At 68.2% G+C, this 56,119-nt stretch carries 57 protein-coding genes, 3 pseudogenes and 1 riboswitch (1 of these 61 cut by a window edge); of the genes and pseudogenes, 33 read left to right on the plus strand and 27 right to left on the minus strand.

Going from position 1 to position 56,119, the window contains the following annotated elements:
* Positions 1-127 precede the first annotated feature (127 nt).
* Together JF781_RS18090 and JF781_RS18095 are read right to left on the minus strand one after the other, a co-directional pair.
* Positions 128-892, minus strand: coding sequence for an SDR family oxidoreductase (locus JF781_RS18090; RefSeq protein ID WP_225327912.1), 765 nt, complete (start codon positions 890-892; stop codon positions 128-130).
* A 143-nt stretch (positions 893-1,035) separates the two neighbouring features.
* Positions 1,036-2,010 (minus strand): oxygenase MpaB family protein, encoded by a 975-nt coding sequence (locus tag JF781_RS18095; protein WP_225327913.1) that lies wholly within the window; start codon positions 2,008-2,010, stop codon positions 1,036-1,038.
* Positions 2,011-2,206: 196 nt separating this feature from the next.
* On the opposite strand from JF781_RS18095, the gene JF781_RS18100 reads away from it, so the two are divergent.
* Together JF781_RS18100 and JF781_RS18105 are read left to right on the plus strand one after the other, a co-directional pair.
* Positions 2,207-2,800, plus strand: a complete 594-nt coding sequence (locus JF781_RS18100; protein ID WP_225327914.1) for a TetR/AcrR family transcriptional regulator — start codon at positions 2,207-2,209, stop codon at positions 2,798-2,800.
* Between the two features lie 118 nt (positions 2,801-2,918).
* The gene (locus JF781_RS18105; protein ID WP_225327915.1) at positions 2,919-3,665 is read left to right on the plus strand and encodes a class I SAM-dependent methyltransferase; all 747 of its coding nucleotides are present in this window, start codon (positions 2,919-2,921) and stop codon (positions 3,663-3,665) included.
* Between the two features lie 4 nt (positions 3,666-3,669).
* Here the strand turns inward: JF781_RS18105 and JF781_RS18110 are convergent, their stop codons facing one another.
* Both JF781_RS18110 and JF781_RS18115 read right to left on the minus strand, forming a co-directional pair.
* Entirely contained in the window at positions 3,670-4,128 is a 459-nt protein-coding gene (locus tag JF781_RS18110; RefSeq protein ID WP_225327916.1) for an SRPBCC family protein, read from the minus strand.
* Between the two features lie 92 nt (positions 4,129-4,220).
* On the minus strand, positions 4,221-4,916 hold the full coding sequence (locus JF781_RS18115) for an SDR family oxidoreductase (RefSeq protein ID WP_225327917.1): 696 nt from the start codon (positions 4,914-4,916) through the stop codon (positions 4,221-4,223).
* A gap of 85 nt (positions 4,917-5,001) precedes the next feature.
* Between JF781_RS18115 and JF781_RS18120 the strand changes: the two genes are divergently transcribed.
* Positions 5,002-5,610 (plus strand): CGNR zinc finger domain-containing protein, encoded by a 609-nt coding sequence (locus tag JF781_RS18120; protein ID WP_225327918.1) that lies wholly within the window; start codon positions 5,002-5,004, stop codon positions 5,608-5,610.
* On the opposite strand, the gene JF781_RS18125 is transcribed toward JF781_RS18120, so the two are convergent.
* The 3 genes from JF781_RS18125 to JF781_RS18135 form a co-directional block, all read right to left on the minus strand.
* On the minus strand, positions 5,590-6,201 hold the full coding sequence (locus JF781_RS18125) for a bifunctional 2-polyprenyl-6-hydroxyphenol methylase/3-demethylubiquinol 3-O-methyltransferase UbiG (RefSeq protein WP_225327919.1): 612 nt from the start codon (positions 6,199-6,201) through the stop codon (positions 5,590-5,592). The two genes, JF781_RS18120 and JF781_RS18125, sit on opposite strands and share 21 nt — an antisense overlap.
* Positions 6,202-6,228: 27 nt before the next feature.
* Entirely contained in the window at positions 6,229-6,393 is a 165-nt protein-coding gene (locus JF781_RS18130) for a hypothetical protein (protein WP_225327920.1), read from the minus strand.
* 152 nt (positions 6,394-6,545) lie between these two features.
* Complete coding sequence (locus JF781_RS18135) at positions 6,546-7,391, minus strand: SDR family oxidoreductase (protein WP_225327921.1); 846 nt, start codon at positions 7,389-7,391, stop codon at positions 6,546-6,548.
* 91 nt (positions 7,392-7,482) lie between these two features.
* On the opposite strand from JF781_RS18135, the gene JF781_RS18140 reads away from it, so the two are divergent.
* A complete protein-coding gene (locus tag JF781_RS18140) occupies positions 7,483-8,097 on the plus strand; it encodes a PaaI family thioesterase (RefSeq protein WP_225327922.1) in 615 nt (204 codons plus the stop codon).
* A 17-nt stretch (positions 8,098-8,114) separates the two neighbouring features.
* Here the strand turns inward: JF781_RS18140 and JF781_RS18145 are convergent, their stop codons facing one another.
* Together JF781_RS18145 and JF781_RS18150 are read right to left on the minus strand one after the other, a co-directional pair.
* Positions 8,115-8,879 (minus strand): DUF2127 domain-containing protein, encoded by a 765-nt coding sequence (locus JF781_RS18145; RefSeq protein WP_225327923.1) that lies wholly within the window; start codon positions 8,877-8,879, stop codon positions 8,115-8,117.
* A gap of 102 nt (positions 8,880-8,981) precedes the next feature.
* Positions 8,982-9,830 (minus strand): helix-turn-helix domain-containing protein, encoded by an 849-nt coding sequence (locus JF781_RS18150; RefSeq protein ID WP_225327924.1) that lies wholly within the window; start codon positions 9,828-9,830, stop codon positions 8,982-8,984.
* Between the two features lie 124 nt (positions 9,831-9,954).
* Between JF781_RS18150 and JF781_RS18155 the strand changes: the two genes are divergently transcribed.
* The 5 genes from JF781_RS18155 to JF781_RS18175 all read left to right on the plus strand — a co-directional run bounded on the left by JF781_RS18155 (position 9,955) and on the right by JF781_RS18175 (position 14,644).
* Positions 9,955-10,998, plus strand: coding sequence for a zinc-binding dehydrogenase (locus JF781_RS18155; protein ID WP_225327925.1), 1,044 nt, complete (start codon positions 9,955-9,957; stop codon positions 10,996-10,998).
* Positions 10,995-11,408: a nuclear transport factor 2 family protein gene (locus tag JF781_RS18160; RefSeq protein WP_225327926.1), complete on the plus strand. Its 414-nt coding sequence runs from the start codon at positions 10,995-10,997 to the stop codon at positions 11,406-11,408. The genes JF781_RS18155 and JF781_RS18160 overlap by 4 nt, the downstream gene beginning before the upstream one ends.
* Entirely contained in the window at positions 11,409-12,227 is an 819-nt protein-coding gene (locus tag JF781_RS18165) for an SDR family NAD(P)-dependent oxidoreductase (protein WP_225327927.1), read from the plus strand.
* A gap of 244 nt (positions 12,228-12,471) precedes the next feature.
* Complete coding sequence (locus tag JF781_RS18170) at positions 12,472-13,764, plus strand: sodium:proton exchanger (protein ID WP_225327928.1); 1,293 nt, start codon at positions 12,472-12,474, stop codon at positions 13,762-13,764.
* A 34-nt stretch (positions 13,765-13,798) separates the two neighbouring features.
* Positions 13,799-14,644, plus strand: coding sequence for an SDR family oxidoreductase (locus JF781_RS18175; protein ID WP_225327929.1), 846 nt, complete (start codon positions 13,799-13,801; stop codon positions 14,642-14,644).
* 146 nt (positions 14,645-14,790) lie between these two features.
* On the opposite strand, the gene JF781_RS18180 is transcribed toward JF781_RS18175, so the two are convergent.
* Positions 14,791-15,267, minus strand: coding sequence for a YkgB family protein (locus JF781_RS18180; RefSeq protein WP_225327930.1), 477 nt, complete (start codon positions 15,265-15,267; stop codon positions 14,791-14,793).
* A gap of 68 nt (positions 15,268-15,335) precedes the next feature.
* Positions 15,336-15,941 carry a TetR/AcrR family transcriptional regulator gene (locus JF781_RS18185; protein WP_225327988.1) on the minus strand — a complete coding sequence of 202 codons (606 nt, stop codon included), beginning with the start codon at positions 15,939-15,941 and terminating at the stop codon, positions 15,336-15,338.
* A gap of 122 nt (positions 15,942-16,063) precedes the next feature.
* Between JF781_RS18185 and JF781_RS18190 the strand changes: the two genes are divergently transcribed.
* Positions 16,064-16,624 (plus strand): pyridoxamine 5'-phosphate oxidase family protein, encoded by a 561-nt coding sequence (locus tag JF781_RS18190; protein WP_225327931.1) that lies wholly within the window; start codon positions 16,064-16,066, stop codon positions 16,622-16,624.
* Here the strand turns inward: JF781_RS18190 and JF781_RS18195 are convergent, their stop codons facing one another.
* Entirely contained in the window at positions 16,625-17,095 is a 471-nt protein-coding gene (locus JF781_RS18195; RefSeq protein ID WP_225327932.1) for an SRPBCC family protein, read from the minus strand. It lies immediately after the preceding gene.
* Positions 17,096-17,134: 39 nt separating this feature from the next.
* A pseudogene (locus tag JF781_RS18200) lies at positions 17,135-18,099 on the minus strand (LysR family transcriptional regulator).
* A gap of 137 nt (positions 18,100-18,236) precedes the next feature.
* Here JF781_RS18200 and JF781_RS18205 point away from each other — a divergent pair.
* From JF781_RS18205 to JF781_RS18255, 11 genes and pseudogenes are all read left to right on the plus strand, one after another.
* Positions 18,237-19,112: an SDR family NAD(P)-dependent oxidoreductase gene (locus JF781_RS18205; protein WP_225327989.1), complete on the plus strand. Its 876-nt coding sequence runs from the start codon at positions 18,237-18,239 to the stop codon at positions 19,110-19,112.
* A gap of 44 nt (positions 19,113-19,156) precedes the next feature.
* Complete coding sequence (locus tag JF781_RS18210; RefSeq protein ID WP_225327990.1) at positions 19,157-20,317, plus strand: sulfotransferase; 1,161 nt, start codon at positions 19,157-19,159, stop codon at positions 20,315-20,317.
* On the plus strand, positions 20,307-21,371 hold the full coding sequence (locus tag JF781_RS18215) for a hypothetical protein (protein ID WP_225327933.1): 1,065 nt from the start codon (positions 20,307-20,309) through the stop codon (positions 21,369-21,371). The genes JF781_RS18210 and JF781_RS18215 overlap by 11 nt, the downstream gene beginning before the upstream one ends.
* Positions 21,372-21,389: 18 nt before the next feature.
* Positions 21,390-22,211, plus strand: a complete 822-nt coding sequence (locus JF781_RS18220) for a mycofactocin-coupled SDR family oxidoreductase (protein ID WP_225327934.1) — start codon at positions 21,390-21,392, stop codon at positions 22,209-22,211.
* Positions 22,211-22,981 carry an SDR family NAD(P)-dependent oxidoreductase gene (locus tag JF781_RS18225; protein WP_225327935.1) on the plus strand — a complete coding sequence of 257 codons (771 nt, stop codon included), beginning with the start codon at positions 22,211-22,213 and terminating at the stop codon, positions 22,979-22,981. The genes JF781_RS18220 and JF781_RS18225 overlap by 1 nt, the downstream gene beginning before the upstream one ends.
* A gap of 65 nt (positions 22,982-23,046) precedes the next feature.
* The gene (locus JF781_RS18230; protein WP_225327936.1) at positions 23,047-23,259 is read left to right on the plus strand and encodes a heavy-metal-associated domain-containing protein; all 213 of its coding nucleotides are present in this window, start codon (positions 23,047-23,049) and stop codon (positions 23,257-23,259) included.
* Positions 23,256-25,532, plus strand: a pseudogene (locus JF781_RS18235) (heavy metal translocating P-type ATPase). The gene JF781_RS18230 and the pseudogene JF781_RS18235 overlap by 4 nt, the downstream one beginning before the upstream one ends.
* 155 nt (positions 25,533-25,687) lie before the next feature.
* Positions 25,688-27,091 (plus strand): alpha/beta hydrolase family protein, encoded by a 1,404-nt coding sequence (locus tag JF781_RS18240; RefSeq protein ID WP_225327937.1) that lies wholly within the window; start codon positions 25,688-25,690, stop codon positions 27,089-27,091.
* Positions 27,092-27,351: 260 nt separating this feature from the next.
* On the plus strand, positions 27,352-28,161 hold the full coding sequence (locus tag JF781_RS18245) for a polysaccharide deacetylase family protein (protein ID WP_225327938.1): 810 nt from the start codon (positions 27,352-27,354) through the stop codon (positions 28,159-28,161).
* Positions 28,162-28,499: 338 nt separating this feature from the next.
* Entirely contained in the window at positions 28,500-29,789 is a 1,290-nt protein-coding gene (locus tag JF781_RS18250) for a lipase family protein (protein ID WP_225327939.1), read from the plus strand.
* A 27-nt stretch (positions 29,790-29,816) separates the two neighbouring features.
* On the plus strand, positions 29,817-30,452 hold the full coding sequence (locus tag JF781_RS18255; RefSeq protein ID WP_255642044.1) for a TetR/AcrR family transcriptional regulator: 636 nt from the start codon (positions 29,817-29,819) through the stop codon (positions 30,450-30,452).
* 6 nt (positions 30,453-30,458) lie between these two features.
* On the opposite strand, the gene JF781_RS18260 is transcribed toward JF781_RS18255, so the two are convergent.
* Entirely contained in the window at positions 30,459-31,067 is a 609-nt protein-coding gene (locus JF781_RS18260; protein ID WP_225327941.1) for a TetR/AcrR family transcriptional regulator, read from the minus strand.
* Positions 31,068-31,135: 68 nt separating this feature from the next.
* On the opposite strand from JF781_RS18260, the gene JF781_RS18265 reads away from it, so the two are divergent.
* The 3 genes from JF781_RS18265 to fadD1 all read left to right on the plus strand — a co-directional run bounded on the left by JF781_RS18265 (position 31,136) and on the right by fadD1 (position 34,523).
* On the plus strand, positions 31,136-31,966 hold the full coding sequence (locus tag JF781_RS18265; protein ID WP_225327942.1) for an alpha/beta fold hydrolase: 831 nt from the start codon (positions 31,136-31,138) through the stop codon (positions 31,964-31,966).
* A gap of 78 nt (positions 31,967-32,044) precedes the next feature.
* Complete coding sequence (locus JF781_RS18270; RefSeq protein ID WP_225327943.1) at positions 32,045-32,806, plus strand: SDR family NAD(P)-dependent oxidoreductase; 762 nt, start codon at positions 32,045-32,047, stop codon at positions 32,804-32,806.
* Positions 32,807-32,891: 85 nt separating this feature from the next.
* Positions 32,892-34,523: a fatty-acid--CoA ligase FadD1 gene (fadD1, locus tag JF781_RS18275; protein WP_225327944.1), complete on the plus strand. Its 1,632-nt coding sequence runs from the start codon at positions 32,892-32,894 to the stop codon at positions 34,521-34,523.
* Here the strand turns inward: fadD1 and JF781_RS18280 are convergent.
* From JF781_RS18280 to JF781_RS18305, 6 genes are read right to left on the minus strand one after another with little or no spacing between them, the layout of a single operon-like run.
* The gene (locus tag JF781_RS18280; RefSeq protein WP_225327945.1) at positions 34,465-35,112 is read right to left on the minus strand and encodes a MarR family transcriptional regulator; all 648 of its coding nucleotides are present in this window, start codon (positions 35,110-35,112) and stop codon (positions 34,465-34,467) included. The two genes, fadD1 and JF781_RS18280, sit on opposite strands and share 59 nt — an antisense overlap.
* Complete coding sequence (locus tag JF781_RS18285) at positions 35,109-35,543, minus strand: Zn-ribbon domain-containing OB-fold protein (protein WP_225327946.1); 435 nt, start codon at positions 35,541-35,543, stop codon at positions 35,109-35,111. The genes JF781_RS18280 and JF781_RS18285 overlap by 4 nt, the downstream gene beginning before the upstream one ends.
* Entirely contained in the window at positions 35,540-36,700 is a 1,161-nt protein-coding gene (locus JF781_RS18290; RefSeq protein WP_225327947.1) for a thiolase family protein, read from the minus strand. The genes JF781_RS18285 and JF781_RS18290 overlap by 4 nt, the downstream gene beginning before the upstream one ends.
* 26 nt (positions 36,701-36,726) lie before the next feature.
* A complete protein-coding gene (locus JF781_RS18295) occupies positions 36,727-37,059 on the minus strand; it encodes a hypothetical protein (RefSeq protein WP_225327948.1) in 333 nt (110 codons plus the stop codon).
* Between the two features lies 1 nt (position 37,060).
* Positions 37,061-39,388 (minus strand): CoA transferase, encoded by a 2,328-nt coding sequence (locus JF781_RS18300; protein ID WP_225327949.1) that lies wholly within the window; start codon positions 39,386-39,388, stop codon positions 37,061-37,063.
* A gap of 2 nt (positions 39,389-39,390) precedes the next feature.
* Complete coding sequence (locus JF781_RS18305; protein ID WP_225327950.1) at positions 39,391-40,740, minus strand: amidohydrolase family protein; 1,350 nt, start codon at positions 40,738-40,740, stop codon at positions 39,391-39,393.
* Positions 40,741-41,032: 292 nt separating this feature from the next.
* Between JF781_RS18305 and JF781_RS18310 the strand changes: the two genes are divergently transcribed.
* Entirely contained in the window at positions 41,033-42,010 is a 978-nt protein-coding gene (locus JF781_RS18310; protein ID WP_225327951.1) for a LacI family DNA-binding transcriptional regulator, read from the plus strand.
* 3 nt (positions 42,011-42,013) lie between these two features.
* On the opposite strand, the gene JF781_RS18315 is transcribed toward JF781_RS18310, so the two are convergent.
* From JF781_RS18315 to JF781_RS18325, 3 genes are read right to left on the minus strand one after another with little or no spacing between them, the layout of a single operon-like run.
* Positions 42,014-42,427, minus strand: a complete 414-nt coding sequence (locus JF781_RS18315; protein ID WP_225327952.1) for a Zn-ribbon domain-containing OB-fold protein — start codon at positions 42,425-42,427, stop codon at positions 42,014-42,016.
* 6 nt (positions 42,428-42,433) lie between these two features.
* The gene (locus tag JF781_RS18320; protein ID WP_225327953.1) at positions 42,434-43,642 is read right to left on the minus strand and encodes a thiolase family protein; all 1,209 of its coding nucleotides are present in this window, start codon (positions 43,640-43,642) and stop codon (positions 42,434-42,436) included.
* An 8-nt stretch (positions 43,643-43,650) separates the two neighbouring features.
* Positions 43,651-45,876 carry an acyl-CoA dehydrogenase gene (locus tag JF781_RS18325; RefSeq protein ID WP_225327954.1) on the minus strand — a complete coding sequence of 742 codons (2,226 nt, stop codon included), beginning with the start codon at positions 45,874-45,876 and terminating at the stop codon, positions 43,651-43,653.
* Between the two features lie 157 nt (positions 45,877-46,033).
* Here JF781_RS18325 and JF781_RS18330 point away from each other — a divergent pair, with 157 nt between their 5' ends.
* On the plus strand, positions 46,034-46,630 hold the full coding sequence (locus JF781_RS18330; protein ID WP_225327955.1) for a TetR/AcrR family transcriptional regulator: 597 nt from the start codon (positions 46,034-46,036) through the stop codon (positions 46,628-46,630).
* Positions 46,631-46,632: 2 nt separating this feature from the next.
* Positions 46,633-46,755: pseudogene (locus JF781_RS28740) on the plus strand (sulfotransferase); the annotation flags it as partial.
* On the opposite strand, the gene JF781_RS18335 reads toward JF781_RS28740, so the two are convergent.
* A complete protein-coding gene (locus JF781_RS18335; RefSeq protein WP_308011549.1) occupies positions 46,707-47,288 on the minus strand; it encodes an MFS transporter in 582 nt (193 codons plus the stop codon). The pseudogene JF781_RS28740 and the gene JF781_RS18335 sit on opposite strands and share 49 nt — an antisense overlap.
* Positions 47,272-47,352: riboswitch (Fluoride riboswitch) on the minus strand. (Overlaps the previous gene by 17 nt.)
* A gap of 255 nt (positions 47,353-47,607) precedes the next feature.
* Here JF781_RS18335 and JF781_RS18340 point away from each other — a divergent pair.
* Complete coding sequence (locus tag JF781_RS18340; RefSeq protein ID WP_225327957.1) at positions 47,608-48,687, plus strand: DUF190 domain-containing protein; 1,080 nt, start codon at positions 47,608-47,610, stop codon at positions 48,685-48,687.
* Positions 48,688-48,709: 22 nt separating this feature from the next.
* Here the strand turns inward: JF781_RS18340 and JF781_RS18345 are convergent, their stop codons facing one another.
* Complete coding sequence (locus tag JF781_RS18345; RefSeq protein WP_225327958.1) at positions 48,710-49,603, minus strand: fructose bisphosphate aldolase; 894 nt, start codon at positions 49,601-49,603, stop codon at positions 48,710-48,712.
* Between the two features lie 347 nt (positions 49,604-49,950).
* On the opposite strand from JF781_RS18345, the gene JF781_RS18350 reads away from it, so the two are divergent.
* On the plus strand, positions 49,951-50,328 hold the full coding sequence (locus JF781_RS18350) for an STAS domain-containing protein (RefSeq protein WP_225327959.1): 378 nt from the start codon (positions 49,951-49,953) through the stop codon (positions 50,326-50,328).
* Between the two features lie 33 nt (positions 50,329-50,361).
* Positions 50,362-50,832: an ATP-binding protein gene (locus JF781_RS18355; RefSeq protein WP_225327991.1), complete on the plus strand. Its 471-nt coding sequence runs from the start codon at positions 50,362-50,364 to the stop codon at positions 50,830-50,832.
* Between the two features lie 13 nt (positions 50,833-50,845).
* On the opposite strand, the gene JF781_RS18360 is transcribed toward JF781_RS18355, so the two are convergent.
* Positions 50,846-51,925: a phosphotransferase family protein gene (locus tag JF781_RS18360; protein WP_225327960.1), complete on the minus strand. Its 1,080-nt coding sequence runs from the start codon at positions 51,923-51,925 to the stop codon at positions 50,846-50,848.
* Positions 51,922-53,058 (minus strand): hypothetical protein, encoded by a 1,137-nt coding sequence (locus JF781_RS18365; protein ID WP_225327961.1) that lies wholly within the window; start codon positions 53,056-53,058, stop codon positions 51,922-51,924. The genes JF781_RS18360 and JF781_RS18365 overlap by 4 nt, the downstream gene beginning before the upstream one ends.
* Positions 53,059-53,179: 121 nt before the next feature.
* Here JF781_RS18365 and JF781_RS18370 point away from each other — a divergent pair, with 121 nt between their 5' ends.
* From JF781_RS18370 to JF781_RS18380, 3 genes are all read left to right on the plus strand, one after another.
* Positions 53,180-53,800: a TetR/AcrR family transcriptional regulator gene (locus JF781_RS18370; RefSeq protein ID WP_225327962.1), complete on the plus strand. Its 621-nt coding sequence runs from the start codon at positions 53,180-53,182 to the stop codon at positions 53,798-53,800.
* Between the two features lie 102 nt (positions 53,801-53,902).
* Positions 53,903-55,039, plus strand: a complete 1,137-nt coding sequence (locus JF781_RS18375) for an ecdysteroid 22-kinase family protein (protein ID WP_225327963.1) — start codon at positions 53,903-53,905, stop codon at positions 55,037-55,039.
* A gap of 126 nt (positions 55,040-55,165) precedes the next feature.
* Positions 55,166-56,119: the 5' portion of an amidohydrolase family protein gene (locus tag JF781_RS18380; RefSeq protein ID WP_225327964.1), read on the plus strand. The gene runs 807 nt beyond the window's last position; only the first 954 of its 1,761 coding nucleotides appear in the window; the start codon lies at positions 55,166-55,168; its stop codon lies off the right edge, out of view.

Genomic DNA, 56,119 nt, shown 5'->3' on the forward strand with positions numbered 1-56,119 from the left:
GGCGCGATGTCGGTCGCGTCGCCGCACGGCGGTTTCGGAGAGTGAGCGGCTAATCCGCTGAAGCGGTTTTATTGCCCTGTGTCACACCGGGTTTCGTCGTTCGGCCCGCGGCGTTCGGAAAGCGGCCCTAGCTGCCGAACAGGGCGGTGATCGTTTCGTTGAACCGCGGATAGATGTCGTCGTAGGTGCCGTCACGCTCGGCATAGCGGAACATCTTGACGCGCTCCACCACGATCTCGTTGGCCTGTGGCTGCGTCTGCAACAGCGTCATCGTCTCGGTGATGTACTCGTCGAGCGGCATCGCCCGGGGGTCGAATCCCCGCTCGCCCTGCAAGGCGGTGCGCACGTGCGGCGGAATGATCTCGATCACCTGGACCGAGCTGTCGCGCAGCTGGAAGCGCAGCGATTCGGTGTAGGAGTGCAGCGCCGCCTTGGAGGCGCAGTAGGTCGGGGTGAGCGCGCTGGGCATGAACGCCAGGCCGGACGTGACGTTGAGGATCGTGGCGTGCGGCTTGCGCAGCAGCGCCGGAAGCAAGGACGAGGTCAGCCGCATGGGGCCCAGCAGATTGATGGCAACGGACTGCTCGGCCAGGCCGACATTGCCACTGGTGAGATCCTCGACCCGCTGAATGCCGGCGTTGTTGATCAGCACGTTGAGGTCCGGGTAGTGGTCGGTCACCTCGGTGGCGAATCGCCGGATGTCGGCGGCATCGCCTTGATCGAGCGACAGGGTCTGGATACCCGGGTTGGCCTCCGCGACGGCCCGTAGCTGGTCGCTGCGCCGGGCGGCGATGATCACCTGGTTGCCCAGGCGGTGGAACGATTCGGCCAGGCCGCGGCCGATTCCGCTGCCACCGCCGGTGACCAGCACGGTATTGCCCGTCATCTGCATCGCGGTTCTCCTTCGGATTCGCTCCGGCCCACCCGACCGACGTAGCGGAATGCCCCATTGGGAAGCCGGCTAACCACGATGCCCTATAGACCTGCGTGGTGTCACGGCCGGTGCCCTGCGAGGGCGGGCCGCGGGAGGCCCGACTATGCCGTGGCGGCCCGGTTGTGCAGGCGACGCGGGTCGACGCCGGCGCGGGCCCACGCCTCGGCCGCCCAGGGCGTGTAGAGCGCCTTGACGGGCAGCCGGTTGATCAGTGGGTTGAGCGCCCGGATGAACGCGGCGAGCCGCTGGAATCGCTTCTCTTTCTTGGCATCCCACTGCAGCTGGCACACCTCGCGCATCTGGGGCGGCAGCGTCCCGACGACCACCAGCCGGGTGTAGGCGTTCAGCGGCGCCGACACCACGTTCCAGATCGGCTTGGGCATCCAGCGCGGGCCCGGGATGCCTTTGCGGATGTAGCCGGTGCCGTACAGCACGGTCTTGTGCGGGACGAACCGGTCGAGCATCTCGTCCCAGTAGGCCAGGAAGTCGTCGTAGGTCTGTGGCTGTCCGCGGTCGCTGACGCCGTAGAGGCTGTACCAGACCTTGCCTTCGTTGAAGATCTGCTCCTTCTCGGCGTGTGACAGCCGACGGATGAACGTGTCCGTGTTGTAGATGACCTGGTCGACGAAGCTGGCGTGCGCCCAGTAGAACAGCTCGGGGTTCAACGCGTGATACCTCGAGCCGTCGCTGATGGTGCCCTTGATCGCCTTGTGGAAGTCGCGCACCTTTCGGCCCCATTCGTGGGGGTCGTCGGAGTAGACGGTGTTCATCAGGGGAGGCGCGGTCCGCTTGGCCCGCCCGAGTGTGTCGCTGAAGATCACGGAGTGATCCAGCACGCCCTGCGCGAGCTGCTCGATGCAGTTCTCGACCCCGGCGGTGCGCTGGAACCCGAAGAGCTGGGTTCGGTTGTCCCCATAGAACTTCCAGATCAACGAGTCGGGCCCCAGCCGCGGCGAGGTGTCGTCGCCGGCCGACCAGTCGGGCCCGTCGGTGGGCATCGGCACGGCCTCGCGCACGCCGCTGTCGAAACGCGATCCCGCGCGCACCGCGGCGAGCTGGTCGTTCTGGGCGGGCATGCCCACCTCCTCGTGGCTCGCGCGCCGCGCCCGACCCGCGAAGCGTTGTGAACCAGTGACACAAAGACGTATCTTTGTTTCAGTAGCCTAGCAACCGCCCGGTGGCATTGCACGCCGCCGTCCGGCCCGCACCGCCTTCGTGCCGCCGGAAAGTCGGCGATGAACCATGCCGGGAGTTGATACGATGCCGCGAATCATGCAGTCCGAACCGGGCTCTGCTTCCGCCGAGGCGCTCACCGATCTCGATCGCACCATCCTGGACACCGCACGCGGCGTGTTCGAGACCTACGGCGTGCGCCGTGCCAATATCGACGACGTCGCCGCCCGCGCCGGCGTCAGCCGCAGCACCATCTACCGCCGTTTTCCGACCAAGGAGAACCTGTTCGGGCATGTGGTGCGGCGCGAGGCCGAACTCTTCTTCAGCACGCTGGATCAGGCGACGGCCGGGCGCAATCCACAGGAGGCGGTCATCGAGGCCTTCGCACTCGGGGTGCGCCTGGTGCAGGACTCGCCGCTGTACTCGCGGATCGCCGAAAGCGAACCCGAACTGTTCGGCATGTTCTCCCGCTCGCACGTCTTCCCGATCCGCCAGTTCGCCGACGGGATCGCCCATACCCTGCGGCGGTGCGGCGCTGACATGACCGAGGCCGACCTGGACAACATCGCCGACATCCTGCTTCGCGTCGCCCTCGGCATCATCGTGTTTCCCACCGACCGGCTCGACACCTCGGACCCGGCGGCGGTGCGCGACTACGCCGCCCGCTACCTGGTTCCGATCATCAGCCGCTAGCCGGGCGGGTCACGCGCCCCGGCGTAGGCTGCGGACGGGGGACTCACCAGCATCGAATCTGCGCGGCTTGCCCTCTGATTTCTGGCGTCCAGCTCGGCACTTGCCCGAAGGAGTTCGCATGACCGACGTGCACACCTCGCTGCCTCCCGCGCTCCGGCGAGCGCTGGATCTGCTCATCGATCCGCCGGCCGATCCCGACGTGAGCCACGGGTATCTCGACCTGCTCGGCGCCGGCTCGGCGCCCGACGACGCCGTCGGGAAAAACACCGGCCCGATCCAGGCCGCGTGGGCGTCACCGATGGGGTCGATGCTCTACGACAACGCCCAGGCCTTTGCCCGCCAGTGGATCAGCGCCTGGCAACTGCCGCTCGAGTGGTTGAAAATCCCGCAGGGCGGTATCGCGCTGGACGTCGGCTCGGGCCCGGGCAACGTCACCGCGTCGCTGGCGCGCGCCGCCAGACCGGAGGGGCTGGCCCTCGGCGTCGATATCTCCGAGCCGATGCTGGCGCGTGCCGTCCGCAACGAAGCCGGTCCGCAGGTCGGCTTCATCAAGGCGGACGCGCAGCAACTTCCGCTGCGGGACAACGTTTTCGATGCCGCCGTGTCCACGGCGGTGCTGCAGCTGGTTCCCGACCCGAAAGCCGCGCTCACCGAGATCGCGCGCGTGCTGAGGCCCGGCGGCAGGCTGGCCGTCATGGTCCCCACCGCCGGACGCCTGGCCCGGTATTGGCGGATGCTGCCGAACGTCGGGGCGCACGCGTTCGACGACGACGAGATCGGCGACATCTTGGAAGACAACGGTTTTGCCAGCGTACGTGTCAAGAACCTCGGCACGTTCCAGTGGGTTCGCGCCAAGAAAGACTGACCCGTTAGTCGTCGCTCTGCGCCAGCACGGCGAGCCGGTCCATCGACTCGCGCAGCATGTCCACCGTCGTCGCCCGGGCGCGCTCGAGCCGGGTGGCGTCGGTCAGCGCCGTCCAGTCGTAGGTGTGGGTCACCGTGGTGAGTTCGGCGTTGACCGGGCTGAGCTCCCAGCGCCACAGGTGACCGGGCGGCTGCTTTCCGGGTTCGGCTGGGCGCCAAGCGATTTTGCTGCCCTCGACGAACTCGGTGACGTGGTTTTCGCGCACCGCGCCGATGGTCAGCGTCGTCTTGAACACGTCGCCCACCTGATGGACACGTTGGCCGGGAGGAGACGACGCCAGATTGTTGTTGCCGTCCCAGCTCGGCTGGCGCGACGGGTCGGCGATCAGTTCGAAGATCCGCGCGGCACTGGCCGCGATCACGCGGGTGGCGGTCACGATGCGTTCGGCTTCGGTATCGGACATACCGCTATCCAAACACGTAGGGCCGCCCACCGCGTGGCCACCTTGAGCCGAGGGCAGTCCGCCCTTGCAGAGACCTGCGCGCCTCTACGCATTCACGGCATCCGGGGCAGCGCCTCGACCGGTCCGGACAGCGCAGCCTTGACGTAGCGGGTGTCGTCGTCGGCCAGCACCTCGGCGTCGTCCCGCTCGATGCCGTCGACGATCGCGCGCGCCACGTCGCGCGGGTCGTTCTTACGTGCGTCGAAGCCGGAGGTCATCTCGGTGTCGGTGAAGCTGAGGTGCGCGGCAACGACCAGCGTGCCCTGCTTTTCGAGTTCGATGCGCAGCGAATTCGTGGTCGACCACAGTGCCGCCTTGGAGTCGCCGTACCCGCCGGATCCGGGCATCCAGGACAAGATCGAGGCGACGTCGACCAGTGCGCCGCCGCCGTTGCCGGCGAGGACCGGTGCGAACGCCTTGGCCACGCGGAGCGCGCCGAAGTAGTTCGTCTCGAAGACCGCTCGCACCTCTTCGATGTCGCTGTCGAGCAGGGACCGGGCCCCGAGCACACCCGCATTGTTGATGACGATGTCGGCGTCCGCCGCCCTGGCCGCCAGCGCGGCGACCGAATCCGGGTTGGTGACGTCCAATTCGGCGCTGACCACCCGAGAATCCTGACTTGGCTTCGGCGCCCGGGCCGCGGCGTAGACCTTGGCGGCACCCCGTTCCAACAACTCCGCCACGATTTCCTTGCCGAGACCGCGCTGACCTCCGGTGACCACCACCGTCGACCCCTTGACGTTGACCATGACCCTACTCCCTTGACTTAGGCAAACGCATTTTGCTTACGTCACGGCAATTGTCGTCGGAGACATAGCCAAGTAGAATTAGCCTATGTCTTTGTCGTGGGCTGCGTCACAGCGATATGGCTGCGCCGCGGCACCCGGGGGCCTCGCCCTGGTTCAGGACTTCCTCAACACGAGGGCCATCGACGGGTACGGACCGGATCTGCTGGCCGACACCAAGCCGGCCGTCCGGTGGACGGCGGGCGCGGTGCGCGCCTGGGCGGCCGTGCGCGGCATCCCCACCGACCCACCGACGCTCAACGGCGCGGATCTGGTCAAGCTGCGCGCCCTGCGGGAGGCCATCGCGAAACTTGTTGCCGGAGAACCGGCGAGCGGGCGGGCCACCGACGCCGTCGCCGCGTCCTTCGCGTTGTCCGACGCCGGTGAGGTGCGGCTCGAGCCCAACGGCAGCGGTTGGCGTTGGCTGGCCTCGGCCCTATGGGGCGAGATCTTGTTGAGCCAGCAGGCCGACACCTGGCGACGGATCAAGCAGTGCCACAACCACCGGTGCGGCTCGACGTTCTACGACCGCTCGAAGAACAACAGCGGGGTCTGGCATGACGTCAAGACCTGCGGCAACGCCGTCAATCTGCGGGCGTCGCGGGCGCGCCGGCGCGAACGCGAACGGGCCGCGAATTCAGCGGTTTCGCCAGAGTAGGCGGTATCGGTAGTAAAGGCCCCGGCGGATGACGGCTCCGGGTAGGACCTCGCCGGCGACGCGCCGGATCTCGTCGAGACCCTCCCGGGGATCGGCGACGGCCACGCCGATGTCCCGGATCTCCCGATGCAGCAATCCCCCGGCGCGGGCCGCCGGCAGACACAGGCCGGCCCACATCCAGTCGGCAACGCTCTTGTTGGCGGACAGCCCGACGACGGCCAATTGCCCTGCGGGCCGCAGCATTTGACGCGCCTTGTGCAGCGCATCCCGCAGCGGCAGGTGATGCAGGCTGGCCACGAAGGTGATGAGGTCGTAGCGGCGCTCGGCCTCATCGAGGTCCTCGAATCGCACATGTTCGGCCGCCGCGTTGCCGACGGGCTGCAATCGTTGCGCGGCGCGCCACACCGACATCGGGTCGGCATCGATGCCGACGACGCTGCGTGACACCGCGGCCAACCGCTGAACCAGCAGCCCTTCCCCGCAGCCGACGTCGAGGACATCACCGCGACGCCGCGCGGCGATGCCGACCAGCCAAGGGTGATAGGCGGAGTTGTGATTCCAGTACTCGTCGTGCTTCGCGTATTCAGGCACCGTTGGCCCAGTCTGCCCGACGCGGCGTCAGCAGCGTTCGACGCCCCTGGGCATGATGCGCGGGCCGGTGGCCGCCGGGCGGCGCTTGCTTCCGAGGACCGCGTACAGCGCGTCGCAGGCGCGCGCCTTCAGCGGGGCGACCACGTCGAGGTTGGCAGAGCCCTGGCTGACCCAGGACGGAAGTGCGGTCACAGTTGATCCTTTGCTTTTTCGGCCGTGCGCCGATTCATTCAATTGCACCACAGCCGTTTTGCGGGGACGCCGCGCCGAGGTGAACGCCGCGAAAAGCCGTGTGTGGGATAGCACACATTCCCGGCGCAACGAAAGGCACGTAACAGCAGGGTTTATTGAAAGCGCCTGAACCGGCGCAGGTACCCGAACAGTTGGCGTGCGGGCACCGCCTTCGGCCAGTCGTCAGGGCGAAAGTACGCGTCGGTGCCGCCGTCAACGAATATGACGGCGCCGCATAAGAAATCGGCGGCGTCCGACAGCATGAAGCACATCCAGTCGGCCATGTGTCCCGCGTCGCCGAACCCGCCGACCGGAACCGGGAACGACCGAACGGCCTTGGCCTGCCGTCGATCCGACAACTGTTCGGCTAAAAGCGGTGTCATGATCGCACCGGGCGCAAGGGCGTTCAGGCGCACGCCCGATCCTGCCCATTCGGGCAGCACCGCATGCCGCCGCACCCAACGGCTGACAGCGATTTTCGAGGCCCCGTACATCATGGACGGCGCCGCCGGTCCGAACAGCCGCACCGACCGCAACGCCTTGCCGGCGTCGTGGCCCAGCAGCGCCTTGACGGCCCGGCGCGGCACCACGGGCATGGTGGTCGACGAATTGCTGGCGACCACAACGACTTTGGCGCGCCCGGCGGTGCTCAGTGCGCCCCTCCAGGCGATCAGTAACTCGACGACCCCGAAATAGTTGACCTGGGCGATCTGGCGAACGCGGTCCGGGGCCGGGCTGGGGCCCAGACCGGCCGCCAGCACGGCACCGTCCAGCCTGCCGCCCGATGCGTCCAGGACGCGCTCGGCGGCCTCGTTACGCCCGTGTGGCGTCGACAAATCGGCGACGATGTCGGCGTCCTTGATGTCGACACCGATGACGGTGTGTCCGCCGTCCCGGAGGCGCTGCGCGGTCTCGCGCCCCATCCCCGAAGCCGACCCGGTGATCGCATAGGTTCCCATTGACTCCTCCGTCCCAGGGCAGTATGCCCGGCCGGTCGGATGCTCCGAGGGGCGCCGCCCGGTGGGTGGGCACCTGAGTTAAGTTGCCAAGATGCATGACCAAACGCCCTGCGTCGATTTCAGCCGGCTCGAGTCGGTCTACGCGCCGCTCGCCGAATCGCTCCGCCGGCTCATCGACGTCAGCATCCGCACCGAGGCCGGCCCCGCGGCGGTGGCGGCGGCCACAGCCAAGATCGACAGTGCCGCAGCGGAATTGAGTGAGGCGCTGAAGGCCGGGCCGTTCGGCGTGCACCGGAATCCCGATGGACAGACCATCGCGTGGGGCAACGTCGTGGTCGGCCTGCGCAACCCGATCGCACCGCCGCTGGTCATCCATCACGAGCCCGACGGACTGGTGTGGTCGGAGTTCGTCCTGGGCGCCGCCTACGAAGGCCCGCCCGACACCGTGCACGGCGGGGTGTGCGCGCTGGTGCTCGACCACGTGCTCGGCGCGACCGCGCACCAGCCCGACAGGGCCGCCTTCACCGGCACACTCACCCTGCGATACCGGCGCCCCACCGCGCTGGGACGGCCACTGCGGGCCCAGGCTCATGTCGAGCGCGTCGAGGGCGTCAAGACATTCGCCGTCGGTCACCTCGCCGACGAGCACGGCGTCACCGTGGAAGCCGAGGGCATCTTCATTCATCCCAGGCGGGCCGCGGAATAGCGAACGGGGCCGCGGGCTCAGGTCCTCGTCGCGGCCCGCTCGACGTCGAGCAGCTGCTCGCCACGTCGTTCGTCGTCGTAGGCCTTGCGCCCGCCGCGCAAACCAAACAGGCGTTTGGAGACCAGCAGGTAGATCACCGCGGCCACGTTGATGGTGAACGTCACCAGCCGCGTCATCGTGATGCCCTTGGCCAGATCGTGGATCTCGAGCGGCAGGAAGACCGAGGTGGCGATCACCGCGAAGTATTCGCCCCAGCGTTTCAGCAGCCACAGGCCGACGCCTTCGACGACCTCCAGCAGTGCATAGCCCGCCAGCATCATCGTCAGCAGCGCCAGCGTGGACGGCTTGGCGGCCAGCGCCTTTTCCAGCTCGTGCACGATGGTCATCTGGTCGACCTTGAAGCCGGCGGCGCGGAAGATCGGCAGGTCCCGGTCGAGGGTGGCCTGGATGGCGCCCCGCGCGCCGCGGAACTTCCACACCGCGTAGGCCGCCAGCACGATCACCACCGCCCGGAACAAGCGTTCCACCGCCAGGGCGCGAATGATGATGGCCTGGCGTAATGCCTTGCCGCGCATGATCATCGGCGCGTCTTCGGCATGGCCGCGTCCGTGCGGCGGGCCGACGGTGAATTCACCGCACCGCAAGCAGCGCCATACCTCGCCCAGCCCGGTGTTTCCGCTCAGCCGCTGCGCGAGCGCGTGCTCGTCGGGCGCGTAGGTGACGTGTCCCGCGAGCGCGCAGGTAACCAGCTCCCAGCGATTGAGACCGCGTTCTTTGGGCATGGCCGATCATCGACTGCGGGTGCCCGGGCGCGCAAGGGGGCGCGCACACGGGCGTCAGAAGCGCGGCCTTATCTGCCATGCCTTTTCGCCTCCGAGGCGGGGCTACCCCGCTGGTGGTGGCGAGCCGCTCAGTGCCGTCGTCTCGTCGGTCAGATGTTCGCCGATGTCCCGGATCTGCCGCGCGCTCAGCGGGCACAGCGGGTGCACGGCCACCATCAGGGACACACAGCGCCGGTCATCGAAGACCGGTGCGGCGATGGTCGCCACGGGTTGCTTCCGGCGTCCGGGGTTGTCGTCGGACAGGAAGCCGATCGTGGTGAACTCGGCAAGCAGCTGGTCCATGATGTGACGCACCGGTGTCGGCATCTCGCTGCTGTCCAACGTCCCGACCACATGGACGGCCTGCGCGAGTGCCGGCGTCGTCCAGTCGATGTCGAATCCCCGCTCCCGCGTGTGCGCGAGGACCTGTTGCAGGCGCTGCGTGCGATCGGCGTTGCTGCCCGCGCCGCGGCGGATCCAGGCGCGTTGTTCCTCGTCGGTGTCCCAGGCCGCCATCGCGACGCCGAAGGGCGGCGCGTACGGGATGCGGTCGCCCGGTATTCCCGACGGCTGGGTGGCGGGCTCGCCCTCAAAGGCGGTGACCACCAGGGAGTCGCCGAACTTCTCGACCACCGAACAGGCGTAGCCGACCTCACGGGACAGGCGCAACGCCGCCGCGCGCGCCGCATGGGCGAGCGGTCGCGCGGTGTCCGTGCGCGCGGCCACCACGGCGAGCGCGGGCCCCAGGGCGAACGTCTTGGCGATCGGATCGCGACTGGCCCACCCGCGGTCGCACAACGTCTTGAGGATGGCGTGCGCGGTCGCCTGCGTGAGATCCAGCTCGCGCACGACGTCGGAGAACCGCAGCCGCGCGTTTCCGGACCGCGCCAGGAGCTCGACGACATCGAGCACCCGCGCGGTCGGCGCTGAGGTCGATCCGCGAATCGCTTGACTCCTTCGCTCCCGAATTTTTACAGTTGTACGAACATTCGAGATTCTATATCGATTATTCGAGAAAGTTAACGCATTGCGCGCGGTGGTGTTGCGAAACGGTCGGCTGCAGGTCCGCGAGACGCCGGACCCCGAGCCCGGCCAGGGCGAGTTGTTGCTGCGCACGTTGAGCACCGCGATCTGCGCCTCCGACGTGCACTTCATGGACCACCCGGAACTCGCCATCGACGACCCGACCGGCCGTTCGCTCTATGACACCGAACGCGACATCGTGCTCGGTCACGAATTCGTGGGTGAGGTCATCGGGCATGGCCCCGGTTGCACCGACCAGTTCGCCGCCGGCACGCGCGTGACGGCCATGCCGGTGCGCCTGGTCGACGGCGGGGCGGGCGGAATGCGCATCATCGGCCAGCATCCCGAAGCGCAGGGCAGTTTCGGTGAGCTGCTGGTGGTTTCGGAGGCCGCCGCCAAGCCAGTCCCCGGTGACGTGTCCAGCGACGCCGTCGCGTTGACCGACGCGTTCGCCGTCGGCGAGTTCTACGTGCGGTCGGCGGCGCCGCGACAGGGGGAGGTCGCGATCGTCATCGGCGCGGGGGCGATCGGGCTTTCCGCCGTCGCCGCCCTGGCCGCCCGCGGCGTCGAGCCCATCATCGTGGCGGACTACAAGTCCGACCGGCGTGAGTTGGCCCGCGACCGCTTCGGCGCGCATGTTCTCGTCGATCCCGCCCAGAAGTCCCCGTTCGCCGCGTTCAACGAGGTCCGCGCGCAGCGCGGATTGCCCGGGCCGGCCGTCGTTTTCGAATGCGTCGGCGCCCCGGGGTTGATCCAGAACCTGGTCGAGTCCGCCGAGATGGGCACCCGAATCTATTGTGCGGGTGGCTGGTACACCGGCGACACCCTCGACATCACCACCGCCACCCGCCAGGGCGTGACCATTCAGTTCGGCGGCGGGCCGCACCCGCAGGACTGGTACGGCACGCTCGACGCGATCGCGGCGGGGCGGCTGGACCCGTTACCGAGCGTCGGCAAGATCATCGGCCTCGACGAGGTACCCGACGCCCTCGAGTTGGCCCGCAGGTCCGACGGTCCGCCCCGGATCATCGTCCGTCCGAATGGAGATCGCCCGTGAGCGAAAGAGAAGACCGGCAAGACATTTCGGACCTGCTGGTGCGCTATGCCACCGGCATCGACCGGCGCGACTGGCCGCTGTTTCGCACCGTGTTCACCGACGACTGCGAACTCGATTACGGCGAGATCGGCCGCTGGAATGGTGTGGACGAAGTCACCGACTTCATGGACAAGACGCACGCGATGGCGGGTCATACCCTGCACCGGCTGTCCAACCAGGTCATCACGGTCGACGGCGAGAAAGCCTCCGCCCGAACCTATGTCGACGCGGTGATCATGTTCGGCGACACCCAATCCGGCGTAAACGCGTGGGGCTTCTACGACGACGAGATCGTCCGTACCGCCGAGGGATGGCGCATTGCGCGTCGCCGGTTCACGCAGGTGCGCGTCGCTACGTTCGGGGGCCAGTAGATGACGTTCGCGACGAAGTACGGGCCGTGGGCGCTGGTGGCCGGCGCGTCCGACGGCGTGGGTGCGGCGTTCGCCGAAGGACTGGCCGAACGCGGGGTCAACGTTGTCCTGCTCGCCCGCCGGCAAAGCGTCCTCGATAGCGTCGCGGCCGACATCGAGAACAAGACGTCGGCGCAAACCCGCACTGTCGCCATCGATCTCGCGCAACCCGGCGCCGCGGCGACGATCGCCGCCGCCACCGGCGACCTGGAGATCGGGATGCTCGTCTACTGCGCGGGCGCGGACCCGAATTTCACACCGTTCCTTGCCAATTCGATCGTGGCCGCCGAGGCGATGGTGCAGCGCAACTGCATGGTGCCCATGCAGCTGTGCCACCACTTCGCGCCCGCGATGGTCCAGCGAGGCAGCGGCGGCATCGTCCTCTTCGGCTCGGGTGCCGGGCTGGCCGGTGGGCCCAACATGGCCGCCTACGGCGCGTCCAAGGCTTTCGACATGGTCTTCGCCGAGGCGTTGTGGTCCGAATTGCACACCAACGGCGTCGACGTCCTGGGCCTCATCCTGGGCAAGACGAATACACCCGCGCTGCGCGCGCTCGAATACAGGCGCGGCCAGATCGGCTCGCCCGACGAGGCGCCGTCGGACGCGGCGGCCGTGTCCGACGTGATCGCCGAGGCCTTCGAGAACCTGGGCAACGGCCCGACCCTGATGGTCGGCGACACGATGCGCGCCGCCGCGCAGTTGCTGGGGTCGCTGAGCCGCAACCAGGCCGTCGAGCTTTTCGCCCAGGCCGCCGCCGCGGCCATGGGCCCGGACGACTAGCGGAACCCGAACCGTTCGCTGCGCGTCATACTAATCGTGGCGAGGTTTGCCAAAGTTCGAAATCAGGGCAGCCTAACTTTTGCGTTCATAGCCCCCTGGTCAGCAAATATGGGCTTGGGCGGGTCGCCGACTTTGCCCACCCACCGCGTTGCTGACGGTGTGCGTGCCGGGTAGCTTGGGTAATCAGTTCGTCACGGCAACCGAGCCGAAGTACCCACCACCCCGATCGCCGCTCCCGCGAAGGATGACGATGCTCGCCATAGACAGGCCCGCGGCCGACGTCACGCTGACGGCACAGTGGCGGCGCCGCACCCTGACCCGTTCGGGGCTGATCACCGGCGCATTCGTCGCCCCGGCCGTCGTCATCCGGGTCGCGGGCCTGCACGTCGGCGCGGTGCCCGCCCTGCTGATCTTCGGGGCCGCGGTAGTGGCGGCCAGCTTTTTGCTGGCGTGGGCCGCCGAGGCCGCCCAGATCGACGTGTCCGGCGGCCTGGCGACGGCGCTGCTCGCGTTGATCGCGGTCCTGCCCGAATACGCCGTCGACCTCTACTACGCCTACGTCTCCGGCCACAATGCCGAATACACGCAGTACGCCGCCGCCAACATGACCGGGTCCAACCGACTCCTGATGGGACTGGGTTGGCCGGTCGTGGTTCTGGTCAGCATCGTGGTGGCGCGCAAGTCCGGATCCGGCAAAACCAGCGGCCTGACGCTCGAGCCAGCAAACCGTGTCGAACTGGGATTCCTGTTGATCGCCGGCGTCATCGCGTTCGCGGTGCCGGCGAGCGGAGAGATTCATCTCGGGCTCGGGTTGGCGTTGCTGGCCTGGTTCGGGTTCTACCTCTACAAGCTCGGCCACGGCGAAGTCGAGGAGCCCGACCTGATCGGCACCGCCGCCGCGCTCGGCGAACTGCCCGACCGCCGCAGGCGCATCGCCGTGGTCGGCCTTTTCGTTGCCTCGGGCGCGGTGATTCTGCTGTGCGCCAAGCCGTTTGCCGACAACCTGGTGGCCGCTGGTACCGAACTGGGCGTCAACCGATTCCTGCTGGTCCAGTGGCTGGCGCCGCTGGCGTCGGAGGCCCCGGAGTTCATCATCGCGACCATTTTCGCCACCCGAGGCAAGGGCACGGCGGCCATCGCCACGCTGATCTCCTCCAAGGTCAACCAGTGGACCCTGCTGATCGGCTCGCTGCCGATCTCCCACCTGCTCGGTGGCGGCGGGTTCTCCCTGCACCTCGACTCCCGCCAGGTGGAGGAAATGCTGCTCACGGCGACCCAGACGATGATGGGCGTGGCGCTGATCCTGGCGCTGCGTTTCCACCGCGGCGCGGCGTTGGCGCTGCTGGGACTGTTCGTCGTGCAGTTCCCAATCGTCTCGACGCAGGGCCGGCTGCTGCTCTGCGGCGTCTACACGGCGGTCGCCGTCGTCGCGCTGATCCGCTACCGGCGCCACCTGCCCGCCACCATCCGGGCGCCGTTCTTCGGGACCGCCGTCCGCCACAGCGGCCAACCGTTACATCCGGTGCACGACCCGTAACGCCGCACGCTCACGCGCCGTATACGGTCCAGGTATGAATCGAGTGTCCGTAATCACCGGCGGCGCGGGTGGCATGGGCCTGGCCACCGCGAAAATCGTCGGGCGCGACCACGCCGTGGTGCTCTGCGACGTCCGGCAGGACCGGCTGACGACCGCCGCCGCCACGCTGCAAGACCTCGGGATCGCTCCCACGGTCGTGCACTGTGACGTCACCGACCGGCGCGCCGTCGCGGACCTGCTCGGCGCCGCGGCCGACCTCGGGACCCTCGCCTCCGTCATCCACGCCGCGGGCGTGAGCCCGAGCATGGGACCCGCCGACTACGTCATGCGGACCAATGCGGTCGGCACCGTCAACGTCGACGAGGAGTTCTACGCGCTCGCCGGCGAGGGCGCGGTGATCGTCAACGTGGCCTCGATGGCGGCGCACATGCTGCCCGCGGAAATCATTCCGACAGGCCAATTTCCGCTGGCACTGAACGACGGCCCCGACACTAGTGCCTTCATGGACGCCATGATGACCGCCTGCGAGATCGCCCCCGAGGAAGCGCGGTCGGGTCTCGCGTACGCCCTGAGCAAGAGCTTCGTGAAGTGGTATAGCCAGTCACAGGCGGAACGATTCAACGCGCGCGGACTGCGCATCGTCTCGGTGTCCCCGGGTTCGATCGACACCGAGATGGGCAGGCTCGAGGAGCAGGCGGGAGCGGGCGCGATGGTGGCCGACGCCGCCGTTCCGCGGTGGGGCAAGCCGGAGGAAATGGCGGAGTTGCTCGCCTTCTGCGCCAGCGAGAAGGCCGGCTATCTCACCGGCACCGACATCCTCAACGACGGCGGGGTGATCGCCTCGATGACCGAGCGGGCCAGGGCGTCAGCGGCCGGCTGAGCCTGAAGATGAAGCTGCACACCGTGTTTCACCATCGAGCGGGTGTGCGTCATCCCGCGGTCGCGTGCCGCCGCGGTGGATCCACTCTCGGTATAGGCCCATCGGGGACGGGGTTCGGGTTCCTCGCCGTGGCCACGACTATATGGTCAGTCGCTGCAGGCGGGATATGCCCGTGCGGTGGCGGCGCCCACGGTCAGCGAATCGCCCAGCGTCCACACGGCAACCCCGAGCAGTACCAGATCCTTGAGTAGAAACTGGCCGGGCAGCGCCGAGAGCACCGGAATCCCGTGGGCATGGGTCGCGACGACGCCGGGGGTGGTGAACAGGAAACTGACCGTGCCCAGGAACAGCACCACCGCCAGCGCGCTGCCCGCCGCCGAAATCCTGGGCCACCATGGCCGCAGCGCGATGAGAAGGGCCGCAACGATTTCCATCGTTCCGAGCGCCCGCGCGACGAGGGTGACGCTGAAGACGTCGTAGAGCCAGCTCATCAAGGGGCTGTGTTCGATGAGCACGCGCGATTCCATCTTCACGTACTTGCCCACTCCGATCCACGCCAACACAACGACCAGGCCGTAGCGGCTTAGGAGTTGGCCCCATCGGCTCAGCGTGCGATCGATCATCGAGGAATGTCCTTTCGGCGGCGAAACGCGGTCGTCCACCCAAGCCACGGTTCGCGCCGCGAAAGCGTTCACTCGCGCAGTCGTTCGAGCCCGGAGACGATGAGCCGCAACCCAAAAGCGAATTCGCCGGCCAGCGGAACGGGGAGGTCGTCGGCGACGGTGACGGTCGCGGGATAGCGTGACGGATCGAGCCGGTGAAACGCCGCCGAGAGTTCCGCTTGCTCACCGGCCGTCGTTGCGGACAGTTGGATCGCGAAACCCAGCACGTAACGGGCCAGCGTGGCGTAGGCGTGTGCCGCGACCGCCGGCGCAAAGCCGTTGTTGAGCAGGACAGCCAGGCACCGCTCGCGATTGGCCAACGCGCTCGGTCCCGTCGGCGTGTATTCGATCAGCAGCGGTGCGACATTGCCATGCCTGCTCAGCGCATCGAACATGTGTTGCGCCAACGTGATACACGCCCGCTGCCACGGTAAGGCGGCCAACGACCGCGCGTCCAGGTCGACTTCACCCAGTATGTGGTCGATCACCTGGGACACCAATTCGGATCGACTGGAGAAGTGACGGTACAGCGTGGCGGTGCCCGATTCCAGGCGCTGGGCCAGCGACCGCATCGACAGTGCGTCAGGCCCCTGCTCGTCGAGGAGTTCGACGGCCGCACGCAGGATGCGCTCCATCGGGAGGGCCGGACGGCCGCGGGACCGGCGCGGCGTGCGGTTGACATCGTCGGACATTACGGAGACACTGTATCCGTAATTACTGCGCGGTTCAACCCCCTTGACAGCAAGGAAAATTCGTCATGCTCCTCCCCTTGGCGGCGGAACCGTTCGTCGCTCCGACCGACCGCGACATGCTTCCCTCCGAGCGACGCGAGTTCGTGCGCACCCACCGCACGTGCGTGTTCGGCTACCGTCGCCGTAACGACGGCCCCGCCATGTCGGTCGTGTACTACATCCCCACCGACGCCGACGAATTGCTCGTCTCCACGATGGCCGGCAGGGGTAAGGCCCGCATCGTCGAACGCGACGGCAAAGTGAGCCTGTGCGTGCTCGACGAGCGGTGGCCGTTCGCCTACCTGCAGGTCTACGCCGACGCCACCGTGGTCGAAGACCGGGATCTGGCGGTCGACGTGATGATGGCGGTTGGTGGCCGAATGTCCGGCCAGCCACTCGGTGACGAGGCGCGCCCGGACATCGAGGCGATGTGCGAACGCGAGAACCGCGTCGTCATCCGCTGCCGGCCCTACTCCACCTACGCGACGCCCCCGCGCCATCTGCACCGCAACGACCAGGCCTCGAAACTGAGCCATTGGGTGTCGGGCGTGATGCCTTGGGACGCAGCCGATCCGGTGACGGGCTGATCAGCCCGCGTAGCGATCCCGCAGTTTGCTCAGCGTCGCCTCGATGCCCGAGGCGTTCGCCTTCGCGAAGCCCATCCGCTCGTAGTACTTCAGTTTGTTCTTCAGCGCACCGGCATCGCGGTAGTCGAACGTCTCGGTGACCTGCGTCAGGGTTGGTGACAGCGCCTCGAATTCCCACCGCCAGCGGTGACCCAGCGGGTGACGCCATTCGACCACCTCGTTGGGCGTCAGGGCGGTGATCGTGCTGGTGATGCGGTAGGGCAGGCCGAACATCTTCATGTGCGTCGAAAACTTCGAGCCCTCAAGGAGTTGCGCGGGCATGGTGATGTTGTCGCGCACCGTGCCCGACCCGTCGAGTTCGTGGTGACGCCGAGGATCCGCGACCATGGCGTACAGCTCGGCGGCGGGGGCGGCGACTTCGACCCTGCGGCTCACCTGGCGGGGTCCCCGGTCGACAACGGTGACGGTCATTGCGAATCTCCTTTCCGCTATCCGGCAGCGTAATCCCGTCTAGCTCTGCGGCTCGGGAATGTTGGGATCCCACACCGGCGACGGCTCGAAACGCGCCGGCCAGATGCCGGATTTGGTCAACCGTGCGACCTCTTCGCGCAACACGATTCCGATCTTCGCCGCGAATTCGCGGGGCAGTTCCAGCGCCGCGGTGGCAGCCACGCCAAGCTGTTGGTTGAGCTGGGGTTCGCAGATCGACGTCCACCGCAGCCGTCCCGCCTCCACCTCGGCGCCGCACGCCGCCATCGGCAGCACCGCATAGCCGAGTCCAGCCTCGACCAGATGCTTGGACACCTCCACCGAATCGGTCGAAAAGCGGGCCGTGAGGGCAACTTTGAGCCGAAGCGCGGTGTTCTCCAAGGTGTTTCGAATGCCGGTCTGTGCGCTGGGCATGACCAGCGGCAGCTTGGCGAGGTCGGTGAAGCACATCGGGCCGGCGGGCGAGAGCTCCGACGCGGGTCCCCCGACCAGCACGAGGTCCTCGATCACCAGGTGCCGGAAGAACAGCCGGTCGTCGGCGACCGGGTTGATCACCGCCAGGTCGATCGCGCCCTTGAGCAGGCGCTGCACCAGGTCGTCGGTTTCGGCGACGGCGATGTGGAAATGAACGTTGGGGAACGCGGCTCCCAGGCTCGCCGCCAGCGGCGCGGTCAAAACGCCGGCGGCCGTGGGCACCACGCCGAAGAGCAGCCCACGCTCGATGCGCGCCAACGTGATGCCGCGTACCGGACCGCCAGCTCCAGCTGACGCAGCGGTGCGGCGGTGGAGGAGCGCAGCCGTTCGCCCTCCTCGGTGAGACGCACCCCGCGCCGCGTCCGCTCGAACAGCGTGATGCCCAGGTCCTCCTCCAGCAGCCGGATCTGGCGGCTGAGCGCGGGCTGGGCGATGCCCAGCACCGCGGCCGCGCGGGTGATCGAGCCTTCCTCCGCGATCCGCAGGAAGTACTTGAGCCGGTGGGTATCCATCGTCCATCTCTATCAGGCATACAAATTCGGCATGATTGATTTCCCGAATCGGTATTACCTCCTGGCCATGAAGCCGCCATATCGTCAGCCAGGTGGGGTGGCGATGCCGTCCCGGTCTGGCTGAGGAAAGGTCGATGATGACGGTTCAGGACCAACAGGATTGGGTGCAGCTGCTCGGGCTGGATCGGTTGCCCGAGCACATTGTCGGCAAGCGCGTCACCGACCTGATGGACCTGACCGGCAAGAAGGCTTTCGTCACGGGCGCCGGCGGCGACGGCCTGGGGCAGGCGACCGCCAACCGGCTGGCCGGCTGCGGCGCCGATGTCGCGCTGATCGGCCGCACCTTCGAGAAGGTCGAACGCCGCGCCAAGGAGGTCGAACAGCGCTGGGGCGTGCGGGCCATCCCCGTCAGGGCCGACATGTCCGACTGGGACCAGGTGCACGACGCGGTCGACGAGGCCCACGACGAACTCGGCGGGCTCGACATCATGGTGAACAACCCGGTGATGGTGGCCGCGGGCCCTTTTGAGAAGCAGACCAAGCAAGACATCGATTACACGGTGCTGGGCTCCCTGACCATGATGATGTACGGCGCGCACGCTGCTCTGCAGCACATGCTCGACCAGGGCTCGGGCAAGATCATCAACATCGGGTCGGTCGGCGGACGCATCCAGCAGCGCGGCCTGGTGGTCTACAACGCATGCAAGGCCGGCGTCATCGGGTTCACCCGGAACCTCGCCCACGAGGTCGCGCCGCGCGGTGTCAATGTATTGGGCGTGGCGCCGGGCATCATGATCAACCCGCAGCTGCGCCAGTACCTGCTCGATCCGCAGGACGACCAACAACGCGCCGGCCGCGGCGCCATCCAGGAAGCGATCACGCACCAGGTCCAGCTGGGGCGCGCGTCGTTGCCCGAAGAGGCCGCCAACATGGTCGCGTTCCTGGCGTCCGAGGCGGCCGATTACCTGTGCGGGCAAACCATCGACGTCGCCGGCGGCCAGTGGATGGGTTGAGCTCTGCCGCAGCCACTTTCACCAAGGACGCCAAGGAGATTGCCGTGCTGACACCCGGTGAGGCGATGGAGGAGGCCGCGGCGCGGACCGGACTCACCGACTTCGGCGACGACTCCTTCATCGAAGGCCTGACCGTCCTGCTGTCGGCATTGCGGGACGAGTCGCACCTGAACGAGCGCGGGGAAACCTTTCTCCGCCAACGCATCACGGGCTACCTGGCGCAGCGGCTGCAGGTCGAGGACTGGTTTCGGCGGCACCCGGAGATCGGCGACGTGCCCATCCGCGAGCCGCTGGTCGGCCTGGGTCTGCCCCGCACCGGATCCACCGCCCTGTCGCTGCTGCTGGCCCAGGATCCCGACGTGCGGTACCTGCGCCGGTGGGAGTCGACGCAACCCTGCCCCCCGCCCTCGACGGTGCGGGGCGTTGATCCACGCGTCCCGCCCGACCAGGGTGAGATGGTCGGGACCCGCCGCCACGTCCCCGGTGACACGCACGGCCCCATGGAGTGCCACGAGCTGATGGCGCTCGATTTCAAGTCGCACATCTTCCAGTCGTTCGCCGAAATCCCCTCGTATTCAACGTGGCTGGTGGAGCGCGCCGACCTCACCCCGACCTTTCGCTATCAGCGGCGGGTGATGCAGCTGCTGCAGTGGGGCGAACCGGAGCGGCGGTGGCGGTTGAAGTGCCCGTCCCACGTGTTGTGGCTCGACGCCCTGGACGCGGCGTTCCCGGACGCGCGATTCGTGATGACCCATCGCGACCCCACCGACGTCCTGTTGTCGGTGGCCGACCTGTACGCCGACATCATCGGGTCGTTCAACACCCGAATCGACCGCCGGTACATCGGTCGACTCAACGTCGAGCATTGGTCACTCGGCATGGAGCGCGCGCTGCAGTTCCGCGCGGCCGGCGCGGACGATCGGTTCTACGACATCGACTTTCGCGCCATGCAGGCCGACCCGATCGGTGAGGTCGCCGGCCTGTACGCATGGCTGGGCGCCCCCGTGTCCGACGAGTTCGAGGCCCGCATGCACAGTTGGTGGGAGCACGCCGCCGCGGAGCGCGAGCCGAGCTCGCACGCCGACCCGGTGGAGTTTGGCATCGATCTCGACGAGGTTCGGCCCCGGTTCGCACGCTATGTGGACAGCGCACGGCGATGGACGCGGCATCCAAACGTAAGGAGTGAGAAGAACAATGGCGGTTGATCTCACCGGCGGCATCGACCCGTCGCGAGAGTACGTGCTGGCGCAGCGCCCCGAGGATCCGGAGATGCGTGACTCGGTCAGCTTCTGGGTGGTCGACGACCGCGGACAGATCGGCCTGCCGCGTGTCGGAATCGAGGCGGTGGGCGCCAATTGGGACTCCCACGACATCCAGATCAATGCGGCGTTTCCCGACGGGCGCGTCTACCGGCTGCGCACCAACGGGCCCTCGCTGCCCACCCGCGGCGCCGACGGGCGGCCCACGGTGCTCGGTGCCGGCGGCCTGGCCTTTCAGTGCGTCGACCCCTTCGATACCTGGACGATGTCCTACGACGGGCCGGCCGTGCAGACTTCGTCGGCCGATCTGGTCGACGGCAAGAAGGACGGCCCGTCGGTGGACATCGGCTTTCACGTCGAGGCGAAGATGGCGGTGCCCCCGTGGGTCCAGGGGGCGCTGCAGGCCGATGCCGACGCGCAGCTCAGAACGACCGCGGTCGGCGAGATCATGGGCGGGCCGAGGTATGAGCAATTGTTCACCGCCACAGGGGAATTCCGGGTGGGCGGCGAGCGCAACGCCTTCACCGGGAGCGGCCTGCGAATCCGCCGTACCGGGGTGCGCAAGCTCGCCGGTTTCTGGGGCCACTGCTGGCAGTCGGCCGTGTTCGGCAGCGGCCGCGCCTTCGGCTACATCGCCTACCCGCCGCGTGCGGACGGCGAGCCGACCTTCAATGAAGGGTTCGTCTTCACCGGCGACGGCGGCCTGGTCCCGGCGCGGGCGGTGCGGGCGCCGTGGCTGACGCGCCTGCGACCACTCGGCGAGGATGCCTCACTGGTACTGGAGACCGCCAACGGACTGGTCGAAATCACCGGCGAGACAGTGTTTTCCACGCACGACGTGCACCACAACGACGACATGTACTCCATGCACGCCCTCAAACGGGAGATGGCCGACTTCCCCGCCGTCCAGCAGGCCGGTGTGCGCTACCGATGGGACGGCGAAGAAACGTACGGCATGCTGGAACGCTCCAACCCGCTCGACAAGATCGCGCGCGACTGAAGGGAACCCACACCAGACATGAGCCAGCCACTCTCGGGAAAGGTCGCGCTGATCACCGGCGCCGCGCGCGGACAGGGCCGGGCACACGCCGTGCGCCTTTCGGCCGACGGCGCCGACATCATCGCGATCGATCTCGCCGGGCCGCTGCCGCCGAGCGTCCCCTACGACTCGCCGACGCCCGACGATCTGGCCGAAACCGCGCGGCTGGTGAGCGCGAACGGCCGGCGGATCGTGACCGCCGAAGCCGACATCCGCGACCTGGACGCGCTGGCGGCCGCGGTGGATGAGGCGGTCGGCGAGCTGGGCCGGCTCGACGTCATCGTCGCCAACGCCGGGATCTGCAGCCCCGCACCCTGGGATCGGATCACCGCGCAGGATTTCCGAGACACCATCGACACCAACGTGATTGGCACCTGGAACACCGTGATGGCGGGGGTGCGGCACATCATCGACGGCGGCCGCGGCGGTTCGATCATCCTGATCGGTTCGGCGGCCGGCATCAAGATGCAGTCGTTCATGATCCACTACACCGCAAGCAAACACGCCGTCGTGGGGATGGCGCGGGCGTTCGCCGCCGAGCTCGGCCGGTACAACATTCGCGTCAACAGCCTCAACCCCGGCGCGGTCGCCACCCCGATGGGCACCGGCCGGATGCGGGAAGCGTTGCAAGCCGCCGCCGACGACTACCCGCACCTGCGGGGCATGCACAAACCGCTGCTGCCCGAAGGAATTGCGCAGCCGGAGGACATCGCCGACGCCGTGGCCTGGCTGGCCTCCGACCAATCCAGATTGGTCACCGCAACCCAGGTTTCGGTCGACATCGGCGTCGGGTACGTGTGATGCGCGGCCTGGCCGGCAAGACATTCGTGGTCGCCGGGGGCGCCACCGGGATCGGCGCGGCCACCGCCGAACGCCTCGCCGACGAAGGCGCCCACGTCGCCATCGGCGACAACAACATCGCGGGTGCCACCGCCACCGCGGAGCGGATCGAGTCCGCCGGCGGCCGCGCGATCGCCATCGAATTCGACCTCGCCGACGAACAATCCGTGCGGCGCCTCGTCGAAACGACGCTGCAAGAGTTCGGGGCCATCGACGGCCTGCACAACGTGGGCGCCGATCTGTCGGAGAAAAACCTCGGACGCGACACCACGATCCTCGATACCGGGATGGACGTCTGGCAGCGCACGCTCGACGTCAACCTGCTCGGGTATGTCCGCACGATCCGCGCCGTCCTGCCGCACCTGCTCGCCCGGGGTGGGGGCAGCATCGTGAACACCTCGTCCGGCGCCGCCCTGGGCAGCGACCCCCTGCACGTCGCCTATGGCGCCTCGAAGGCCGCGGTGAACCACCTGACCCGGCACGTGGCCGTCAATTGGGGCAAACACAACATCCGCAGCAACGGCGTCATGCCGGGCCTGGTGATGGGCGAAACCCAGGAGCGGCAGAACGACGTCGCGCTGCAGCAGGCCTTCCTGACGTTCGGCAAGACGAGCCGGCTGGGCAGGCCGGACGACCTCGCGGCGATCACCGCGTTCCTGCTGTCCGACGACGCCGAGTGGATCACCGGCCAGGTGTGGTACATCGGCGGCGGGTCACACCTGCGCCAGTAGCCCGAACCCCCGGGCAGGCACAATGGTGGGGTCAAGACGGCAGCGGGGTATCGAGAAGGAGCGGCATGCCCACCAGCGAATATCGGGTGAGCGGGATGAGTTGCGCGCACTGCGAGGCCGCCGTGCAGAGCGAGGTCACCCGAATCCCCGGCGTCGAGGGCGTGACGGTCAGCGCCGACACCGGCCGGCTCGTCGTCACGAGCGCGCTGCCCATCGACGCGGACGTCGTGCTCGGCGCGGTCGACGAGGCCGGCTTTGAGGCCGTCCTGGTCGCATGAGCACGCCCCCACGGCACATCGACGAGGGCGCCCTGCCCGCCGACGACGCTTCGGCCGCCACCACACCCCCCATCGAGCTTGAGATCACGGGGATGACCTGCGCTTCCTGCGCGGCCCGGATCGAAAAGAAACTCAACAAGCTCGACGGCGTCGCCGCCACTGTCAACTACGCGACCGAGAAGGCCGTCGTCAGCGCCCCCGCCGGGTACGACCCGCGGATGCTGATCGCCGAGATCGAAAAGGCCGGCTACGCGGCCGCCGTGGCGTGACGCTCGCCGGAGCGCGATCCCGAGCTGGCGTCGCTGCGCCGACGTGTGATCACCGCCGCCGTGCTGGCCGTCCCGGTGATCGCCATGGCCATGGTTCCCGCGTGGCAGTTTCCTCACTGGCACTGGGCATCACTGGCGTTGACGGCTCCGGTCGTGCTGTGGTGCGGGCTGCCCTTCCACGCGGCCGCCTGGACCAACCTCAAACGCGGCGTCGCCACGATGGACACCCTGGTCTCGATCGGGACCCTGGCCGCGTTCCTCTGGTCGCTCTACGCGCTGTTTCTGGGGACGGCCGCCCAGCCGGGTATGCAGCACGACTTCGAGCTGACCGTCGGGCGCGACGACGCCCCGTGCCACGTCTACTTCGAGGTGGCCGCCGGCGTGACCCTGTTCGTCCTGGCCGGGCGGTACTTCGAGAAGCGGGCCAAGCGGTCCGCCGGCGACGCGCTGCGCGCGCTGGTGGCACTGGGCGCCAAGGACGTCGGGGTATTGCGTGGTGGCAGCGAGACCCGGCTGCCGATCGAGCGGCTGGCGGTCGGCGACGAGTTCGTCGTGCGTCCCGGCGAAAGGATCGCGACCGACGGGATCGTCGTCGCGGGTTCCTCGGCCGTCGATGCCGCCATGCTGACCGGCGAGTCCGTCCCCGTCGAGGTCGGCGAGGGTGACCCCGTCACCGGCGGCACCGTCAACGCCGGGGGCCGGCTTGTCGTCCGCGCCACCGGGATTGGCGACGATACCCAGCTGGCGCAGATGGTCAAGCTCGTCGAACGGGCCCAATCCGGCAAGGCGCGGGTGCAGCGCCTGGCGGACCGCGTTTCCGGCGTGTTCGTTCCCGTCGTCCTGGCGCTCGCGGCGGCGACCCTCGGCGGTTGGCTCGCGGCGGGCTTCTCGCCCACCACCGCGCTGACGGCGGCCGTCGCGGTGCTGATCATCGCCTGCCCGTGCGCGATGGGGCTGGCGACTCCGACCGCCCTGTTGGTCGGCACCGGCCGGGCGGCTCAGCTCGGCGTCCTGATCCAGGGACCCGAAGTGCTGGAGTCCACCCGCAGGATCGACACGATCGTGCTCGACAAGACCGGCACGGTCACCACCGGCCGGATGACCCTGGTCGATGTGATCGACGGGTCGGGAACCGACCGCGCGACGCTGTTGCGGTACGCCGGGGGCCTGGAAGCCGCCTCCGAACACCCCATCGCGCAGGCCATCGCCCGGGCCGCCGCGGCGCAACTCGGCGCGCTCCCCGCGCCCGCGGACTTCGCGGGCGTCCACGGCATGGGCGTGCACGGCACGGTCGACGGTCATGCCGTCGTCGTCGGGCGCGCGAGCCTGCTGACCGAGCGCGGTCTGCGCCTCGACGCCGCGCTCGACGCGGCCAAGGCCCGGGCGGAGGGCGAGGGCAAAACGGCCGTCGTCGTCGGCTGGGACGGCGTGGCCCGGGGGCTGTTGGTGGTCGCCGACACCGTCAAACCGTCCAGCGCCGAAGCCGTGCGGCAATTCAAGGGGCTCGGCCTGACCCCGGTGCTGCTCACCGGCGACCACCACACCGTCGCCGCCCGCATCGCCGACGAACTCGGCATCGCCGAGGTGATCGCCGACGCGATGCCCGCCGACAAGGTCGCGGCCGTCAAGCGTTTGCAAGCCGAGGGCAAGGTGGTCGCCATGGTCGGCGATGGCGTCAACGACGCCGCCGCACTGGCCGCCGCCGACCTGGGTCTGGCCATGGGCACCGGCACCGACGTCGCGATCGAGGCCGCCGACCTGACCGTGATCCGCGACGACCTGCGTGCGGCCGTGGACGCGATCCGGCTCTCGCGGCGGACGCTGGCCACCATCAAGGCCAACCTGGTGTGGGCGTTCGGCTACAACCTCGCCGCGATCCCCCTCGCCGCGCTCGGCATGCTCAACCCGATGCTGGCCGGCGCCGCCATGGCGCTGTCCAGCGTTCTCGTGGTCGGGAACAGCCTGCGGCTGCGCTCGTTCACCAGCGTCATCACCGACGCGTGAACCGCGCCGAACGTTGGGCCGGCGGGCCGCGGTCGTATGCGATAGTGGGTCCGGCCGCCGTCTGCCGAGACCCCGACCGGCCCCCGGACAATCACGACAATCACGACAATCACCGCACCCTCGCGCAGCGATCGATCTAGCAAAGGTCACGACCGTTGGAGCAGTTCTTCGGGCAACTGTCCCTGCTGCATGGCTGGTTTCCGCCCGCCGTTCAGGGCCTGGCGTTACTCGTGCTGATCGTCGCGATCCAATGGCGTGCGCGAAGCTGGCTCAAGCGAGTGCTGCCGGTGGCGTTGATCGCGGCCGCCGCGGCGACCGTGCTGTCGCGCTGGTACATCACTTCGCTCGGGGTGGCCGGGGACCCGGCACCGACGACGCTGTGGTTGTGGATCGCGATGAGCGGTCTGGCCGCCGCGGTGTTCGTGGTGGGCTGGCGGGGTGTGCGCTGGTGGCGCCGCGGGCTGGCGGTGGTGTCGATTCCGCTGTGCGTCCTGTGCGCGGGCATGGCGCTGAATGGCTGGGTCGGCTACTTCCCCACGGTGCTTGCCGCGTGGAACCAACTGACCTCGGTGCCGTTGCCCGACCAGATCGACCGGTTGCGGGTCACCGAAATGCAGATCGCGGGAACGAGGCCGACCAAGGGCGTCGTGGTGCCGGTCGACATCGACGCCTCGGCCTCCCGCTTCGCCCACCGGCGGGAATTGGTCTACCTGCCTCCGGCGTGGTTCAACAGCAATCCCCCGCCCCGGCTGCCGGCCGTGATGATGATCAGCTCGGCCTTCAACACCCCGGCCGACTGGCTGGGCCCCGGCGGTGCCTTCACCGCCATCGACAGCTTCGCCGCCGCGCATCACGGGTTCTCGCCGGTGCTGGTGTTCGTGGATCCGACCGGGTCATTCGACAACGACACCGAGTGCGTCAACGGTCCCCGCGGCAACGCCGCCGACCACTTGGCCAAGGACGTCATCCCGTTCACGGTGTCGAACTTCGGCGTCAGCGCGGATCGCACCAACTGGGGCGTCGCCGGCTGGTCGATGGGCGGTACCTGCGCCGTCGACCTGGCCGTCATGCATCCGGAGCTGTTCAGCGCATTCGTGGACATCGCGGGCGACCGCGGCCCCAACGTCGGGTCTAAGGACCAGTCCGTCGCCCGGTTGTTCGGCGGCGATCAGGCCGCGTGGGCCGCCTTCGACCCGGTCACCGTCATGACCAAGCACGGTCACTACACCGGCCTGTCCGGATGGTTCGACGTGCCCGTCTCCTCGGGACCCCACAACGTCGCCGAACAAGACCCTTCCTCTCTCACACCCACCCTCGCCGCGTCCAGCACCGATTCCGCCGCCAATCCCGAGGGCCAGGACGCCGCCGCGAAGTCGCTGTGCTCGGTCGGCGCCGCGCATGGCATCTCCTGTGCGGTGCTCACCCAGGAGGGTAGGCACGACTGGCCGTTTGCCGCCCAGGCGTTTGCCACCGCCCTGCCGTGGCTGGCGTCCACCCTCGGAACTCCCGGTACCGAACCCGTGCCATTGCCGCAACGCGGCGCCGGGGAACCGCATTGATTCCCGCTGGTCGGTTCGCTCAAGCGGCCGCAATGGCCGCCGTCGAGAATTCACAGCTGACCCTCCCGTAACGCAGCCGACCAATCGGGTCTCCGAATGGTACGGTTCGCTGCTGTGGCCTCGGTGTTCTCCACTCACGGCGGTTCCTACGGGGACGCGCTTGTTACGCAACGCGCCACAATCCGTTTCCGAATCGCCGGGCCGAATTCGTCTTTTCTGCGCCCGCGCTTCCCCGTGATCGACGTCGTCCCGTCGCAGCCATGAACCGCCGCCAATTCCTTGGATCGCTTGCCGCGTCGGTGGTCGCCGGCGTCGGGACGGCGCGGCTCATCGTCGACCCGCAGCCGCGCACGTTCGCCCAGACACCGGGCGTCGACATACCAACCTCCGGCCCGGCCGCCCCACAGGCCCTGCTGCCGCCCCCGCCGCTCAGCGCCCGCATCCCACTGCCCGGTGGGGGCGCGTTGATGAAGATCCCGGGCGAAGGTGACCTGCTCGCGCTGACCGTCGACGACGGGGTGAACAGCGAAGTGGTGCGCGCCTACACGCAGTTCGCCAAGGACACCGGCGTGCGGCTGACGTATTTCGTCAACGGGGTCTACGACTCGTGGACCGAAAACTCCGAGCTGCTTCGGCCGTTGGTCGACAGCGGGCAGATCCAGCTCGGCAACCACACCTGGTCACATCCGGACCTGACCACACTGACCAAAGAGCAAGTCGCCGAACAGCTCACCCGTAATGACGCGTTCTTGAAGAAGACGTATGGCATTGGCGCGAAACCCTATTGGCGCCCGCCCTACGCCAAGCGCAACGCCGCCGTGGATGCCGTGGCCGCCGACCTCGGTTACAAGGTCCCCACCCTGTGGTCGGGTTCGCTCTCGGATTCGACGTTGATCACCGAGGACTACATCGTGCAGATGGCCGATCAATACTTCACGCCGCAGGCCATCGTCATCGGGCACCTCAACCATCTGCCGGTGACGCACGTCTATCCGCAGCTCGTCGACATCATCCGCGACCGGAACCTTCGCACCGTCACGCTCAACGACGTGTTCCTCAAGACGCCCTGACGACGGCCGTGGGGCGCGGTGTCGTTGCCCAACAACGTCTTCAGCGTCTCGCGCGGCTCCGCTTACCCAGGATCTGCCGCCATCGCTTCTCCAAGGCGATTGCGCCGGAACGCATTACCCGCAAGGCGCTCCGTCGGTCGATGATCCGGGCGCGCTCGTCGCCGGGTCGGGCGCCGTCGGCGGAAAAGGTCGCCGAAATTGCGGCACCCTCGACGGCGCTCCACGCCGCCGACACATCGGCAATTCTTTACCCAGAATCATCGTTAGCCGGCAGCCAATCTCTAAAAAATTAGAGATTGCTCTTCCGCTGGCGGGCGGTCCATTGTTACCGTTCCGTAATGCATCGGGCCGGGGGAGTTTTAACAGTACTGCTGATAATTGCTTCGGCACTGGTGGGAGCCGGAATTGCGCGGGCCGACGGCGGGGACGAGCCGCAGTACGCGGACTTTTACGCCGCGCCGGATCCGCTGCCGCCCGGCCGGCCCGGCGACCTGATCCGCACCGAGCCGTCGCGGTTGGTCCTCGAGCCGTCGGGCCAGCTGGGCGCGATCATGGCGACCGGCACGCGAATCATGTACCGCAGCACCGACACCCGGGGTAACCCCATCGCGGTGACGGGCACCTACTTCGAGCCCTACAACGACTGGCCCGGCGGCGGCCCGCGCCCGTTGATCAGTTACGCACCGGGCACCCAGGGCCAGGGCAATCAGTGTGCGCCGTCACGAATGTTCAACCAGGGCATCCACTATTCGGGTGGCTGGGACATCATGTTCAACTACGAGGAACTGTTCGTCGCCACCATGGTCGCGCGTGGGTTCGCCATTGTGATGACCGACTACGAGGGCCTGGGCACCGCGTCGATGCACACGTATGTGGGCCGGGTGGCCGAGGGACAGGCCGTGCTCGATGCCGCCCGCGCGGCCATGCGCCTGCCCGGCACGTCACTGGATCCGCATGGGCCCGTGGCGTTTTGGGGCTACTCGCAGGGCGGCGGCGCGACCGCGTCGGCGGCCGAACTCGCCTCGCAATACGCGCCCGACCTGCACATCGTGGGCACCTACGCCGGGGCGCCGCCCGCCAACCTCAAGGAGCTACTGCCCTACGCCGACGGCAGCGCCCTGGTCGGCGTCGTCGGATACGCCCTCAACAGCGTGATGGCCGCCTATCCGGAATTCGCCGACATCATTCGTTCCAAGATGACGCCGCGCGGGTTGGCGATGCTGGAATCGGTGTCACGGCAATGCGTCGGACAGACCTTGCTGGACTTCATGTTTCGCCACATACAGCCCTACTTCACCGAGGACATCAACCAATTGGTGAACGAGGAGCCGTTCAACAGCCTGTTCGAGGCGCAGCGACTCGGCCGCTACAAACCCAACGCGCCGGTGCTGATCGACAGCAACCGCTACGACCCGCTGGTGCCGTGGACCGCGGCCAATCAACTCGGACGCGACTGGTGTGCCCAGGACGCCGACGTCGAATTCCGCACCAACGAAGAGCCCCCCTTCCTCAACAAGCTCGTCATCAACCACGCGCTGCCGATGCTGGTCGACGGCGAACCGGCCATGCAATGGATCGCCGCCCGTTTCAACGGGGAGACCACCACGCCGAACTGCGGTCAGTTCTAACGCGCGGCCAAGGTTGGCGCCGATAAACTGGGGCGTATCGCTGCACGCAGAAAGCACAACGCGCCCGAGCGGCGCCGCGAACTCGCCGACGCCGCGATCGAATTGCTGGGCAGCAACGGCGTGCACGGTGTCAGTCACCCGAAGGTCGACGACCACGCCGGCGTGCCGGCCGGCACCACATCGTTCTACTTCAGGACCCGCAAGGCGCTGGTGCACGCCATGGCCACCCGCCTGGCCGAACTCGACGTCGCCGACTTTTCGATGATGGCCGAACTGGCCGAGGATCACGCCACCCAGTTCACCGGCACCGCCGGCCTGGCCCGCATCGTCATGTACGTCAACAGCGAACCCTGGCTCACCCGCGCCAAGGCCCGCTACGAGCTGGCGCTGCTCGCGGGCCGGGACCCGGAACTGGCCGCGGCCCTTAGTGAGTCGGCGGACCGGCTCTACGCCCTGGCCCGCGACGTCGTCACCCAATGGCACCCCGACGGCAGCGCGCCGGATCCGGCGCTGGTCGACGACCAGGCCACCGCCACCCTGGCCTTCATCAACGGGATCATGCTGACCTTCGTCGCGGGCCAGCCGGCCGTCGACGACCCCGAACGCCTCGACCGGCTCATCCAGGGCGTCATCGCCGGCGTCGCGCACGTTCGCGGTGACTGACCCCTGTCAGCGCGCGTCGAACATTCCGTCGATGAGGCGGTGCAGCACCTCCCGGGTCTCTCGGCGGGAACGGTCCGGGTCCTCGGCGGTGGCGATGACCATCGCGGCCTCGTCGAGCGCGCCGATCAGCACGTGGGCCAGCGGCCGCACCGGTTGCTCGGCCAACTCGCCGGCCCGGATCGCCTCGGTGAGCAGCTGCTCGGTCATGCCCAGGCTGTACCGCTGCGCGACGTCGCGGAATCCCGCCCAGCCGAGCACGCTCGGCGCGTCCAGCAGGATCAGTTGCCGCACTTCGGGATCGGCGGACACCTCGAGCCACGCATCGACCGCGGCGCGGACCGCGCCCGTCGGCGTCGCTGCCCCCGATTCGGCGACCACCACGGCCATCCGCGCCATCACATCCTGCTCGACGACCTCGACGACTTCACGGAATAGCGTTGCCTTGTCGGCGAATTGGTGATACATCGCGCCGCGGGTGACCCCGGCGGCCGACGCGATCTCGGGCGTACCCACCTCCGCGTATCCCCGCAGGCCCCAGAGTTTGCGGGCAGCCGCGATCAACGCCTCGCGGGTCGCCGCGGAGCGCTCCTCCTGGGTGCGTCTCTTGCTTTCCATACAACCTGTTGGTAACTTACGAACAGACAGCCTGTTTGTAAGTGTATCTCTCACGTAGGAGTCCTCATATGTCGACGACCGACATTAGTGCCGGAACCATTCATTACGAAGCAACCGGACCCGAAAACGGCAGGCCCGTGGTCTTCGTGCACGGGTACATGATGGGTGGTCAGCTGTGGCGCCAGGTCAGCGAACGGCTGGCCGCCCGCGGATTGCGGTGCATCGCCCCGACCTGGCCGCTGGGCGCGCACCCGGAACCGCTGCGTCGCGGCGCCGATCGAACCATCACCGGGGTCGCCGGCATGGTCGCCGAGGTGCTGGCCGCGCTCGACCTCGAGGACGTGGTGCTGGTCGGCAACGACACCGGCGGCGTCGTCACCCAGTTGGTGGCCGTGCACCACCGCGAGCGGCTGGGTGCGCTGGTGCTCACGAGTTGCGATGCGTTCGAACACTTTCCGCCGCCGATCCTCAAGCCGGTGATCGTGGCGGCCAAGTCGAAGACGACGTTCCGGGCCGTCGCCCAGGCCATGCGGGTGCCGACGGTGCGCAAGCGGGCGTTCGACGGCCTGGCGCACCGCAACATCGATGACCTCACCGAACAGTGGGTGCGCCCGGCGTTCTCGCTGCCGGCGGTCGCCGAGGACCTGCGCCAGTTCACCCTTTCCATGCGCACCGAGGTCACGACGACGGTGGCGACGCGGTTGTACGACTTCGACAGGCCGACCCTCATCGCGTGGTCGGCCGACGACGTGTTCTTCGAGCAGGAGGACGGCGCCCGGCTGGCCGCGACCATTCCCGGCGCCCGCCTCGAGGTGATCGCCGGAGCCCGGACCTTCTCCATGGTCGATCAGCCCGACCGCCTCGCCGAGCTGCTGTCGACGGTCGCGGTGCGCGCGTAACGTCTTCTGCCTCGCGGCCGTAACGCCACGGCGGAAATTCGAGGTCCGATATTTCGCCGTGGCGTTACGCTCGCGGGCATGGAAAATGTCCTGCAAGGCCGGCGGATCCTGGTGACCGGCGCCGCCACCGGCATCGGCGCGGCCGCGGTCGAGGTCCTGACCGGTGCGGGCGCCGAGGTCGCCGCGACCTATCACAAGACGCCGCCGCCGGAAGGCCTCGCCGCCAAGTGGTTCCAGTGCGACGCGCGTGATCCCGACGCCGTTTCGGCCACGGTCACCGCGGCGGCGCAACACCTGGGCGGACTCGACGTGCTGGTGAACGCCGTCGGGCTCTGGCAAGCGGGCATCCCCGGCTACATCGGTGCCGACGAGATCTCGTTCCTGTTGGACACCAACGTCAAGGCGACCGTCCTCACCAACCAGGCCGCCCATGCCGTCATGAAAGAGCAAGATCCCAAGGGCGGCCGCATCATCAACTTCGGCTCGTCGGAAGCCGTTATGGGCAGCCCGATCTCGGCCGTCTACGCCGCCACCAAGGGCGCGGTCCAGGCGTGGACGCGCAGTGCCGCCAAGGCCTGGGCCGCCGACAACATCACGGTCAACGCCCTGGCGCCGGCCGTGCAGACGCCGGGCGCCGACCGGCTCCGGGACTTCCTCGGCCCCGACGCCGCCGCGCTGATCGACCAGCAGATGAAGATGATGATCCCGCTGGGCGGCGCGCTGGGGGAACCCGCCCGCGACCTCGGGCCGATGCTGGTCTTTCTGGCCGGGCCCGGTTCGGGCTTCATCACGGGGCAACTGCTGGCGGTCGACGGCGGCCTGATGATGGTGGGCGGATAGGCGGCGCGCCGCTCGCCGCCGACCGCTACTATAAGACGGACCGTCTCGTCTCGTAGGGTAGGCAGAGTGAGGGTGAATCGGACCGATGGCTGACGACACGATTCAAGCGCTGCTGCGCAAGCGCCTATCCGACCCGTCGATCGCGGTGAAATACGGTGACACGCAATGGAGTTGGCAGCAGTACTTGGAGGGCTCGACGGCGCGGGCCGCCGCCCTGCTGGCCGCTGCCGATCCGTCACGGCCGGCGCACGTCGGTGCCCTGCTGGGAAACACGCCCGAGATGCTGAGCCAGATGGCCGCGGCCGGGCTCGGCGGCTACGTCCTGTGCGGCCTGAACACCACCCGGCGCGGTGACGCGCTGGCCGCCGACATCCGTCGCGCCGACTGTCAGTTCGTGGTGACCGACGCCGAACACCGCCCGCTCCTGGACGGCCTGGACCTGCCCGGCACGCGCATCCTCGACACCTCGACGCCGCAATGGGCCGAGTTCGTCGACACCGCCGGCGAGCTGATCCCTCATCGGCAGGTCACCGCGATGGACGCCTTCATGATGATCTTCACGTCGGGAACGAGCGGAAACCCCAAGGCGGTGCAGGTATCTCACTTCATGGCCACGGTCGCCGGACTCAGCCTGGCCGAGCGATTCACCCTCACCGAGCAAGACACCTGTTACGTGTCGATGCCGCTGTTTCACTCCAACGCGGTGGTCGCGGGGTGGGCGCCCGCGGTGTGCTCCGGCGCCGCGATCGTGCCGGCGAAGTTCTCGGCGAGCAACTTCCTCGACGACATCCGTCGCCACGGCGCCACCTACATGAACTACGTCGGCAAGCCGTTGGCCTACATCCTGGCCACCGCCGAACGCGACGACGACGCCGACAATCCGCTGCGGGTGGCGTTCGGCAACGAGGCCAACGACAAGGACATCGAGGAGTTCGCGCGCCGCTTCGGCGTGCAGGTCGAGGACGGCTTCGGGTCGACCGAGAACGCCGTCATCGTGATCCGCGAACCCGGCACGCCGAAGGGCTCGATCGGCCGGGGCGCCGACGGCGTGGCGATCTACAACAGCGAGACCGTCACCGAATGCGCGACCGCACGGTTCGACGCCGACGGAGCCCTCGTCAACGCCGACGAAGCGGTGGGCGAGCTGGTGAACACGGCGGGCTCGGGCTTCTTCACCGGCTACTACAACGACCCGGACGCCAACGCCGAGCGCATGCGCCACGGCATGTACTGGTCCGGCGACCTGGCGTACCGCGACGCCGACGGCTGGATCTACCTGGCCGGCCGCACCGCCGACTGGATGCGGGTCGACGGCGAGAACCTGGCCGCCGCGCCCATCGAGCGGATCCTGTTGCGCCACAGCGCGATCAGCCGGGTCGCGGTCTACGCCGTCGCGGACGGCCATGTCGGCGACCAGGTGATGGCGGCCATCGTGCTCAACGACGGCCACACGCTGGCGCCCGACGACTTCGAAACGTTCCTGAACGCGCAGCCCGACCTGTCCCCCAAGGCCCGGCCGCGCTACGTGCGCATCGCGACCGACCTGCCCAGCACCGCCACCCACAAGGTGCTCAAGCGGCAGTTGATCGCCCAGGGAACCGCGATCGGGCAGGGAGAAGTGTTGTGGGAGCGCGAATCCCGTGGGTCCGCCTATGCGGTCAGCGGCTCCGCGGTGCCCGGCGGCGGATCTGCCCCTTCGACCGTCGCACCCGTTTGACCGGATCGCGGCTTGTGCCGGCGGCGATCTCGTCGCGTAACTGGGAGATGTTGGAGATCTCCGCGTAGAGCCCCCGGATCGCGTAGTCCAGGACGGCGAAGGAGTACCGCTGTTCGGGGTCGTCGGTGATGCCGAGCTCGTGGGAGCGCTGCCGCGACCACAGCGCCTCGTCGAGCCGGGCCCGGGTCGCGTCGAGATGGCGGTCCAGGGTGTCCAGGAGGTGTTCGGGGTCCTCGCCGCGGGCCAGCCAGGTCTTGAGGATGACGGGGTGTTTGATGACCACTTGGTCCTGACCGGGGAAGTGCTGCACCCAGCGGCGCAGCGCGTCCAGCCCGGCCTCGGTGGTCTCGTACAGGGTGATGGCGCGCTTGCCGGATTGGGCACCGATCTCGCTGACCATTCCCCGGGCCAGCAGCCGGGTCAGTTCGCGCCGCACATGGCTGACCGACGGGGACCAGTAGAAGTGGCCGACGGACAGTTCGGCGCGCATCTTGATCTCACCGGCGGTGAGTTGCTCGTCGTTGGCGGCCAGCACGCCCAGGACCAGGTAGGCGGTGACCGGAAGTCCGTTGCTGGTACGGGGACTCACGAACTGTCGGTCCCTTCTGCGGTGAAGTACGGAAGCGTCACGTCGGGGCCGACGTCGTGAAATTGCACCCGCACACGCAGGCCGACCTCGATGTCCTCCGGCGGCAACCCGACGACGTTGGTCAGCATCTGATAGCCCTCGTCGAGCGTGACGATCGCCGGCGCATACGGCGGTTCGAACTCCGCCGTCACCGGCCGATACACCACCGTCCAGCTGTAGATCTCGCCGCGCCCGCTGCCGTGGCGCCAGTCGATGTCCTCCGAAAGGCATTGGCGGCAGTGCTCGGTCGGCGGGAAGTTCGCCAGGCCGCACGCCCGGCACCGCTGGTAGCGCAGCTGATTGGACCGGCATCCCTCCCAGAACGGCACGCTGACATGGCTGCTCGCGTGCGGGACGGGCCCGGTTTGGGGTCGCAATGGGTCAGAGGTCACCGTGGCTCGTCTCCCAGAATCAGCACCGTCGTGAACAATGCCCCCGCTCCCCCGTTGCTACACAACGCGATACGCGCATCGGGGACCTGAAGATCACCGGCCTGGCCACGCAACTGCTGAACGGCTCGGATCGCGCGCTGCATCATCTGCGGGTTGGAGCCCGCGTGGCTGAACGACATGGTTCCCCCGTCGGTGGTGATCGGATGGCTGCCGTCGATGGCGATGTGGCCATCGGCGACGAACGGACCGCCCTCGCCGTCGCCGCAGAAGCCGAAAGCTTCGAGCTGACGGATGATTTCGAAGGAGAACGGGTCGTAGAGTTCCAGCACGTCGACGTCATCGCGGCGTAGCCCGGCGTGGCTGAAAGCGCACTCGGCAGCGCGCCGGCCCACCACACCGTTCACGTGATCGCCGCGCCGCCCGGCGAGGTCGTACGCCGGTGGGTGCTGGTAGGACGGCCCGTGGAAGTCCGCGCCGCTGCCCAGGACGTAGATGGGTTGGCTCTTGACGTCGACGGCGCCGACGTTGGCCACGACGAGCGCGCAGCCGCCTTCGGAGGTGGTCGCGCAGTCCAGGAGATGGAACGGGTCCGCGATGGGCCGCGATGCGGTGATGTCCTCCGGAGCGAACGGGCCGCGTTGGTAGTAGACGGCTTCGGGGTTGCGCGACCCGTTGTTCCGGATGGTCGCCGCGACGATCGAAAGTTGTTCGCGCGTCGTGCCGTAGACGTGCATGTGACGCCGCGCGATGAGTGCGAACTCGGCGGTGGTGAACATGCCCCAGGGCGCGACGAACTCGTTTTCGGGCCGGGTCCACGGCGCGGTGGCCTCGTGGTCGCGGTACTCGCCGGCCTGCGCCGCGACCAGCACCACGACGTCGGCCATACCGTGCTCGATCGCGGTGACCGCCTCGGTGATCATGCCGACCCCGAAAGCCAGGCCCTGCCAGGCCGGGCCCAGACGCAGATCGTAGATCAACGATGTCGACTGGGGGCTCGCACTGATGCCGTCGACGTCGTCGAGGGTCAGGCCAGCATCGTCGAGGGCGCCCAGGATCGCCTTGATCGCCAGGCCGCGCGACGTTTCGCCGTCGAGTCGCCGCCCCTGCCGGGTGTTGTGCACTCCGACAATCGCCGCGGTGCGCTTCGTCGCACTCACCGATGTCCCATTCCTTTTACCGCCGTTCAGTTTTCGTCCGCGACGACACCCAAGTAAGTGCCCCTGACCTCGTATCGTCTCCCGTCGCGGGTGATGGTGCCGATCGTCGTCGCGGGTCCGGCGGTGTGCCCGGTGCCAGCCACGTCCACGACGTCGATCCGCACGTCCACCGGCCGCGCCGTCTGCGGGTCGGTGATCTCGACGACCATCGCCACCGCGTGTTCGTCCTCGTCCCACTCGACGCTGGTGATGCAATGGCGGGCGGTCAGCTCCATCACCACGGAGTCCTGGCGCACCAAGAAGCGCACCGGCGCGCACAGCTCCCCGGCGCGGGGCGGCACGCACAGGCTGACCGCCATCTCACAGGCCCGCCGGCCGGTCGCTGATGGTCCCCGAGCGCCGCAAGTCGGCCAGGTCCTCTTCGCCACGACCGAGGATGTCGGTGAGCACCTCGTCGGTGTGCTGGCCGTAGAGCGGCGGTACGCGCCGGATCCAGCGCCTCGGCCGGTCCAGGAACGCGAAAGGCATTCCGGTGCACAGGAAAGAGCCCGCGACGGGATGGTCGACCGTCTCCCAGAAGCCGCGGGCGTGCAGGTGCGGATCGGTGAGCAGCGCCGCAGCCGGGGTGACGCGTGCGGCGGCCACCCCGGCGGCGCGCAGCGCGTCGACCGCTTGGGTCACCGAGCGCGTCGCGGCCCAGGCGGAGATCAGTTTGTCGATGTCGTCGGCCCGCTCGTCCCAGCCGGTGAGCTCCGGCTGGTTGAGGAGGCCGGCCAGTGACGCGCGCGCGGCGTCGTCCATCGCGGCGAGCGCGACCCACTCGTCGTCGCCGCGGCAGCGGTACACGCCCTGGGGGGCCGCGCCGGGTCCACGGTTTCCGTTGCGCCGCGAGGAGATTCCGTTGCGGGAATATTCGACGAGCATTTCGGCGGCTACGTTGAGCGCGGCCTCGACCATGGTCGATTCGACCTGCATGCCGACGCCCTCGCGGTCGCGGATCGCCAGCGCGGCCACGGCGGCGAAGGCGGCGTGCAGGCCGGCGATCGGGTCGCACACACCGCGCGGGATCACCGGTGGGCCGTCGGCGTGGCCGGTCATCCACGCCATGCCGGTGGCCTGCTCCATCGTCTGCGCGAAGCCGACACGATCGCGCCACGGGCCATCGAGGCCGAAGGCGGGCATCCGCACCATGATGGCGTGCGGGTTGGCCGCGCGGACCGCGTCCCATTCCAGGCCGAAGTTCGCCATCACGCGGGGCGAGAAGTTCTCGATGACGAGATCGCTGGCGGCGATGAGCTCCAGCGCGACGGAACGCCCGGCGTCGGTGCCCAGATCGACGCTGATCCCGCGCTTGTTGTTGTTGCTGCACAGGAAGACTGGGCCCCACTCCCACCATTGCTCCCAGTCGGGCGGGCGGCCCGCGGAAAACCGCATGCCGTCAGGCCGCCGGACACCCTCGATCTTGATCACGTCGGCGCCCAGGGCTCCGAGCAGTTGCGTGGCGACCGGGCCCGCCCAGAACGCGGTGAAATCGGTGATGCGCACGTCGGACAGCGGCAGGGCGTCGGGGTCGGTGCCGCGGGGCGGCTCGGGTCTCGGAGGCCAGTGCAGCCGTGCGTTGTCGGCACCGAGCGCCGGTGGCTGCCCGGGTGGCCTGGTCGCCATCGCCGCGCTGCGATACGGCACCCGCGGCGCCAGCACCCCGTCCCGCGATTCGACGAACACACCGCGTTTCACGAAGTGGTCCACTTTGGGCAGCATCTCGGGAGACGCGATGGGGGCCACCGGAATCCGGAACGCCACGGCAAGGTCGACGATCTCCTGGGTGGTGCGGCTCCGGGTCCATGCGGTGACCATGCCCAGGAACTCGTCGCGCCGCTCGACCCGTCCGGCAAACGATGCCAGCTCGGCGCCGTTGACGAGATCGGCGCGGTCGATCATCACCAGGAAATCTTGGAACTGCTGCGCGGTGATGGTGCAGAAGCCGACCATGCCATCGGCGGTGGGCACGATCGACGGCAGTTCCAGACTGCGTTCGTGCAGCAGCGAATCGGCGCCCAGCACGCTGGCCGACATCGCGGACAGGCCACCCATGGCGATCACCATGGCCTCGTAGGTCGAGACGTCGATGACCTGGCCGCGGCCGCTGCGTGCGGCGTGCCGGGCCGTGGCCGCACCCGCCGCCGCGGCGAACGTGCCCGCCAGCCATTCGCCGAGCCGGCCGCCGGCCTGTACCGGTTCGTCGCCCGGCCAGCCCCGTCCGGCGATCGATCCGCATAACGCCTGCAGGATGAATTCGTTGGCCACCACGTGGTCCTCGACGTAGGGACCATCGGTGCCGAACGGTGTCACGGCCACCACCACCGCCGACGCGGCGGTGTAGGCGGTGATGCCGTCGAGGGTCCAGCCGTCGGTCAGGTCGGTGAGCACGATGTCGGCGCCGGCCAGCAGCGACGTGACCTCGGCCTGGCCGTGATTGACCACCGACTTCTTGCCGGCGGCCAGATATCCAAACAGCGCCCCGGGCGGCCCGCCCGCCGACCAGCGGCGCAGCGAATCACCCTGTGGGGATTCGATTTTCACCACCTCGGCGCCGGCGTCGGCGAACATCTTGCCGCAGTAGGACACCGCCAGACCGTTGCACAGCTCCAGCACGCGCCAATCCGCAAACGGCGCCGCACCCGCCACGTTCAGTTACCCAGGGTGGTGGCGCGCCCGGCGATGCCGACCACCTCCGCCGTCACGGGCGCGGCTGCTCCGGCCTGCAGGGCGAACTGGGTCATCCGGGTCCACGCGTCCCGGTCGCGTTGGCTGGCCCGGCGGCCGACGTGGGTGACCACGTCGACATCGGTGGCCTGCGCGCGCAGCCGGCCGGCCCGCGCCTGCTCTTTCGGGATGTGCCGGAACGGGTCGAATGAGTATGCGGCCATGGCGTTTTCGTGGGTGATCTTGTCGATGACCCGGTCGTCGAGGTGGCCCATGGTGGCGATGACGTCCTCGGGTGCGAACGGCCAGTTGCTGTCGGAGTGTGGGAAGTCGGACTCCCAGCACAGCATGTCCTCGTTGAACCAACCCATGTTCTGTACGCCGACCTTGTCGCTGATGAAGCAGGTGTAGAAGTGCCGCTTGAACACATCGGTGGGACCACTGTAACCGGGCGGGAACGTCGCCAGCGTCCACCCCGAATGGCGGTTGTACACGTGCTCGGCGCGCCAGAGAAAGTAGGGTATCCAGCCCACGTCGCCCTCGGTGAGCGAGAATTTCAATTGCGGGAAGTCCGACCAGAATTCGGCCCAGATCAGTTCGGTGAAGGTGAACATGCTCATCATCGACGACGCCGTCATCTGCACGCTGGGCGGCGCGTCCGTCGACACCTGCGGAGAGCGTGAGGCGGAGCCGACGTGAGTGCACAGCACGGTCTTGTTCTCGCACGCGGCCTCGAACAGCGGATACCAGTACTTGGTGTGAATGCTGGGCATCTGCAACGCCTCCGGATTCTCCGAGAACGTCACCGCGTGACAACCCTTGTCGGCCAGGCGTTTGACTTCCTTGGCGGCCTCGGCCACATCGAATAACGGCAGGATGCCGCACGGGATGAACCGGCCCGGATAAGCCCCGCACCATTCGTCGACGTGCCAGTCGTTGTAGGCCTTGATCATCACCAGATTCACCTCGCGGTCGGGACCCTGGTTGAGGACCTGGCCGGAGAATCCGGTGAAATTCGGAAAGTTCAACCCTGCCAGCTGGCCGCCGGCGTTCATGTCGCGGATCCGCTCGTCGACGTTGAAGCAGCCGGGCCGCATCTCGTCGTAGCGCGAGGCGTCGATGTTGTACATCTCGCGGGGCTTGCCGGCCACGGCGTTCAGGCCCATGTTACGGCCGCGGACCTCGCCGTAGTACCACTGCTGGATGCCGTCGGGTTCCAGGACCACCCGCGGGGCGCGGTCCTTGTACTTGGCGGGAACGTGCGCGTCGAACATGTCGGCCGGCTCGGCGATGTGATCGTCCACGCTGATCAGGATCAGATCGTCCTTGTCCATGCCGCGCTCCTCGGTCGACTTATAGCGACTAGTAGATAATGGTGTTCGTCACAGTGTCAACCGCCCGTGACCCGCTTGACGGGGTGGGCCCCGCCAACGGCTTTTGCTGCCTGGCAATGGCGCACGCGCGCCGACGTTCGTCCCGTCCAGGCCCCGTCCGCTCGGCTCAACGCGTCCGAAGGCTACGGACTAATAGTCCACACAAAGCAGCGCCACTGCACGGCATCCTGCGGTGCCGACGGGTCTCGCATGCCACCATGGGGCATGACCGGGCGCGGAAGGTAAACGGAAGTTGAGCACCAACAAGGCGGCGCGTCCGACCACCGCGGACGTGGCCCGGTTGGCCAGCGTGTCGACCGCCACGGTCAGCTATGTGCTGAACAACGCGCAGGGCCGCCGGATCTCCCCCGAAACCCGCGACGCCGTCTACCGCGCGGCCAAACTCCTCGGTTATCGGCCCAACCTCGCCGCCCGCAATCTCGCGCGCGGCAAAAGCGGTGTGGTGCTCTACGTGGTGCCGCACGTGGCCGTGGGCGAGATGCCGATGCAGGCCGGCAGCCGCATGACCACGGCACTGGCACGCCAAGGGTTGCTTCAGGTACAGATTTTCGAGACCGACGACGACCATCATGTCGTCGATGCGATCGCAAACCTGGACCCGGTCGCGATCACCAGCCTGTTCCCGCTGAGTCCGGCCGCCCGCGAGGCGGTGGCCCAAGCCGGCATCCCGCACATCGAGATCGGGACCCTGCCCGCACTCAACAACCCGCACCTTTCGGTCGGCGAGATGCGCGTCGCGCACCTCGTCGAGCGGGGCCATCGGCGAATCGCCTTCGCCTACACCGGGATCGACCGATGGAAACCATTGGGCGACTACTGGTTCGAAGGGGTTTCGCGGGCCGCGCAGGCGCGCGGCCTCCCGCCCGTGCGAGTCGACCAGGTCGCCCTCGACAACGCCGCCGACGTCGTCACCGGATGGGTGGGCGACGGCGTAACCGCCGTCTGCGCCCAAAGCGACGAGATAGCTTGCCTCGTGCTCTACGGCATCCACCAAGCGCGGCTGCGCTGTCCCAGCGACCTCGCGGTGATGGGCGTCGACGCCAGCCCCATGGGCATGGTCAGCACCCCACCGCTGACCACAGTTCAATTCGATCCCTGCGCGGTCGCCGACGCCGCGCTCGCCGCCGTCTTCGAGCGGCTGGGGCAACCCGCCCCGCCCTCCCCCGAGCTGACTGACATCGCCCACCTCGTGGTGCGGGCGTCGACCTGAGCGTCAGTCGGCCGGCGCGTAACGCAGCAGCGTGACGTCGTGTTCCGGGTAGTCGCAAAACACCGGTTTCACCCGCATCCCCACCCGGACGTCGGCCGGGTCCACGTTGACCATCTCGGTGGAAAACCTTGGCCCCTCGTCCCATTCGACGATGGCGAGCAGCTGCGGCACGGCATCGGCGAAGTGCGGGCTGACCGGCCGGTGGGCCACGGTGTAGGAGTACAGCGTCCCCATCCCGGAGATCTCGCGCCATTCCAGGTCGTCGGCCAGGGTGCGCGGCGCGCGCACCCGCGGATAGAACACATACGCCTGCAGCGACGGCGAATACTGGATGACGATGCGGTGCTGCGCGAGCGCGTCCCAAAACGGCGCGCTGGTCGGGGTTTTGACGGGCATCGGCCGCTCGAAGCTGGTCATGGGTGATCAGTCCCCCTCGAGGATGAGCGTGGTCTGCTCGGACAGGATCCCGCCGTTGCCGGACACGAAGGCGCGGTGGCAGTCGCCGACCTGCGCCGCCCCGGCGCGGCCCATGATCTGGCGGGTGGCGTCGCAGACGTGATGCATGCCGCCGGCCAAACCCGCCTGGCCGAAGCCCAATTGGCCGCCAGCGGTATTGAGCGGGAAGTCGCCGCGGAAGGTGAGGTCGTGGCCGGCGACGAATTCCATCCCCTTGCCCTTCTCGCAGAAACCGGCATCCTCGAGCGAGAGCAGCACGGTGATGGTGTAGCAGTCGTAGATCGAGACCATGTCCATCTGGTCCCGGGTCAGGCCCGTCATCTCGAACGCCGTGTCGGCGGCGGCGGCGATCGGGGTACGCAGCAGGTCCTCGGCGTAGGTCGGCGTCTTGAACGGCACGTGTTCGCCAAATCCCTTGATCCACACCGCCCGATTGCGTGAGCGCTTGGCGAGGTCCGCGTTGGCGACCACGACGGCGGCGCCCCCCACGCACGGCATGACGATCTCCAGCATGTGCAGCGGGTCGGCGATGACCGGGCTGGCCAGGACGTCATCGACGGTCAGCGGCTTGTCCTTCCAGATCGCGCCTTCGGTGTGGTTGGCGTTGGTGCGCTGGTCGACGACGATCTTGGCCATCGCCCGCTCGTCGTAGCCATAGACCGCCGCATAGCGTTGGGCCACCTGGCCATACGGGCCGTTCTGACCGAGGTTTCCGTACGGGATCTCGAATTCGGCCTGGGGAGAACCGTATTGGTTGCTCGACGACCCGAAATACAATGCGTCGCCGAGCGATCTGGGTTTCTTCGGTGACATCGGGGTGATGTACCGGGCGGGCAGCGCGCACAACACCGCGTCGCAGATGCCGAGCTCGACGGCGGCGGCGGCCCGCCACACCATGGCCGCGGCGCTGGCGCCGCCCAGGTCCACGTGTTCGGCGAACCTCGCTCCAACCCCGAGGTATTCGGCGATGGTGGAGGGGACGAAGATCTCCGACTCCGCCAGGTGTGACGCCACGATGCCGTCGACGACCTCGAAAGGCAGCCCCGCATCGGCGAGTGCGGCGGCGCCGAGTTCCGCCCATTGTTCGATGACGAAGGGGGCGGGTGACGCCTTGGTCATGCGTTCGGGTGGAAGTTCGACGTACCCGACGATCGCGGCCTCGCCACGTAATCCCATGAGCTGTCCTACTTTCGGGGTAGTCCGAGGATCATTTGGGCGATGATGTTGAGCTGAATCTCCCTGGTCCCCCCGCCGATGAGCTCGGCCGGCAGATGCAGATACGGTTCCACGACCGCGCTGTCGGCGTCGTCGACCATCGCGACCTGCCCGGTGAGCTGCAGCGTGGCCTGGAAGGTGCGCCGCAGCAGCACATTCATCGCGACCTTGGCGATGCTGGACGCCGGGCCGGACGCCTGCCCGTCGAGCAGCCGAATGGTTTCCCGCACCCCGAGCGCCCTGATCGCGTTGGTGTAGGCGTCGAGCTCGCCGAGCGCACGCAACGCGTCGTCGCGGTCGGGACCGGGTTGCGCGGCGAGCCGACGCAGTGCGACGGCGCGGTCGAACTTGACGTATCCGCTGATGGCCGAGCGCTCTTCGGCCATCGTGGCGATCGCCAGGCTCCAGCCGTCGGTTGGGCCACCCAGCAGCATCTCGTCCGGAACAAAGACGTCGTTGAGGAATACCTCGTTGAAGTGTGCCTGCCCGGTCGCCGTCTTGATCGGCTGGATCTCCACCCCGGGGGAACGCATGTCGAGGATGAAGTAGCCGATCCCGCGGTGCTTGCTGGCTTCGGGGTCGGTGCGCGCGAGTAGCGCACCCAGGTCGGCGTATTGGGCCAACGACGTCCAGATCTTGTGGCCGTTGATCCGCCAGCCGCCATCGACCTTGGTCGCGCGGGTGGCCAGCGACGCGAGGTCGGAGCCGGCTCCCGGCTCGCTGAACAGCTGGCACCACAGGATGTCGCCGCGTTGCGTCGCCGGGATGAGCCGCTCCTGCAGGTCTTTTGGCGCGGCAGCCAACACCGAGGGCAGGATCCATTCGGCGATGTTCAGCGAAGGCCGAACAAGCGCGGGCCGCTTGGCGAACTCCTCGTCGATGATGAGCTGTTTCAACGGATCCGCATCAACGCCCCACGGCGCCGGCCAGTGCGGCGCCATGAGGCCGGCGTCGGCGATCAACGTGCGTTGCGGCCCGGTGGCGAGGTGCTCATAATCGCCGTGCGGTGCGGGCTTGTCGTTGCGCAACTGCAGGGCCGCATCGAGCGTCTCGGCCACCCAGGATCGGAATTCGGGTTCCGCGTCACCGAGATTCACCGACATGTCGCGCGTCTGGGTGCAGGTGAGCTCCCCGAGCCGGCGCGCCCAGCGATTCGCCGGACCGATCGATCCCGCCAGGCTGATGGCCCGCCGCCAGTACAGGTGCACGTCGTGTTCCCAGGTGAAGCCGATGGCGCCGAGCATCGTCAACGCGTCGAGCACCAGATCCGGGGCCGGCGAGATGGCGATCACGGCCGCGCCGGCGGCGGCCATCCGGTGCTGGTCGAGTGCTTCGTCGACGGCGCGCACCGCGTCCCAGGCCGCGGCGGTGGCCAACTCGCTGTTGACCAACAGCATTGCCGCACTGTGCTGTAACGCCTGGAAGGTACCGATCACCTTGCCGAATTGTTCGCGGCTGCGCAGGTGGGCGGTAGCGGCCTGCACACACCACTGGACGATGCCGGCCGTCACGCTGGCGACGAATCCCACGAGCACGCAGCGTGCGCGCTCGGGGTCGATGCCGGTGAGCATTTCGGGGTCCGTCGCGGTGTAGTCGTCGAGGCGCACGATCCCTGCGTCGCCGACCAGGTCGGTGCCCGAGACGGGTTCGACTGTCACCGTGGGCTTTTGGGTGTCGACCGGCACCCAGACGATGTCGCCGTCCCGGGTCCGCGCGCCGACGAGGATGATCCGCGCCGCGCACACGCCCGTGGTGACCTCCGACGCGCCGCCGAGAACCCACCGCCCGTCCTCGGCCCGCGCGTGCAGGTCGCCGTCACCCGGAAGCACCACGGCGGCGGTGACCCCGGCCGCAAGGTCACGCACCAGTGATTGCGCGCCCGGTGTCGGATCGGCGAGCAACGCGACCGCACCGGCGGCCACCGTCGGCAGCAGCGGACCGGGCAACAGCGACTTACCCGCCGACTCCAGCACGCATGCGGCGTCGATCAGCCGTCCGCCCTGGCCGCCGAGGTCCTCCGGGAGGTGCACGGCATGAAACCCGTTGGCGACCAGCGCATCCCACCATGCGGGGAGGCGGCCCGCCGCGAGCTCATCGAAGCTGTCGCGCGTCGCGGCGATGGGCGCATTCCGGGCGGCGAACTGCTCGACGGCGTCGCAAAGGTCCTGTTGTTCCGGGCTCAGTCCCAGGGTCATGAGGGCGGCCGCAAAGTGACTGACGTTGGCCGCACTGACTGCTACCCTTCCGGCTCCTATTGCGAGTCTGACAAGACGGACCGTCTCGTCTTGTGGCAGACTACCGGGGGTAGTCAGGATATGTAAAGCTGGCCTGCGCAGCAGTGAGGACCACCAGATGCCAAGCGATCTCACCGAGGTGGGCACGCCGGCGAACTCGCCCCGGCGTCGCAGCGAGAAGTCCCGCACGGCGATCGTCACCGCCACGCGCGAACTGCTCCTCGAGCGCGGGTTCGACGGTCTGACCATCGAGGCGGTCGCCGCCCGCGCCGGCGTGGGCAAGCAGACGATCTACCGCTGGTGGCCCACCCGTCCCGCGCTGGTCGCCGACGTCATGCTGGAAGACGCCGACAGGCTGCTCGCGTCGGTCAGCCACAGCGGCGATCTGGCGGCCGATCTCGTGGCGTGGGTCGGCAAGCTGTTCACCAGCCTGACGACACCGCGGGGCTCGGCCATGCTGCGCACCCTGACCGTCGCCTGCATGGAACACGAGGACACCGCCGTCAAACTGCGCGCGGGATTCAGTGCGCCGCTGCACGATAGCGTGCGGGCCCGGTTGCTCGCCGACGGCATCGACGAGGCGACCGCCGAATCGGCCGCGGACGCCATCGTCGGCGGCGTGGTGTATCCGATCCTGTCGGGCGCGCAGCCCTACTCCCGGCGGCGGGCGGAACGGACCACCCGGCTCATCGTGGAAGCACTCATCGGCGGCTGACGGAGCCGCGGCCCGGCACCGAGCAGAAGATGCGCGAATTCCTCGCCTCCCATCCCTCCGACGGCGGGCACAGCCGCTACAGCTGGTCGGACACCGGGCCCAGGTTGTCACCCGCGCGCTCCAGGCCGAACGCTCGGCCGTGGGCCGAGGTCGGCGTGAGGGATGCCAGCAACGCGTCGCGCGAGGGTGACCGCAACCCACGCGACGCCCATGCCAGCGCACGCAACACTCCCGCCTGCCACACCATGGCCGCGAGCCCGATGGCGCCCGTGGCAAGGGCGGTGCCGAGGTAGCCACCGGATGCGGTGCGTGCGCGCTTACGCGGATCGTTGGCCAACGGCCCGCCCACGAGCTGCATCACGCCGACCAGCGCGTCGCTGAAGCCGTCGATGATGCCCAGGGCCGCCGCGGAGCCGTGCAACGTGCTGGTCAGGAAGGTCGGCAGCAGCGCGGTCGTGATTTCGTGGCCGGAGTCGGAGAAGAAGCTCGTCGCGCCGACGGCGCCGACGCCCGGCGTCAACCAGCGTTCGTCGGCGCTCGCGCGGGTCATTGGAGCTTGCGGCCGGAGAAATCGACGTGCGGGCCTGCCTCGCTGCGGGCGAGCCGGTTGTCGACACCGCTGATGGGCATGGCTCCACTTTCGATCGGTAGGAGCCATCAACCCGTGTGGGCGGTTCGGATGCTGAACGTCATCCCGGCGGAGATCCATCGCCGCGACGCCCAGCGTAGCCTCCGGTGCCCAGTTAGAACGACTCAACCGCGCGAATCCCACATCCCGCTCGCCGAAACGCCCGAAACATCAGAGGCATAACGGTTCTCCTGAATCCCGATCACCCAGGAACCGTTCGCGAGTCCCACCGCGGTTGTCGATTGCGTCCCCGCTCCGGGGCGTAGTATCTGGGCAATGATGGGACCGGGCGATGTCCCCGTCGATGGCGACATGAAAGCTCTTGTGTACCAATACTTGAGGTGCGGCGGTGGATGACGACTGCCTGAAGCTCACCACCTATCTCGCGGAGCGCCGGCGGACCGGCGATGGTTTTGTCTCCGACGTGCTGCTCGGTCTCTACGAGCAGCACCGCATTGCTACTAGCGTGGTGCTGCGCGGAATCAGCGGCTTCGGCACCATGCGCCACTTTCGCACAGATCAGTCGTTGACGCTGTCCGAAGATCCGCCCGTCGTGATCGTCGCGGTCGACACCAGAACGAAGATGGAGCCCCTGCTCGACCCCGTGCTGACGATCAAACAACGCGGCCTCGTCACCTTGGAGCGTGCGCGGCTCCTGCAAGACGACATCGGTTCCCCGCAACTACCCGATGACCCGGGCGACGCCGTCAAATTGACGATCTATGTTGGCCGCAAGCAACGCGTCAACGGGGCGCCGGCCTACATCGCGCTCTGCGATTTGATGCATCGGCGCGGCCTCGCCGGCGCCACGGTGCTGTTGGGCGTGGACGGTGTCGCGCACGGAGAACGCCAGCGCGCCAACTTCTTTGGCCGCAACGCTGACGTTCCGATGATGATCCTCGTCGTCGGCTCCGGCGAGCGCATCGGCCGGGTGTTGCCGGAACTCGCCGGGCTGCTGCGCACGCCCATATTCACCCTGGAACGCGTCCGCGTCTGCAAGCGCGACGGCGAACTCCTGGAACGGCCGCACGCCCTGCCCGGGGTCGACGAACACGGCCTGCCGCTGTGGCAGAAGTTGACGATCTACACCTCCGAATCGGCGCACCACGGCGGCGTGCCGATTCACCGGGCCATCGTGCAGCGGCTGCGCCAGGCCAAAACCGCGGACGGCGCCACCGTCCTGCGCGGTGTGTGGGGTTTTCACGGCGATCACCCGCCCCATGGAGACAAGCTGTTCTCGCTGACTCGCCGGGTGCCCGTGGTCACCATCGTGATCGACACCCCGGCCAGCATCGCCGAATCCTTCGACGTCATCGACGAATTGACCAGTCGCGAGGGCTTGGTCACCAGCGAGATGGTGCCCGCGCTGGTGTCCGACGAAGGCGACAGCGGGCAGGGCCCGCCGCGCATGGCCCGGCACCGCTACTAGCGGGTCGCCGCCATCGGGATAGTCAGCCCGCGATCGAGGCGTCGTAGATCGACTGGATCGCCTTGTCCAGCGTGGTGTTGAACTGCTCGTCGGACTGGTCGACGGAGAGCCCCTCGGTGAGCGCGCGGCTGAAGCTGGCGATCAGGCCGGTGTTCTTGGCCAGCAGCTCGTTGGCCTCCTCGCGCGAGTAGCCACCGGAGAGCGCGACCACCCGCATCACCTTCGGGTGTTCGATCAGCGGACGGTAGTAGTTGGCCTCGGTGGGCAGGCTCAGCTTGAGCATCACGCGCTGCCCGTCGGGCACGCCGGCGAGCTGCTTGGTGATCTCGTCGCGCAGGATGCTCTCGGCCTCGGCCTTGTCCGAGATCGAGATGGTGACCTCGGGCTCGATGATCGGCACCAGCCCGTGCGAGAGAACCTGGCGGGCGACCTCGAATTGCTGGGCGACCACGGCGGCGATGCCCTCGGCATTGGCGCCGCCGATCACCGACCGTTCCTTGGTGCCGAACACGCCCTTGCCCACGGCCCGCTCCAGCAGTTCGTCGAGCCCCGGCATCGGCTTCATCAGCTGGACGTCGTCGGCCGCGTCCGCGAGCCCCTTGTCGATCTTGAGGATCGGCACCACACCCTTGGTCTCCCACAGGTAGGTGGTCGACGGCTTGCCCTCGATCTCGCGGTCCATGGTCTGTTCGAACAGGATCGCCGCCAGCACCCGCTCACCGGTGAACGACGGGGCGGTGATGATCCGCGAACGCATCTCGTGGATGAGGTCGAACATCTCCTTGTCGGAGGAGTACGCGCTGTCCTGGATGCCGTACAGGCGCAGCGCCTTGGGCGTCGAGCCGCCGCTCTGGTCGAGCGCCGCGATGAACCCCTTGCCCGACGTCATCCGGTCCGCTTGCTGCTGGTTCGACATTGAACTCTTCACTCCCTCGTAATGGGCGCACCCGGCCGGGGAGGCCGCCGCGCTCAAGCCTGAATCGTGCCGATCATATTCGGCCAGCCCCAACCGGAGCAGACAGGCCGTCGCGGACCGCCCGCGCGGCGGGAATCGTGCAGCATTTTGAGGCGGGATCGCCGCGTGTCCTACCATTGACCAAACACTTGTAGCTGTATCTGCACTTAGCAGCGCAGATCGACGGGGTGGATCTCCCCCGTGGGCAAGCGTGTTCCCGAGGGGTTGAATCAGCAGCCCCCGGATTTGGCAGTGGCTGTACGAGAGCTAGCGGTGTCCCGCACGGGACCGAATGTGAGTGATGGACCATGGGCGAACAATCCGGCGATGTCGTCGATCCAACCGCTTTTGAAGTGGGCAAACACCAGGTAGATCAGGCGGTCGTGCTCACCGTCTCGGGCGAAGTGGACATGCTGAGCGCCCCACACCTGGCCGACGCCATCCAGACCGCGCTGGCCACCAAACCCGCGGCGCTCATCGTCGATCTGTCCAAGGTCGGTTTCCTGGCCTCGGCGGGAATGACCGTGCTGGTGACCGCGAAAGCAGAGGTCGAACCGCCGACGAAGTTCGCGGTCGTCGCCAACGGCTCGGCCACGAGCAGGCCGATCAAGCTGATGGGGATTGACAGCGTGCTCGCGCTGTACAGCAGCCTCGACGGCGCGCTGAGCGGTCTCGCCGGGGAATGAGCCTCGACTAGCGTGCGGACACACCTGGGGACGATGGGTCGCTCTGATCAGCCTCATCACGCGTCGAACGTCGATGACCGCACCCTGTTCGTGCGCACGCGCGTGGCGGCCGACGCGCGCAGCGCCGCCCGGGCCCGCGCCGAGTTCGCAGCGTGGCTGAGCCGGTATTTCACGCTGTGTGACGACCGCTTCAGCGATCTGCTCCTGGCGGTGAACGAAGCGATCGCCAATGCTGCGGAGTTCGCTTACGTCGACGCGACGCAGCGCGGGACGGTCGACATCAGAGCGGCCTACGACGGCGCCGCCGACACCCTCGCCATGACCGTCGATGATCGCGGCCGGTGGCGGCAGAAGATGCCGGCGCAGCGCCACCGGCAGATGCGTGGCCGCGGCATCCCGTTGATGGAGGCGCTCGCCGACGAAGCGGCCATCGACCGCACTCCGCAGGGCACCCGCGTCACCTTGACCTGGGCCAACCTGACCCGGTCCGCCTGCAACGCCTGAACGCCCGCGCCGCCTACCCGGCCAGCACCTGCGCAAGGCGGTCTTCGCGCGCCAGCACCGGCCCGTCGTCGACGGGCTCGTCGATTCCCAGCTCGGTGAGCCCGGCCTTGGTCAGCAACGAGGTCCCGTAGGCGGCGAGCGCGAGCTTTTGATCGTCGCTGTGGCCGTCCTCGACGAGCATCGCGCCGATGAGGCAGATGACGGCCATCTTGTAGGCGTTGAACGCCCGGTACCAGGGCCGGTTGGCGACCTTGATCCCACTGGCCGACTCGTAGTGCGCCAGCAGGGCATCGATGGCCGGGGCCGCGGGATGGCTGTTGATCCCGACGGGCTGCATCCACAGCATCTCGAGCCAGCCGATGTCGGTGAGCGGGTCGCCGATGGTCGTCATCTCCCAATCGAAGACGGCGCTCACCTCACCGGCGATGAAGGCGAAGTTGCCCGGCTTCGCGTCGCCGTGCACGAGCGTGACCCTCGGGCACGGGTCGGGCTTGCCGGCGAGCAGGGCCCGATGGAGGCGCTCCAGCGCGGGCAGGCGGCCGCGCTTGACCCGGTTCATCTCCGCGGCCCAGTGGCCCAGTTCGCGGTCCAGGTGGTTGGCGCCGTCGTCCAGGGCGTGCAGCCCGGTGCGGGAGAGGTCGACGGCGTGGATGGCGGCCAGTTGTTCGACCAGGCTCCGGCACATCCGGACCACCGTGTCGTCGGCGGCGCCGGCCGGCGGCTCCATTTCGTACACCTCGCCGGCGACCCGCTCCATCACGAAGAACGGCCGACCGAGCACCTCGCCGGTCGGTTCGAGCCACAGCGCCGGCGGGACCCGGACCGGCGTCTCGGCCAACGCGCGCAGGATCGCGAACTGGCGGGCGAGGTCGTAGGGCTCCAGCAGCGCGGGCGGCCGGGGTCGCAGCCGCAACACCACGTCTCGCCGGTCGTCCTGGCCGGCGCGCCGGGTGACGACGCGCAGCGTCATCATCTCGGCCGAGTGCCCGAAGCTCACCCGATCGATGCCCTCGAGGCGGAGGTCATCGGCATCGGGCACCTGGGCGCGCACCCAATCGCCCAGCCGCCGTTCCAGATCGGCCCCCAGCGTCACCGCCGAGCCCCTTCGCCGTCTTTCTGCAAGCGATCGACCGGGGTCTTGTCCTGGGTGAACGCGGACATGTCCATCGCCGTCCAGTTGGGGTAGCGGGTATAGCCCTGGCCTCCCAGCAGCAATTCGAAGATGCCCCAACCGGTGTCGCCGTCGCGCTCGAATCGCATCAGCTGGTCGAGCGCCATCGATTTGCTCTCGGTCTCGGACAGCTGCTCGGGATGGCTGCTGTCCCAGGCGAAGTGGATGAAGTAGGCGCCGCCGCCCAGGTCTTCGTATTGGCAGTGCGCCATCGGCAGCCCGTAGTAGGCGTTGACGTGCTGGTGGGGCGCCTCGGCGATGACACGATGGGCCCGTCCGTCTTCGTCGGTGAACACGAGCACCGCGCGGGTGGGTCGCTTGCGGGCGCCGTCGAATTCGACGTCGTGCTCGATCTTGACGAATCGTTTCGACAGCCTCCCATCCGCGTAGGTGATGCCCCCGTCGACGTAATGCACTGTGCCGTCAGCAGATTCGATGATCCACGCTTCGATGGCATGGTCGTCGAACCCGGCGTCGAGCCACAACCAGAAGTCGATCTTGTCCGAGACCCGCACGCCGAAGGTGCGGTCGCGGCCGCCGTGAAAGCCGTCGACGCTGATGCGTTCGCCGTCGATCGTCACCCAGCCGCTCCATCGCCCGGGTTCTTTCATGTGGTACATGTCGGCCAACATCTGACCGTCCTTGCCGCGCACCTTCATGGGCAACAGCTCCCACATCGGGGCGCTGGGTTCGTAGTAGAGCTCCCACTCGATTCCGGAGTTGTTGGGTTCGACGTCCAGTCGCCACTTCTTGAGCGGCTCGATGCAGGTCCAGCGCATCGGTCCGGCGCTCAGGTCATCGCGGTCCCCGCCGGTGACGGGCCGCCCGGACAGCAGGTCCCAGTGCCGGCCGTCGGCGAGGCTGACCTTGACGTAGCCCAATCCGCTGCCGGTGTTGGGGTTGTTGCCGTAGCCGCTGGCCAGCAGCATGGTGCCGTCCGGTGATGCGGCGAAGAAGTAGCACCGATCCGACCACGTCGGATCGGTGTTGTGCACCTGGTCGAACGTGCTCGGCAGCTGGTGGGTGAACGATTCGTCCGCGGCGGAATACGCCATCAATCGGCCCTTCTGGCTATGTTTATCGTTGCGCTGCAACATGTTTCGTCGGAGGATTCCCGCCCGCCCGGATCGGCATCCGATACCGAAGCCGCACAACGCATCCCGTAACATCGCCGCCATGGAACCGAGCCGGCGGTGGGGCGACGATCGCGCGATCCTCGATGACGAGGAGGCCCGTAGACGGATCCTGGAGGCCGCCGGCCGCTGCATCGTCCGGCGCGGCAACACCCAGTTCCGCATGGGCGAAGTCGCCGACGAGGCCGGGGTGTCGCGCTCGACGGTGTACCGCTACTTTCGGGGCCGCGACGATGTCCTGCTGGGCCTGATGCTGGCGCGTATCGACACCGCGCTCGACGAGCTGGTGCGCTCGCTGCCCGCGCCCGACGACCCCGTGCGATCGGTGCCCGAGATGGTGCTGGCGCGCGTGGAATCGGTGGACGGCAACCCGCTGAACGAAGCACTGTTCGCGGCCGAGAGCACCGCGGTGGCCTCGGCGCTCGAGAAGGGGTCCGAACCGATCGTCGAGCTCCTGCTGCGGCATTACGGCCCGTTGCTCGACCGCTGGAAAGCGGCGGGGCTGCTCTACCCCGATGTCGATTTCCGGTCGATCGTCCAGTGGTTGCACAGCGCGACCCTGTTTCTGCTGGCGCCCTCGTGGCGCTACCGCCCCGCGGCCGACAAACGCGAATTCGTCGAACAGCTCGTGGTGAGGGCCCTGGTTCCACAGATCAGACAATAATCGTCTATTGTCTGATGTCCAGACGTTCGATTGGTTTTCTCCGACGGCGTTGGTGTCGCTGACGCGGCAGCGGGGTCGGGCTGAAAACCGGGGTGGATGGATATGAAAAATCTTGTGGGACAAGCCTTCTCCTTCGCCGGCTTGGCCGCGCACCTGGGCCGGGGCGCGGGCCGGGTGGTGGCCGATGCGGTGGTGGGTGGCCGGTTCGGCTTGCCGCGGACGGTCGAAGAGATCGATCCCGCGGTCCTTTCCCGGGTCATCGGAACCACCGTCCGGTCGGTCCGCGTGCTGAGCAGGGACGCGGGCACCTCCTCGCGGGCCCGGCTGGTGCTGACCGGCAAGGACGTCCCGGAGTCGGTGTTCGTCAAGGTCGCGGCGAAGACCGCCGCCACCCGCCTGATGGGTGAGCTCGGCCGGCTCGGGCACACCGAGGTGCGCTTCTACCGCGAGCTCGCGCCCCAGGTCATCGGCGTCCCCTACTGCTACGGCGCGGCGTTCGACCCGTGGACGGGCCGGTACCTGCTGGTGCTGGAGGATCTGCCGGCCGAATCGTGCGAGTTCCCTGACACCTTGCACCCGCTGTCGGCCGACCAGGCCGGTCTCATCGTCGAGCTGTTGGCCGAGCTGCACGCCACGTTCTGGGGGCGGCTGCCGCGCGACGGGCGCGGGCCGCTGGGCTGGCTGTATACGCCGTCCGGCGACGTGACGTCGTTGTTGACCGGCTCGCTGATGCACAGCTCGATCAAGCGGCTTGCCGAGCGCACCACGATTCCGGTGGAAAAGGGCGGCTTCATCGCCGACAACTACCGCGCCGTGGCCGCGCTCATCGACGCTCCCCCACACACCGTCATGCACGGCGACGCCCATCCCGGCAACATGTACTTCCACGGCGGCAAGGCCGGGCTGCTGGACTGGCAGGCGGTGCGACGCGGGCACCCCTCCCGCGAGCTCGCCTACACGCTGATCACCAGCCTGACCCCGGAGGACCGGCGGGCCAGCCAACGCGACCTCCTCGACGACTACCGGCGGGCGCTGGTGGCGGCCGGCGGCCCCGAGCTGGACCGCGACGACCTGTGGCTGCGGTTCCGCCAGGGCGCGCTGTACGCCTATGTCGCCCCGCTGATCACCACCGGGATGGGGGGAATGCAGGTCGAAGAGATCGCCATGGAAGGCCTGCGCCGCGGCGTCGCCGCGCTCGACGACCTCGAGACCGTCGCCGCCCTGAAGAGTTCTCTGTAAGGCTCGCGAATTCGGCTGAAGCTATTGCCTTCCCCGCGCCACGAGTTACGCTACCTACCGTAGCGAAATGCTGTGCGCCTTCCGCTCAGCCCTCCGAGACAGCCCGCGGCGGCGAAGAGGAGTCTCATGTTCGACCTGAAGATCACCGGTGGAACCATCGTCGACGGCACGGGCGCCGAGCGCTACCGCGCCGACGTCGGCATCAAGGACGGCAAGATCGTCGACGTCGTCCGCCGCTCCGCCGACGGCCCCGAGATGGGCGGGGAGGCGGCCGAAACCATCGACGCCACAGGGCATGTGGTGGCCCCCGGCTTCGTCGACATCCACACCCACTACGACGGCCAGGTGACCTGGGACGGCTTGCTGGAGCCGTCCAGCGGCCACGGCGTCACCACGATCGTGACCGGCAACTGCGGCGTCGGCTTCGCGCCGGTGCGCCCGGGCACCGAGCAGTGGCTGATCGAGCTGATGGAGGGCGTCGAGGACATCCCCGGCACCGCGCTGACCGAGGGCATCACCTGGGGCTGGGAGACCTACCCGGAGTACCTCGACGCGATCGGCAAGCAGAAGTTCTCCGTCGACGTGGGCAGCCAGGTGGCCCACGGCGCCATCCGCGCCTACGCGATGGGCGAACGAGGCGCGCGCAACGAACCCGCCACCCCGGACGACATCGAGGCCATGGGCCGGCTGGTTCGCGAGGCGATTGAAGCCGGCGCGCTGGGCTTCTCGACGTCACGCACGATGGGGCACCGCGCGATGGATGGCGAACCGGTTCCCGGCACGTTCGCCGCGGAGGAAGAACTGTTCGGCCTGGGCCGCGCCATGGCGGCCGGCGGCCAGGCGGTGTTCGAGCTGGCCCCGCAGGGCGCCGCGGGCGAAGACATCATCGGCCCCAAAAAAGAGCTGGAGTGGATGCGGCGCCTCAGCGGCGAGATCGACCGCCCGGTGTCGTTCGCGCTGATCCAGGTGGACGCCGACCCGAACTTGTGGCGCGAGATGCTGGACCTGTCCGCGGACGCACACGCCGCGGGCGCCCGCCTGTATCCGCAGATCGCGGCGCGCCCGTTCGGCATGATGATC

Origin of the sequence: Mycobacterium sp. WUMAC-067 (assembly GCF_020217485.1) — a bacterium.
Classification (GTDB): Bacteria; Actinomycetota; Actinomycetes; order Mycobacteriales; family Mycobacteriaceae; genus Mycobacterium.

Bases quoted from the DNA above. Each gene is read 5' to 3' on its own strand.
- JF781_RS18320 (WP_225327953.1), bottom strand. From the start codon at position 43,642: ATGGGATTACGTGGCGAGGCCGCGATCGTCGGGTACGTCGAACTTCCA.
- JF781_RS18315 (WP_225327952.1), bottom strand. From the start codon at position 42,427: ATGACCAGCTTCGAGCGGCCGATGCCCGTCAAAACCCCGACCAGCGCG.
- JF781_RS18270 (WP_225327943.1), top strand. From the start codon at position 32,045: ATGGAAAATGTCCTGCAAGGCCGGCGGATCCTGGTGACCGGCGCCGCC.
- JF781_RS18265 (WP_225327942.1), top strand. From the start codon at position 31,136: ATGTCGACGACCGACATTAGTGCCGGAACCATTCATTACGAAGCAACC.
- JF781_RS18215 (WP_225327933.1), top strand. From the start codon at position 20,307: ATGGCGGTTGATCTCACCGGCGGCATCGACCCGTCGCGAGAGTACGTG.
- JF781_RS18135 (WP_225327921.1), bottom strand. From the start codon at position 7,391: ATGGGAACCTATGCGATCACCGGGTCGGCTTCGGGGATGGGGCGCGAG.
- JF781_RS18260 (WP_225327941.1), bottom strand. From the start codon at position 31,067: ATGGAAAGCAAGAGACGCACCCAGGAGGAGCGCTCCGCGGCGACCCGC.
- JF781_RS18330 (WP_225327955.1), top strand. From the start codon at position 46,034: ATGCCAAGCGATCTCACCGAGGTGGGCACGCCGGCGAACTCGCCCCGG.
- JF781_RS18115 (WP_225327917.1), bottom strand. From the start codon at position 4,916: ATGGTCAACGTCAAGGGGTCGACGGTGGTGGTCACCGGAGGTCAGCGC.
- JF781_RS18185 (WP_225327988.1), bottom strand. From the start codon at position 15,941: ATGGAGCGCATCCTGCGTGCGGCCGTCGAACTCCTCGACGAGCAGGGG.
- JF781_RS18230 (WP_225327936.1), top strand. From the start codon at position 23,047: ATGCCCACCAGCGAATATCGGGTGAGCGGGATGAGTTGCGCGCACTGC.
- JF781_RS18100 (WP_225327914.1), top strand. From the start codon at position 2,207: ATGCAGTCCGAACCGGGCTCTGCTTCCGCCGAGGCGCTCACCGATCTC.
- JF781_RS18195 (WP_225327932.1), bottom strand. From the start codon at position 17,095: ATGACCGTCACCGTTGTCGACCGGGGACCCCGCCAGGTGAGCCGCAGG.
- JF781_RS18325 (WP_225327954.1), bottom strand. From the start codon at position 45,876: ATGACCCTGGGACTGAGCCCGGAACAACAGGACCTTTGCGACGCCGTC.
- JF781_RS18355 (WP_225327991.1), top strand. From the start codon at position 50,362: ATGGGTCGCTCTGATCAGCCTCATCACGCGTCGAACGTCGATGACCGC.
- JF781_RS18190 (WP_225327931.1), top strand. From the start codon at position 16,064: ATGCTCCTCCCCTTGGCGGCGGAACCGTTCGTCGCTCCGACCGACCGC.
- JF781_RS18090 (WP_225327912.1), bottom strand. From the start codon at position 892: ATGCAGATGACGGGCAATACCGTGCTGGTCACCGGCGGTGGCAGCGGA.
- JF781_RS18250 (WP_225327939.1), top strand. From the start codon at position 28,500: ATGCATCGGGCCGGGGGAGTTTTAACAGTACTGCTGATAATTGCTTCG.
- JF781_RS18350 (WP_225327959.1), top strand. From the start codon at position 49,951: ATGGGCGAACAATCCGGCGATGTCGTCGATCCAACCGCTTTTGAAGTG.
- JF781_RS18225 (WP_225327935.1), top strand. From the start codon at position 22,211: ATGCGCGGCCTGGCCGGCAAGACATTCGTGGTCGCCGGGGGCGCCACC.
- JF781_RS18245 (WP_225327938.1), top strand. From the start codon at position 27,352: ATGAACCGCCGCCAATTCCTTGGATCGCTTGCCGCGTCGGTGGTCGCC.
- JF781_RS18140 (WP_225327922.1), top strand. From the start codon at position 7,483: ATGCATGACCAAACGCCCTGCGTCGATTTCAGCCGGCTCGAGTCGGTC.
- JF781_RS18110 (WP_225327916.1), bottom strand. From the start codon at position 4,128: ATGTCCGATACCGAAGCCGAACGCATCGTGACCGCCACCCGCGTGATC.
- JF781_RS18370 (WP_225327962.1), top strand. From the start codon at position 53,180: ATGGAACCGAGCCGGCGGTGGGGCGACGATCGCGCGATCCTCGATGAC.
- JF781_RS18145 (WP_225327923.1), bottom strand. From the start codon at position 8,879: ATGCCCAAAGAACGCGGTCTCAATCGCTGGGAGCTGGTTACCTGCGCG.
- JF781_RS18365 (WP_225327961.1), bottom strand. From the start codon at position 53,058: ATGGCGTATTCCGCCGCGGACGAATCGTTCACCCACCAGCTGCCGAGC.
- JF781_RS18105 (WP_225327915.1), top strand. From the start codon at position 2,919: ATGACCGACGTGCACACCTCGCTGCCTCCCGCGCTCCGGCGAGCGCTG.
- JF781_RS18205 (WP_225327989.1), top strand. From the start codon at position 18,237: ATGACGGTTCAGGACCAACAGGATTGGGTGCAGCTGCTCGGGCTGGAT.
- JF781_RS18335 (WP_308011549.1), bottom strand. From the start codon at position 47,288: ATGGCTCCTACCGATCGAAAGTGGAGCCATGCCCATCAGCGGTGTCGA.
- JF781_RS18175 (WP_225327929.1), top strand. From the start codon at position 13,799: ATGAATCGAGTGTCCGTAATCACCGGCGGCGCGGGTGGCATGGGCCTG.
- JF781_RS18305 (WP_225327950.1), bottom strand. From the start codon at position 40,740: ATGGACAAGGACGATCTGATCCTGATCAGCGTGGACGATCACATCGCC.
- JF781_RS18345 (WP_225327958.1), bottom strand. From the start codon at position 49,603: ATGTCGAACCAGCAGCAAGCGGACCGGATGACGTCGGGCAAGGGGTTC.
- JF781_RS18180 (WP_225327930.1), bottom strand. From the start codon at position 15,267: ATGATCGATCGCACGCTGAGCCGATGGGGCCAACTCCTAAGCCGCTAC.
- JF781_RS18375 (WP_225327963.1), top strand. From the start codon at position 53,903: ATGAAAAATCTTGTGGGACAAGCCTTCTCCTTCGCCGGCTTGGCCGCG.
- JF781_RS18220 (WP_225327934.1), top strand. From the start codon at position 21,390: ATGAGCCAGCCACTCTCGGGAAAGGTCGCGCTGATCACCGGCGCCGCG.
- JF781_RS18165 (WP_225327927.1), top strand. From the start codon at position 11,409: ATGACGTTCGCGACGAAGTACGGGCCGTGGGCGCTGGTGGCCGGCGCG.
- JF781_RS18095 (WP_225327913.1), bottom strand. From the start codon at position 2,010: ATGCCCGCCCAGAACGACCAGCTCGCCGCGGTGCGCGCGGGATCGCGT.
- JF781_RS18170 (WP_225327928.1), top strand. From the start codon at position 12,472: ATGACGATGCTCGCCATAGACAGGCCCGCGGCCGACGTCACGCTGACG.
- JF781_RS18120 (WP_225327918.1), top strand. From the start codon at position 5,002: ATGTCTTTGTCGTGGGCTGCGTCACAGCGATATGGCTGCGCCGCGGCA.
- fadD1 (WP_225327944.1), top strand. From the start codon at position 32,892: ATGGCTGACGACACGATTCAAGCGCTGCTGCGCAAGCGCCTATCCGAC.
- JF781_RS18295 (WP_225327948.1), bottom strand. From the start codon at position 37,059: ATGGCGGTCAGCCTGTGCGTGCCGCCCCGCGCCGGGGAGCTGTGCGCG.